Below are 57,671 nucleotides of genomic sequence, written 5' to 3' on the forward strand. Positions count from 1 at the left end.
ATACTTCGTGCGCCTTTTTGTTCATAGGCGTATAGCGACAGATAAATAAATGATTAACCATACAATAAATGATAAGAGGACAGCTTTATGAGCATTGACAATACTAACCAAATCGGCCTAGAAAAAGCAGACATGAGCGAAGTTATCGCACAATTGAACAGCTTGTTATCTACCTATCATGTGTTCTATTTAAATGTACGCGGCTATCACTGGAATGTAAAAGGTGAGCACTTCTTTACCTTGCATCCAAAGTTTGAAGAATTATATACAGCGCTACAGTTACAGATTGACGAAATTGCTGAGCGTATTTTAACGCTCGGTGGAACACCACTTCACGCTTATAGCGATTTTGCACAACACACGAGCATCAGCGAAGACAAAAACGTCAAAAATGGTACATCTTGCGTTAAAGGCGTAGTAACTGGTTTACAAGCCTTAATTGCCGAGCAGCGTCAAGTATCGTCATTAGCAGCAGAAAGCGACGATCAAGGTACCGCTGATCTGGTTGATGAATACGTACAAGAGCAAGAAAAGCTGGTATGGATGTACAACGCCTTTTTGGGTTAATACTTTATCAAGCTGATTATATATTGCTTAAATCAAGCCAAATAATAGTAAGATTCAGAACCATAAAAAAGCACCCAATTGGGTGCTTTTTTATGCTCAGCAATCTATCACAGTTTGATTTATTGCTGAATCCATTGACGCATTTTTTCGCGTTCAGCTGGTGTGGCCTGTAACCAAATCTGCATAAAGGCATCTAGTGTATTAGTAGGCGCCTTGACACTCGTGGTTTGCTTAATATTGGTTGTACCAGTACTAGTGTTCACCGGGGTTGCTGGCTGATCTAATGATGCGATTGCACGCTGGTTTTGCATTTCAGCATCGCCTGAACCACTAAACACCCCGCCTAGCGCCTTACCGATTCCTGAGAGCAGTCCACCTTGATTGCCAGCCATACCTTGTTGGCTTGCGATAACCGTATTGTTCTGCTGAATAGCAAGTGTTGGTTGCTCAGCATAATCTTTGGCGGCTTGATAGTCTTCTGGCTGGTTCGGCATCGTCAAACGATAGGTTTGATTGTCAGCCAAATTTGCGACCACACTCACATTACCTGAACGCAGGTAATCGTGCTCATCGTGGCTCAGTTTATATAAGCGGTCATATTTGGCAGTGATGGCGTGTTGACCTGGCTCAAGGGTAAACTCTTTAGTTAGTGGTTGAAATAGGCTTTGCTGCAATTCTTGTCCATTAATCGCAGTTACTTTGATATGGTCATCAACCAATAGGGTCACGGCTGCCTGTGACATCATAGAAACTGAGGTAGCACCAACAAATAGCATCCCAACAGTCAATTTTTTTAACAAAGAAGCATTCGATTTCATAAATTATTCCATTAGTAGTAAGAACATGTGGGACAAAAATTTGTATCTTGACGGCTATTGATATTTTAACGGTTAAAAATCAAGTGGCATGGTATGTTGGTCTTGATCCGTCGTCTCATTGTCTACTTGCGTCTCTTGAGCTATATCAGCCAGCTCTGCTGCAAGCGTTTGCTCATCAATGGTACGCAGCGCGTCACTGATCACCGCTTTTGATATATTGCTGCGACCCAAATTAGAAAACATTGGCTGAATATAGTTGAGCACGTCCATCATGGCGCCGATACGATGCGGCCCATCAGTTAATAAATGATCAATGATTCGATCATCAAACTGCCAACCACGGCGACGTAAGATAGATTGTAGCAATGCTTGGCGATCTGCTAAGTCATGACCAGTAGGCACTTTAAAGGCTGGTGCTTGTGCCAAACGCGTCAATAAATCTCTCAATTGAAACGGTAAGTCACCAGCCGGCTTATTGGCCGCAAATAAAAGCTGGCGCTGCCCTTCGCGGCTACGGTTGATCAGATGAAACAGCGCTTCTTGCCACTGACTACTTTGCTCAATCACTTCTAAATCATCGATGGCAATCAGATCAAAGTTTTCTAAAGAAGATAATACGTGTACGTCCGTATGAATCAGCTCATTGAGTGACAAGCAAATGGCTGATTTGTCCATTTCAATAAACGATTCACAAATAGCAGAAAGCAAGTGAGACTTACCTGTTGCAGGACTGCCAAACAGGTATAACTGACCAATCAGGCCGACATGTAATTGCCGCACTGCATCAATAATAGACATCCAACCAGGACCGGCAAAGTCACTAAGACTTGCATCATGCTTAATGTCCAGATTGAGACTTAGCTGTGCTTCTGCCATGGATCATCAACTCGTGTTGCGTAGTGCAATATAAAAGTACAAAAGAAAAAGGATAAAGTGCTATTTGGTACGATACCAACGCCTCGATATAAATATGTACGGTCGTTGGCATCGCCCTTTTGGTCATGAATAGTTTGCCCTATCAAGACGAATCAGAATAAAACAATATAGCAACGGCTGATACGATCAACACTGCGACTATATATAACATATTTGCAAAATGACTGACAACTCTTTTACCCAATAAGCCTGATCAATCCGATGTCAACGGTGGTATTCTTTTGATTTTCGCTTCAAGTATTACACCTATCAAATCGTAAATTCTTTACTTTTTTTCAAAAAGCAGTAGCTGTTTACGACCTTTATAGAAGTCAGTTGTACGATAATACGCATACAGATGGCGAAACAATACGTTAAGGACAGCCGACACAGGCAATGCAATGAGCATACCCACAAAACCCAACAGGCTGGCCCCTGCCAATACCGCAAAGATAACCCATAATGGTGATAAACCAATCTTGTCACCTAATAACAAAGGCTGAAGAATATACCCTTCTGCGGCTTGCCCAACCAAAAATGCGCCAACGACCAATGACAGATACGTCCAGTCCAGACCAAACTGAAACAAGCAAGCGATGATAGCGGCCACAAATCCAATGCCAAAACCCAAGTAAGGTACAAAGCTTGCAATACCCGCTACCATACCGATGATAAGTCCAAGCTCTAGCCCAATAAGCTGTAGCTGTATTGCATAAATAGCACCCAATAAGACCATCACCAGCAATTGACCTTTAATAAATGCCATCAAAGCCTGATCACATTCTTTGGCAATACCAGTAACTTGCTGACAGTAGGGTCCTGGTATTGCCAATTTCCAAGTATGCAAGCGCTGATCCCAGTTGAACAGAAAATAAAACGTCAAAATAGGCACCAAGACAATGAGACCTGCATTGTTGATAAAATTCATGCTAGAAGTCAGTATTTGGCTCATCATGGTACTGGCATCAGCGAACTTATAGTTCGTTTGCATATACTCAACAAGGGTCTCAGAAAAATCCTTGGACTCTAGCACAGGCAACTGAAGCCGCGTATTGCTATTGAACCACTCCCGCACTACTTGGTTGTACCAATTAAACATCTTTGGCAAATAATCCCAAGCCGCTTGCAACTGATTCCACAATGTCGGTATCAACCACCAGAGCAGCACCGCCATACCCAATGTGATGGTAGCGTAAACAATGATAATCGCAACCCAGCGCTTAAGATACTTTGACAAACGCTTGACCAAAGGATTGAACAAGTAAGCCAGCATAAAAGCAAATACAAATGGCACAATGACTGGCATCATCAAATAAAGCAAAAACAAAGCCACAACCAATACCACGACGATAAATAAGCGTCTAAAAAAAGGGTCGATTGGTTGGTTCATCATGATAAGTAATCCTATACGTGGGCTGATTTGAGATAGTGACAAAAATTGCGGTACTTGAGCCGTCAGGAGTCGTAAATCTAGTGTTTTATTATCGCAGAGTACAACAAAAAATCAGTCATTTTTTGTTTCTTAATCGCTTATTTGCCACTTAATGCAAAACTTAGCCAAATATTGGCAAGTTGCTTTGCGAGTGTGGTCAGTTTTTGGGTATAATGCGCGCACTATCTTTAACTTTACCTTTAAACTTTATCTCGCTGATTGTAGCGTGATTGACTCCCTTACTTTTTAATTCCAATTATCTATCCCCAACTGTGAGATGACTATGAGTGACAAGCCTTCTTTAAGCTACAAAGACGCCGGCGTTGATATCGATGCAGGCGATGCTTTGGTTCAGCGAATCAAGTCCGTTGCAAAAGCCACTACTCGTCCTGAAGTCGTGGGTGGACTTGGCGGCTTTGGAGCGCTTTGTCGTATTCCGACTGGTTACACCTCGCCTCTACTGGTATCAGGGACGGACGGTGTCGGCACCAAACTAAAATTGGCATTACAGCTCAATCGTCACGATACCATCGGTATCGATTTGGTCGCTATGTGCGTCAACGACTTGCTTGTATGCGGTGCTGAGCCATTGTTTTTCTTAGATTACTATGCGACAGGCAAGCTGGACGTCGATGTCGCGGCGACTGTGGTCACTGGTATCGGCGATGGTTGTAAACTTGCCAACTGCGCGCTTATCGGCGGTGAAACGGCTGAAATGCCAGGTATGTATCAAGACGACGATTATGACCTCGCTGGATTCTGCGTGGGCGTGGTTGAAGAAAGCGAGGTCGTGACTGGCGACAATGTTGCAGAAGGCGATGTTCTGATTGCACTGGCTTCGAGTGGCGCGCACTCAAACGGCTACTCACTAGTGCGTAAAGTCATCGAAGTTAGCGGTATTGACGTGGCTACTAGCGATGAGCAACTAGATGGTCAACCTATTCAAGATGCCTTGATGGCCCCTACTCGTATCTATGTCAAAGCCATCAAGGCATTGCAGGATACCCTTGGTAGCTCAGCGCTTCATGCCATGTCACACATCACAGGTGGCGGTCTCACTGATAACTTGCCACGAGTGCTCCCTGATGACCTAGCGGCTAGCATCGATACCAGCAGCTGGCAGTTTTCAGAGTTATTCACTTGGTTACAGACCCAAGGCAATATTGAGCAAAGTGAGATGTACCGCACCTTTAACTGCGGCGTTGGGTTTGTCATCGTGGTGCCTAAAGACAAAGCTGAAGCAACGATCAAAACATTGACTGACGCTGGTGAAAACGCTTGGCAACTTGGCGAAATGGTCAAACGTGAAGCCGATGCCGTGGTGTACCGTTAATGTCATTTGATAAGACAAACCAACCTGTCAAACCATTACGCATTGCGGTTTTGGTATCCGGAAATGGCAGTAACCTGCAGGTCTTGATAGATGCCATGCAAGCAGGTGCGCTACCGATTGAAATCGTTGGCGTCATTAGTAATCGCGAAGATGCCTACGCTGTCACCCGCGCAAAAGACGCAGATATTCCTGTCACCGTGTTGTCTCATGTGGCCAGCGGCAAGCGCATGGGCATCAAAACCTTTGAAGCTCATGCAAACAAGCAGCTCATTGCATGGCAACCCGATCTAATCGTTTTGGCTGGTTTCATGCGCGTATTGAGTGGCTCATTTATCGATAATGCGCCTGCACCAATGATTAACTTGCACCCTTCGCTATTACCTGTTTACAAAGGCCTAGATACGCATCAGAGAGTACTGCAAGCGGGTGATCGTCATCATGGCTGTAGTATTCACAAGGTGACAGCAGAGCTAGATGCAGGTCAGGTATTGACTCAGGCGGTACTGAGTGTCGATATCAACGATACAGCAGAGCGCCTACAGTCACGAGTACAGAAGCTTGAGCACAAGCTTCTACCGTGGACAATATTGCTGCTGGCAAAAAACGTCTTGTCACTTGAGGTAGATAGCACCTCCTCACAGGCTACAAACTACTTACCAACGCTGCCATTGCAGTTATTGATCACTTCATAGAATATAAGTGATGGCTAACATATAGACAGATAAAACCTTTAGTTGTATAAGACATTTTTTATAGTATAAAACAACAAAAAGCCCAGTGTAGCCATTCGCCGAAAATGAGAATCACGTTCAGTTAAAATGAGAATAGATTTTAAAGGTTTTAAGCCATTATTTCGTTCTCATTTTAACTGGTTTTAAGCGCTTATGCATGGGTTGTGTCTTGTGAGATGGTGGCGAGATCACTAGGGCTAAATCGCCAACCATCCGCACTATGAAAGATTACGTTATAGCACCACTCACTACAGAACGATTTGGCTTGTGCTTGTGGTGATAGAAATACAATCCCCAATGCCCCAAGTGTGTCGTAACGATGACGCCTGGTACGCCTGTAATAACTCAAGACACTGTGCGATTGGATGTTGTCAATGACTTGCAAGTCCCATCTATCGCTTGGCAAGCGCATTACCTTATGCCTGACACCACCATCTCTAATAGATGCGCTGTAGCAGTCATAGCGCCCATCTGCTCTAAGTATCGCAATCTCACAATGACTATATACGCCCTTGGTTAAAAGGCGTATTAAAGCATCTTGAAAGCTATTATAAAAGGCTTTTAAAGAGCGGTTGCCAGCGATACGCCTACCTTTATAACTTGCCAAATGAATCATAACTGCTCAGCGACTGTCGTGATCTGCTGCAAAACACTATCTCGATGAATATTGATGTCGTTAATATTACTCATATTATCGACAGCCAGCTTTTGCATACGTAACTTGCCTAACTCCTCCAGTGCTGTCTCTAGTTTCTGCGCACCAGCTATGATGCTGTCAGCAGCCTGTTTTGGAGTCATCCCGGTAGGTTCAACAACGGCTTGTATTTGGGGTGGTACGTCACCCTCATAATTAGCAGCTATAAACTCTTTGGCTTGTTTCTCGCGTAGTGCATACTCACGCACAAAGGGGTTAAACTTACCATAGATAGCAGCAACGGCGTCATCGATGTCGTCTTTTGCAGCTTGTTTAGACGTTTGTATCGCCTCCAGCTGTAGTGACTCGTCCACTACCCAGCCGTCTTGTGTAAGCACCACAAAGTCGCTAGGCGGCGCTTGATTTGTGATGATCTTGCCGTCCGTCCAAGCGGGTGCGTGACTATACTGATCGTGAATGTCGTCATCAATGCTAAAGTACGCCGTACCGTCATCGGTAGGGTGGAATCCCAAGCTGGGGTCTAAATAGCCGAGGACTTGGTAGCTGTTAGGGTTGTAGTTTACTAAATACATTTTCTCTCCTAATTTTAGATAATAAAAAAACCGCCATAGTTAGCTTTCTAAACCACCTATGCGGTGAGGAAGGTGTTTTATGAAACGCTAGTCGCGTCCAGAACTATAAATTTATAATTAAAGTCATTGCTTACTCTGCTATCTCTGTTATTAAAATCAAAATCTAATTCGAACCTGCCACTAGCGTCTGCTATGATTTTTAATTTGCCTGAAACACGATATTGCCTGTCTATTAAAACCATGACGGGTTTACCATACTGTTTCTTGAACACTGGATAAATGCCTGAATTAATCCCGTCATGGTAGTAATTGCCTTCTACGATGTCTATTGCTTTTATGGGATCATAGCTGGAATTATATTCTATATCACCGTTGCTGTTATAAATCTCTATCCCAGAATTAACGGACGTAAGTCCACCAGTATTTGCTCTATGTAAAATCTTAAACCATCTAGAGTCACTTGAGTAATTGGAAAGTTTAGTAAAGTTCCACGTATCAGCGTAAGCCCTTTCTAAAGTAGCGCCACTTGTCTGTAATATCTTAAATACACCTTGCCAGTTCCCTACGTTCCCTGAATTTACCTCACTTGCTGATCTGGGTTCTGATAAAAAAGCAGCAGCTAAGTCTTTGCCTAATTGTAGTACTTCAGTGTCTGTATATATTTCTACGCCTGCGCCCATTTAATAAACTCCATAAACGATATGATAAGAATCAGTGTTATTGTTATGACTATCCGCTAATCTCATAGTAACTCTTGGTATGGGGTTGCCTTGATTATTGATGTAATAATCTCTTACCACACTAACCCTGCCATGACCTGTTTTAGCACTAGCATCCCAATTAAAGAACCAAAAAAATTCGCCTTCCTCTAGACCTCCGTGATAATCTACGTCCTCTAGTTTGCTATTACTTCTACACCACAAACTACCTAGAATTTTCATAACCCTGTCATTTGTGTCTAGTGTAAGTTTGCCATTCTCATCCCAAACCTGTAAACCTTGCGGCACATCGACCTCCTTTTGTTCTTCCTTTCCGCCAAAAAAGCGGCGAATGGCATTAATAATATTTTTAAAAAATGTAAGCATTACCACACCCCCAGTCTAACCCGTATCTGCCCTGAGTCGTCATACACCTCAATCTTTTCATCAGTGATCTTCAATCCAACATTGCCTGCGCTGGTCTGGATAGTCGTGTTGCCAAACCTATCAACCTTAAAGCGGTTGTTAATGTTTAATGAGCCACCATTGATGACTGGGGCTGTGAGCGTCTGGTTGGCTTTGATGTGCTTACCCAATATCGTGCCGTCAGCGATCAAATCACCATTTACCGCAACTTGATTATTGACTACTGTGAGCATGGGTTTGACATTGCTATCACCAGCGTCTTTAACGACACCGAATTTGTCTGCCATGACGATGACTTGGCTTTCGGCTGTCGTCTCGTTCGCCATTGCACCCACAGCGATACCTGCGAGCGCTCGCTTACCGCCTGCGATGGCTTGGGTTTTGATGGTGTGGGTTGATTGGGCTTGGTTTTTGGTGACTACAGTATTTTGCAATGTTGTAATTGACGCTCTTGTTGATTTTACAGAGTCGCTATCTCTTTCAAGTCTATGAGAATAATCACTATAACCACGCATCACTGTTCTGATATAGCCATCATTCTCAGCTATATAATTATTAATTACAATGCCGTCATCACCCCCGTTTGCGTAAGCACTGCCTAGCCAGTTTTTATTGCTGTTAAAATAGTGGATATAGATGTTGGGATAAATAGAGTTAGGTTTACCTTTTATTGGGTACAACGACGCTGTGAAACTCTCACCTTTTTTCACCGCAATCCAATCACTGATAAAGTCTTGGTGGCCGCCCAAACTGCTTTGTACTACAATTTGACCCGTACTTGCATTTATATAACCGTAACTAGTGTTCTGACCCTTATCTATTAAGTTATAACCTGCTACGTCTTTCAAACCCGCTTCTAAAGTTTCTTTTGTTTGAGCTATAGTGTTTTCGTTTGTAGCTATCGCTTGCTGTACTGTATTAATATTAGCGTAAGCATTTGCGAGACTATCGCTAACTTTTGCTAGTTTGTGATTATGAGCATAGTAACCTCTTGCGACTATTTTAATAAAACCGTCATTCGCTGCAACATAATCAAAACTAACAACTTCCTTATCTATGCCACTAACACTTTGTGCTGATATCCAGTTTTTAGAGTTATCATAAAAATGTACATAAATATTAGGTGCGATATCCGTAACTTTATCCACTAGAGGGTTTATGGTTGCTTCGTACCTTTCGCCTTTTTTAACTTGTATAAAATCTATCATTACAAAATCTTGGACGCGGTTAGCTGTACCAGTTAAAAAAAGCTCGCCTGTACTTGCATTTATATAACCAAATTCAGTATTAACCCCCTTAATAATTAGGTTGTCGCCTATAGCATTTTTTATCTCTGCTCTTAGCTCATCTTCAGTTTGTGATACAGATTTTTTATTATCTGCTACCGTTTGTGATAAATTATCAATACTAGCTTGAGATGCTGTCACGGCTTGATTTTTAGCAGTATTTGCGGCACTTTGCCACTCACTCTGCAGCGCAGTGCGAGCGAGACTTGATACTTCTGTCTTGCTGGCTTTAGTAGATTGTAAATCGGTGATACTTGTCTTATTGCCGCCGACTTGGCTCGCTAGAGTTTGACGGGCAGTAGCTTCAGCGGCATCGCCTGCAATACGAGCGGTACGTTCTACTTCTAAGCCTGACACAAGCTCGCCTTGCTTGGCGGTTATTGTAGTGAGTTGCTGCGCTTGCTGGTCATTCGCGTCAGAAACCTCACTGATTTGTGTGCCTAGCTCGTTGGCTTTATTAATCAGCGCGTCAGTCTGTTTTTTGTCTTGAGCAGCCAGAGCTTTCTGACGTGCTTGCGCCTCAGCGGCGACTTTATTAGCAGCATCGGTGGCGGCACTACCAATCGCTTGATTTTTAGCCGTATCGATATCACTCTGCAGACTATCGATGAGTGATTGAGCCAGCTCGGTTTCAGTGATTTGACCGTTGATACTGGCGACAATTTGAGATGTGTCACTACTGCATTGACCACTTACCGTCACCCAATTGCCGGTATTGCCTTGATCATCAATTAATCGTAACCAAAAATGGTGCGTCTCAGTAAGCTTAACGCCGTTTTGAGTAAAAGTATCAGTAGGATAGGATAAGGTGGCCACCTTGCTCGCAGTGGCTCTATCAGCGGTTTGACTGCGGTAAATCTCAATCTTGGCTTTATTAATGACCGTCGTTGGGTTTGTCCAATCAAGCTTAATGGCAAACAGCTCAGGCGTGGCTTTTAGCCCTTTTATATCATAGTCAATCGACCACTCTTTAATAACGGCTTCAGTCAGCTCACCATTAGCAGATTTGCCACGGATTTCCGCTCTGTAGTTACCGTTTGACAGACCTTTGAGTTTAATCTCGGCGGTGTCTTGGGTGTAGCTGTTGTATAGCTTGCCATCTTTATAGATTTTGATTAGATATTGAGTGGTGTTAGTGCCTTCCCACGATATGACCAACTCATCACCGTCTTTTGAGACACGGCCATAGCTCACTTGTGGCTTGTGCTTAGTGGCAGTGCTGTCTTGCTCAAAAGTAATGCCTTGGTCAACGACAGCCTCTTTGTTTTCATCGTGCTGTACGGCGCTGATAGTATAAGTGCCGTCATCCTCGGCAATGCTTAAAGCTCTAAATAAGCGCGGTTTAACATCTGTTTTAGTAGCACTAAAAACGCCCAACTGCTCGATGCCGACAGGCGTATCTGACAATGTGATTTTGTCGTCCTGCACCGCTGTAACGTTGATAGTCTTACTTTGACCATTAGCATAGTAGCGAATGCTGTTGATGGCGCTCATTGGACGATCAACCGTGATAATGTTGCCCGTGACGGACAGCACACGGCCGCCAATCATATCGCCTGCATAGTCGTTATCTGCAATCTCAATGATGTCAAACGGTAGATGGCGGATGCCCTCACGTCCGACACTAAAGCTAACCATCTGCCGTTCGCGTATCGATGTTTCAATCAGCCCTTTGCCCACGCGCGCGGCCTGACCACGACTGGTACACGCAAAGGCGGTGATTTGCTTAACGTTGAGGCCATAGCGCTTGATAGCCTCATCATTTGCTACATATTCAGTCTTTGTGGCAAAGTTATCCGTTTTGTCATTATATTTGACGTGAACGGCGGTAAAGATGGTCTTTTGTGCGGCGCCAGAGTAGGCAAACATACCGTCCACGACATTGGCGTTACTATAAGTGGCAGTAGGGTCTTTTTTGGCATCTTGCAATGCCGTGACCATCTCACCGTCCCATACAGCAATACCACGAAACACGCTTGCTAAATCGTCAAGCAAAGCCTTGGCGTCTCTTGGCTCGCTTAGATATGCATTACACGTAAAGCGCGGCTCTTGACCGCCAAAGCCATCAGGTACGATTTGATCACAGTATTTGGCGATCTGATATAGTGACCATTTGTCACAGCCAAACTCGCCCAGACGGTCACCCAAGCCATAGCGCTTGTCAGTCACCAAGTCATAAAACACCCACGCTGGGTTATCACTCCAAGCGGTTTTAAACTCTCCTAACCAAATGCCCTCATACGTGCGAGTGATAGGGTCGTAGTTGTTCGGTACTTTAACCTGTGTCCATTTATTGCGATACGTGCGCGTAGGGATTTTGCCACCAAATTGTGCTGAATCAATCTCAAGCCCAACGACCACAGAGTTTGGGTAGTTAAACTTGGCGTCGATGGACTCAACATAGCTGACCCAATGCGTCTCATTACTGACTTTATCAGTAGTGCTATCAGGTGTGTTGCGATGCACGCTGATATTAAATGGCGCATCTGGTAAGTCAGTGAGTACCACGTCTTGATGATAAGCCGATGTCGTTTTACCAGAGATAGTAACGGGGTAGCTTTTATTGCCACACACGACCGTCAGCGACACAGAGCCGCCCACGCGGTCGCCCTTATCTGTCATCGTAACCAGTGAGCCAAGCGCAAGCGTCACTCGCACGCTATCGACTAATGGATCAGTAATAGTACGAGTGATAGGCGTAGCCGCTTTAACCTCAGCGCCCACAGCTACGATTTTATCTGTGCTATCAAATCCTGCCAGATAGTCTTGATTGTGCGTGCCAGGTAGTGCAGACACACGTATGCCGGTAAAGTTATAGCTGCCGTCAGCATTTTGAATGGGTGTATTGTCAAGATAGATGTTTTTAAACGTCACGTCTTGACCCGCCACGCCCTCGCATAGCAAATCAATGATTTTGAGCCGCTGTGCTGACTCTAAAGTATTTGGTTTTTCTATGGGCGTATGTCCGCCGCCACCGCCTTTGCCGCCTCCACCCATTAATCTACCCTCACTGTATAGTTTACTGAGATGACGCTGTCATCGTTACTGTCTAAGTTGTAATTTTCAAACGCTACTGGCAGATGATAATCACGAGTTTGTACCAACTCAGCCGCTGGTTTTGACTGTACGTCACCGCTGACTTTGTAGCTCTCAATTGATTGTGATATGACCTTGCTACCGATCATGATGTCGCCATACGCAACCGGCACGCATGAGCCTTGGGCTGTGTTATTGCCGAGACTGCTAAAAGATGATGAGCGTGATTTATCGGTATTGCTGGTGTCGCCAAAGCTGGGTTGCTTGGTTAGCATTTGCGCCACGCCGCCCAGCACTAAGCCAATACCAGCGCTAAGGGCGGCTGTTGATAACGCGCCCATCGCCGCCAGTGATGCGCCGCCTGTAAAGAATGCCGCACCAATCAATACCGCGCCCAAGATAATCTGACCGTATTTACCAGCACCGGCAATCTCTGGCACGATATGGATAACGTCGTTATCAGTCAAATCACGGCTAAAGTCAGTATCGATACTGTCATCGGTGACGTCTTTTTTGGCGACCCGCACAAAATAACCGCCATCAGCGATGCGCTTTTGTAGGCCGTCAATTTGGCTAAACAAGGCGCGCATAGCCTCGCTGGTCGTGCTGACATGCAAGTCAAAGCGCGTGCCAAAATCCGTCAAGTCGCCGTATAGTCTTACGATTGCCATTATTTCGTTGCCTCTAAATCATTAGTGATAGCGGTCATCATGTCTGGCTGCCAGTCTTGATGCCGCCAAACAGAGTGCATGGACTTATGCCAAACGTCACAAAATCCTTCGCGCCGTGATAATCCGCCGTAAGGATGGTGCAGCACTTGCTCATCGCCCAGATAAATACTGGCGTGATTGGCATTGCCGCGAATGGAGGTTAAGATCACATCGCCTGGCTGCATATCCGCCATATCAACTTGATAAAACCCAGACTTAGGAAAGTTGACGATAAAAGCGTCATCTGCTATTTCTTGAGCTTCGCCTTTGCGCTCATACGCCATCAGCTTAATGCCGCATAGCATATAGGCATCTTCGACAAGCGAATAACAATCACGCTTGCCATAATCAAAGGTACGACCACGTAATAACGGGGCATAGCGATATTTAATCAGCTCCCATTGATCAGCGCTGGCAACCACTAACCACCAATCACAGCGCATCTTGTGCTGTGCTGCGCGGTCTGAGTCGCTTAAATAGCGCAGACCTTGCGGATGCGAATGCACCACAATATCAGCGGGCTGCCACTCATCGTGACTGATTCTAAACGTCTCAGTTGGCTTGTCTGCTACATTGTTACAAGGGATATAAGCCCCATCGACAATCAAGCCGCAACACTCGTTAGGATAGACGTGCTTGGCGTGATTAATGATTTGCTCTGTTAAACTCATAGCTTATCGACTCCTACAAAGCCGCCAAAAGGCAGTACTGCCTTTTTGCCAAATCTAGCGCGGCAACCTTGCAGGCACTTACTACATTTATCTTTTGTCATATCACTGGTAGGCTGATCGTACTCGTCGGCTACCGCATGGCCTGTATAGCCACAGCCATCACCTCTATACACCCAGTTACACGTATTAGCCACAATGATGCGCCGAGGTAATACAGCGCCGTCGGTTTCGCTTGGGACTGCCAGCTCAAAGGTAGCGGTTTGATTATTGAGCGCTGAGTAACGCTCGATGACGTATCGTGATACCAGTTGTTGATTGGGATCAGCATTGGCATTACCGTCTGCAAAGTTCGCCGCGTCTAAGTGCTGAGCGTAGACTTGGCGACGAGTCACAATCGCACCCACGCCGCCTTGGTAGTCTTCGATGACAGCAGTGACCAATCCGTAAAGGTTGGACAGCGTGATATTAGGACGGTTACTAGCGCCAGTGCCTTTTAACTCAAAGCCATCTGCTTGTATCGGATAGGGTTGATAAGGCACGCCTTGCCAGACGATTGCTTGCCCAAGCTCATTGGTTTGATTACAAAAGTGAAAGACCTCACCGCCAAATTTGGTTAAATCGATATCAAACAAATCGAGCAATACATCTTGTTCAAGTTTCGTGATTTCTTGCTGCTGCTGTGGGGTTAATTCTCTCATGCTAGCACCTGATGCATCGTCCAATTGAGTGACCACTTAGCGCCGCCCTGCGGGCTACGTGATATGGCTTTGGCAATATACTTGCGCAGTGGTTCATCGCTGGTGACACGCCATAAGAACGGTGTCACCGTGTGCGCATCCAAAAACGCTTTGACAGTATCGATGCTGGCTTTAGAGCCGACCTTACTGACTTGCCAGTGCTCAAGACGCGGGGCAAGCCCATTAGGCGCACGCTGACTAAAGCCGTCACCAAATTGCACCGTGCGCACATCGTCATCGGTGCTGCCTGTACCTTGTACAGCGATATCATAAGTAAATGTATTCATGGTACTTAGACTAACAGTATGTTTATCAAGCGGTTATTAAAGTGATTTACTGATTTTTGGGCATGAAAAACCCCCTTTAACGGTTGCTTAAAGGGGGTTTAAATGACGGTTATAAATTCTTATTAAATACAGTTGGCTTTTCCGATTTTCACCCACTTATCAGTGTGAACCAGCTTATCAATATCAATAATGCTTACAGTAACCAATTCTGTCGCACCAAATTCTGATTGCAGTATCTGACACGCATATTTTGCAAAGCCATCGCGGTTGCTGCCATCATTATGCATACCCAGCTTTAAAGTACTATAAGGGAATAACGCATCTGCAACGCTGGGTTCTTCATCGCTCTTAAAATACGCAACGATTTCTGCTTTTTTGGCGTCGGTTAGTTTGTTCTTATCTGTTTCTTCATCTTTGGCTTCAACGTCTTTTACTGCGGCTGCTGCCTTTGGCTCTGTCTGCTTTAATTCTTGTGGTGCTGCTTCAGCTGCTTCTGGAGTAGTGTCTTCACTAACCAAGCCACCAATAATCATTAAAACCACAAAAAATATACCACAGCCAATCAATATTTTCTTAATCACAATGCAATCCTCACGTTTAAAAGCCAATAAATGTCAATCATACATGAATTATCTAGCAGCTAACATATTACCAGGCCTCATTTGTTCTTGCAGTGTTTGTAGTACCACCGCTTTTAGCGAGTTGGCCAACTGCTTACCATCTTGGCTGCTGGTCTGCACATCAGTACTTGTACCCTCATTGCTGATATGTACATCAATCTGCACTTGATTGACCACACCTGCCGATTGGCTTGATTGCTGATTACCAAAGACTTGTACGCCAAGCTTGCCATTGGGGCCACGGGTCAGCGGCATAACTGCTTCAGGGCCTGCCTCACCCATGACGCCAAGGCCGCCTGCATGACGAAACGCCGTGGGTTTATTAAAAACGTCTCCATTGGCATAGTACTGAATGCTATGTGTATTAAATGCACCGCCTTTTGCCAGTGCCAACAGGCCACTACTACCAAACGCGCCACCATCTGCGAACATACCTACGGCTGCTTTTGCCAAACGTAACATAGCGAACTGAATCAGCATCTTACTAATGTCTTGTAAGATCGAGCCAGCTAAATCTTTAAAGTTGAGTTTACCCGTGGTGACAAAAGCAGCTAAGCTATCGCCCATCTTATTAAATGCGCCAGTCGTCGCCTGTGTCATGGTCTCATTGAGACTTTGCGCACCATCGACCAGACTTTGAAACCCTGACTGCATGCCGCCGACCCAATCATTGTCCTTGAGCGCTTGTTGCTGCTCACGCAAAGACACTTGCGCATCACGTAGCGCCATGGTTTGCGCAACCTCTTGATCTAATAACTGCTTGCCTTTTTCAGAGAGACTTTGCTTAATCCATTCTGCTTGATTAAGCAGGTCATATTCAAAGCGCAAGCGCTCAACCTCTGATGCTTTTTTGCCGATCAGTGAGGTCTCAAATTCGTAGTCGGCAAGGCGTGATTGTTGATTACTGGCAAACCGTGCCAGGCTATTAGTCTCGTTTGTTTGCGCTTGCGCAGCTTTATCTAATAGCTGACCTCTAGCCATGAGCCATTTTTGACTTTCCTTATCCTGAGCAATCAGATCTTCTTTGATTCTATAATACTCACGCAGCTCATCAAGTACGCTGTCTTTGATACCGGGGAACGCACCGTTTTCACGGTCATAATCAAAGGCGGCTAATTGACTGTTATTACCAAATAGTGCGATGTCTTTTTTGAGACCCGCCATGGTATTGCTGACATTTTGGGCTAAGTTTAGAGCTGCTCGTACTGCCTCACTTTCTTTTGCCTTAATACCTAAACCTAAACCAATAGACAGCCACTCACCAAACTTCTTGAACAAGCGAGACGGTGAGCGAATGACAAAGAAGTTTTTGACTGTGTCGCTGACAGAGCTTGCCAAGTTTTTAGCGACACTGATAGCGCCAGTGATTTTGGCTTTGACACCGTTGATCAAGCCCTGCACCGCATCGATGCCGATGTTATACAGTTTGGACGCAAGCCCGCCAAACGCTTTAGCAATGTTAGCCACACCGCCAGTCACGATGCTAACCGCATTTTTTAGGCCGCCGCCAATGATAGAGACAAAGCCTGCAATATCACCACGTGCCAACGCTTTAATGGCATTAAAAGCGGTTTTAATGGTATTTTTAACGAGGTCAAAACCCGTATTAAACACCGTGGCGATGACATTGATGGAGGTGCCAAATATAGCTTTGATAACGTTAAAGCTAGTACTGACTATATTTTTTATGACATCAAATGAGGTGGTAAAAATTCCCTTAATCGTTGCCCAGCCAGCGGTAAATACCGCCGATACCAAATCCATAGTGACTTTGACGTTAGGTGCTAAAAAGTCAAACGCTGCGACTGCCCAGTCTTTGACCGTCGTAAATATCTCTTTAATATTGGCAAAGGCGTCTTGTACGGGCGCTGGTAAGGAGTTAAAGACCTCGGTGGCTTTGGCCTTGATGGTGTCCCAATTTCGATAGAGCAGCACACCAACGGCCACGAGGCCTGTGATTGCTGCTAATGTAAGCGTAACGGGACTGGTGACGAGAGCGACAGCAGCACCAAAGCCAGCGGTCACAGCCGTAGCTAATGTGCCAATAGCTGTCCATGCCGCAATAGCACCGTTAAAGAGCAAGAACGCCCCAGCCGCCGCGCCAATGCCACTGGCTAGCGGGATGATGATTTCTTGATTGGCGACAAAGTAGTCGGTCACCTGTCCGATAACCTCACCAGTTTGCCCGGCAAGGTCTTTTAGGCGACTAAAGCCATCGCCCACTGCTTGTAGCGCAGTTTGCAGCCGCTCAGCATTCTCAGGTGTGTTAAGCGCATCCATAACACGCCCAATGCCACCAGTTGCCTGCGATACAAAACCCTGTAAGTTGCCAAACGCTTCAGCGATAGTCGCTATCGTACTTTTAAGCTTGGCGGCGTTCTCAGGTGTCTTTAGCGCATCTGTCATACGTGAGAGACCATCAGCAGATCTTACGACGATATCTTTTATCGCATCACCAATGCCGGACTGGACGACGGCAAGCTTAAAGCTGTTAAAGTTGTCGCCTAAGTTACTAATCGCACCGTCTAACGTTTTAGCGCGGTTTGCCATAGCATCGCCAAACTTGTTTTCACCGATCGCTAACAGATACTCTTGGATTTCTTTAGAGTTTTTGGCGACCGTGGTAGTGACACCTTGGAAGGTAAACGATACTTGGTCACCTTGTTGACTGGCTTTGATACCAAACTCTTTGAGACGTTCAAACTCAAACGTAGAGGCGTCTGCTACTGCCTCAATCATCTGATTTAAGTCTTTACCCATACCAGCCGCAAAGTTGCCGTAGCTCTGCATACTGCGCATGCTAGGGTCTAAGCCGAGGTTTTTAAGCTGCACAAACCCTTGTACTGATTGCTCAAGCGCATACGGCGTGGTGGAGGCAAACTTGGTTAGCTCATCAAATGCAGCGGCGGCTTGCTTGGTACCGCCAGTGGCTGTGATCAGCTGAGAGTTTAAGATGTCGAATTGACGCTGAGTGTCGATCAAAGAGTTTAGACTTAGCGCACCTGCCAATGTACCGACCACACCGCCAAACATAACGGCTTTTTTGGCAACGCCAGCTAAAGTACCGCCAAAGCCCCTGACGCGCTGCTGTAAGCTGCTGGTGCTGCGGTCAGCACGTCTTGATGATCTGTTTAAATCATCTAACCCATTATCCAGATCATCTAGCGTACGGATGGCGGCTGTGCCATCTGCCGATATGACCAGTCCAAACCGTAATTCTTGACTCATAGCTATTTACTCACCTACTTACCTAAATCAATACAAAAAGCCCAGTGTTTAAGATAAACACTGGGCGATATAAGTATTATTAAAGTGGCTTACTGATTTGAGTTGGCTTTGTTTAGATGCTCATTGATCGCGTTGGCATAGCCTGCTATCGCTACACGCCAGTTGGTAAAGTCATCTGGTGTGACGGTGATGTCTTCACGGCGTAGCAGCACATCTATTGCTACCCAGTCCACGCCCATCACCGTACCGCTGTATGGGTTACGAGTCAGTACCACATAATCAAATAGTGGCAGTATAGGCGTAAACTCACGCCAGACGGTCATCACTTCAAACTCAAACTCGCTTTGCTCGGTTGCCACACCAAACTCTGCAAACGCGTCATCGGTGGCTTGTTGTTCCGCTAGGTAGGCTTGATAGGCGTGCTCTTGAACCGCCACATGCCGACCTAGCGCGATTAGTTTTTTTGGTGTAGCTTATTACCGCCGACGCTATCAAAGTAGCCATCGATGACGGCTTGACGAAATTCAGAGATAGCAAGCAGCTGTCGTTTGCTGTCTTCATTGAATTCTAAATCTTCATCGTCCTCACCTTTAATCTGTCCTGGTAGCCAGCCCGCTAAGACTTTATCAAAGAAGTCGTTTTCGACATCTTCGGTGTGTTCAATGTCATGAGTGGATTGAATCCGTTCCATTAAACGCACGCGCTCATCATGCGGCAGACGGTTAAAGTTAACCTTGATGGGCATTTTTTTGTAGCTGCCATTGTGCGGCATCTTGATAGTGATCGTCCAAGGGTAAGTATCAGCGACATCGCTCAGTTTAAACATGGTGTTATTCCTAATTTAAGTGGTTTTAAAAAGCAATTAAAAAGCGTTTAATTGCTAGGGTTTTAACTAAATACAATGGTGTATGGCGGATTGCTCGCTGATTGCATGACACTACACTCAATCTCATAGCCGAGCGCGCCGTCCATATCAGTGGCCTTAGGGATATCGATAGCCACCGCAGGATAGTCCAGTTTGATTTTGTGACCGGCTGCCGTACCATGCTCTATGATTAATGGCATCTCATCCCCGTCCCAAGCTTTCTGATACAAGTTAATCTCACTAAGCTGCGGCGCACCAACGGCGATGGACACCATAGGCTTACGATCGCTAATCATTGAGGATTGATGATTGACCATATCCAAGCTGGTCACTTCATTACCGGTAGTATGGCTAAAGGTTTTCATGGCGTAGTCTTTACCGCCCAATTTAAACACCGGCGTATTAGCAAAATTCACCGCTTTTGGAGTGACATAGCCTTCTATCAAAGTTACTAAATCACTGGGTTTGGCAATCGGTATCGTACCGCCGACCATGCTGATTTCAAACTCCCAATAGCCCAGCTCGCCACTGTTTGCTGATAGCTTGATTTCGGCTTGGGCGCTTTTGCCCATGTGGAATTGTCCATCTAATAAGAAAGCGACGGTGCCAAAGCCCTCGTTTGTGGTCTCAGGCGTGTAGGTCACACTATCGACAGCAACGGTCTCAGAGTGACCAGCCATCAAGAATAAATCACGATACGCAGGCGCAGTGCCAGCGGTACCAGAGCTAGCAAAAGCCACCTTGCCGGTGATTTTTACTTTGTCGGTGGTGCGGTGTTTTTTATTTGCGCCCCAGCTTTCACCGTCTTTTTCTTGCTCGACAGTATCACCTTCAAAGCTAATATCGACGTCTTTAGTTTCGACAGGCTCGAGCTGACTGGGGAGTAAGTCACCCACGCCCCATAGCAGCAGTTTTTTCTTAAATTTACGACTTAATGCAACGTTTGGCATGATTTGCTCCTATTTGCCTTGTTGATTGATGCGTTGTGTATAACCCAGCTCATAGATGTCGGCCCACACGTGCAAGCTGTCTTTGAGATCGACTAGGCCGCCAGTAACGAATTTGAGCGGCTCAGTGTCCGCGCCTTTTTTGTCCGTGCAGACGTAGCCGCTGATGGCACTAAAAACAGCGGATTGCATGTCTTCAGCCGTATCACCCGCTGCCGCACCGTAAGCATCACTGTAGTTACTACAAATAGTAATTACCTGATAGCGCTCAGCGACATCCTGATAATAGTCGCTATTAGATTGCGCTTGGGTTTCAAGCTTGATGACATAACAGCCTTCAGTGGTATTGCGGTTTTTTAGGACCTCGTCAAGCTGGCCGCTATCAGCGACTTCAACAAACAGTCGGTCATGCGCTTGGTCATAGTCTTCAATGCGCTGAGCGATTTGCTTTCTAATTCTCATCTCATTCCGCCAATGCTTGTCTGATAAACTGATTGATGGCGTTGGCATCGTCTGCACTGACGCCTAGATAGGGTCTGGCTGGTATACCGCCGCCACCGTCTTGATGGCGACGGGCATATTCTTCATTAGAGCCGACATTGACGCTGTCACTGCTCACGTTATAAGTAATGGACTGTAGCAAGTTGCCCGATTGTTCAAGCAACCCGCCACCTGAGGGTTCCAATATCCAGCGTCCTAATCCAGCGACTGGATTTTTACGTCTGATACCTGAGCGCTTGAGGCTGGCATAGTTTGGATTGACGTAACTTTGCCAAGGCGTGCCTTCAGGCGATTTTTTTTCATCGGCGATACGAGATTTGGCACTTTCGGTAAGCTCGTTACCGATACTGTCAAGCACAGGTCTTAAGTCATCGGTATGCGCACGCAACCGAGCAAACAGATCACGACAGTCATTCATACCATCCCAAGTTACTGTGCTCATCCTAACCTCGACTGTGATTAACCGACCAAACCCTTTTTAAATGGCTTTAAACCCCGTTTAAATTCGTTCAAAGATGGCTTATCGTGCTACCGCCACACTTTTATCTTTTCAAGTACCTTAGAGAGCGTTTAAGAGCGAGTCTCTTTGTGAGCGTGTTAAGTCAAACGACCCATTGTTGTACGGGTAAACTGTCTGTCCTCGCTGCTGATATCCGCATGATGACTTGGCGCATCATCTGTAGGATCATCATCAGGGATAGACAAGCCCAGACTGGTATCACCTTTAGCAAAGCGCTCTAAGTGCTTGATAGCATCGTCGTATAGCTTAGTAGTGGCATTATCGGACTTGCCTGTATTGCCAAGCTTCACCTTTAGGTAATACACCGCCAAGTCGATGGCAAGGGTCTTAACCAAGGCAGGAACGATAGCAAGCGGTAGGCTGACCCGCTGACCGATGTAGCTGTCAATGATGCCTGTACCGTCCGCTATCGCTGCCTCTGCCACTGGCACATTGATACTATCTGAGCGCTGCTTTGGATTGGTCAGCTCTATGACCGTTTGCTTGCCCAGCCGTAACTCCAAGTCTGTGACAGCAGCGTAGCTCATTAGTCGTTACTCGCAGCATGCTCAGCAGCAAGCACGTCCCAAGCAGCATCACGCTCTTTGGCGCTGACATCCAAGCCTAACTCTTGTAGTACATAAACCGTAGGCTTGTCGGCAGTGACATCCAAATTTAGACCACGGATCGCCTCAACGATCGTCTCTAGATGATCAGCAGGCGCTTTTGGTACTTTAGCGCTTTGAGCCTCACTCGTAACTGGCTCAGATGTCGCTGCTGTGCCCGTATCTGTGTCTGCTGTAGGCGTTGGCTCATTTTCCAGCTCATCGACAATAATAAAGGCTGGGTCAGACGCATTAGTGGCATCAGATAGAGTGTCTTCAGATGCCGAATGATCGACATTGACAGTGTTATCGCCTGTTTCAACATCGTCAGCTCCTTCTGAAAGCACCTTCACTTGTAAATGGCGATCGGACTCAAGTACTGCCAGCTCATTGTCATCCACTTCGATTTGTTTGGGCTTGTCTGTAAATTGCATACCGTTCCGAAATCGGCTTTGGCAGCCAGTAGCAATAACAGAGATTAAAAACAGCTTACTCATGATTACATCCTTTTATAATAAGATTTGGATTAGGCTGCCCGTATCAAGCAGCCTAACCTGAGATGAATTAAACGCGCTGAGTGACCAGCACATCCACCACGTCTTTGTTGATGTTAGTTTGACCGTTCGCTAGCTTGTCGGCTTTAACTAGCTCTAGTGCTTTGGCACGTAGTGCAGGTGGCACGACAAGTAAGCTTGGATTAATATCTAGCTCACGACCGCCATCGGCTACTTGTGACTGCATGTGAGCGATAGCAGCGTTTAGCGTGTCAGCGGTCAATGGCTTGTTGGACTTATACGCCATCTGCCAAAATCCATAACCGACGTTATGACGCGCTCGAGCGCCCCAGCGAAATAGATCTAGCATAAAGACCGACTCATCATCCAGCTTGGTCATAGCGGTCAGCTCAATTTCTTTACGCTTTTGAAAGATGATGGGCTTGATCACATTGCTGGTATCAAGCAGATACCAGGACGGATCACCGCTCACAGCATCATAGTCTAGATTAGATACCGTAGTGGCCACACCCGTGCCATCATGATTTGGGTACACAGGATGATCGGTATCAAAAAAGTTTTGACCGTCATAGCACATTTTCTCATGGCCTGTTTTTAATGCATCAAATACTAATTTGTCTGGATGCTGACTGGCACGGCGGCCGTGCGCTTGGGCAAGTGGTGTTAACGTGCCTAGATTATCGTCTTCGATGTCAGTACGCTTTACCGCAATCGTTGATTCGTACAGCTTATTGACGATGCTATAAGCGTGAGTCGTGATATCTTTGAGCACGCGCTCACCGATCCACTCACGCATCTCTGGCAGCTCACCAAGCCAGTCATAAGTATTGCTAGCTGTGCTGGACGGTACGACCGTTGCGATCTGAGTGTATTCAGGCTCGACGCTATCGAGACCGTTTTGGAAGGTCTTTTTAATCGCCGTATTTAGCGCGGTTAAGGTGGCTGCATTAACTAAAGCCATGGCGGTTTTCCTTGTAATTTATAAATAAGATTAGATTAAAGGTCTGCTATTAAATGCTTGTTATTAAGTGCTTAGGACAGTAAGGCTTAGTCTAAGACCACGCCCATTTGCGCCAAGATACCTTGTTGCTCACTGTTAAGCTCAGTGGCGCTGCCGTCATTTTTCGGCGATTTATCAGGCAGGTTACTCTCACCAATGACGGGTGCTTTTTTGGCAACGAACTCTTTAAAGTCATTTAGGCCACTCTCAGTAGAGCAATACACTGCATAAAACTCGCGATCAGCTGGGGCAATCTTTTTATCTTTGATGGCCGCATTGAGCGCCGTTTCTACTGCCTCGTTGTGCTTTTCAGTTTCAAGCGCTGCAAGCTTGGCATTGGCAGTATTAAGTTCCGTGACCACCTGATTATGGGTAGCTTGCGGTACAAAGCTATTTAGATCAGGCGTCTTCGTCGCCACCGAAGCGGCTTTCAAATCTTTGATAGCGTCAATTGCCGTCGATTGATCGGCATCTGCTGCGAGGCCAAGGGCTGCGAGTAATGCTGCTAACATGGTGTCGTCCTTTTGTGTGGTTGTGGTATTTAGGGTTCGAGAGTCCTCCGCCTTATTTAAAGCAGGGACATATAAGTTAGGCTTATTGGTCAGGCCCACACTACATAGCGCATGCACAGCGCCATCTTTAGTGGTATGAAAAGCAGGGCTGTAGAACTTATAGCGCTTATCGTCGATGGATTCTTTACCCAGCGTATTTAGCTCAAGCAGTCCTAAGATATGGTCTTGCTCGACTTTGAGCTGAGTGACCCAGCCACTCGCTTGAGTGTTAGCAGTGATTTCACTGGCATGGTCGTTATCGAGGATAAAAGGTAAGGTGGTGTTTTTGACGACTTGCTCAGGGTCGCTATTGGTCCAGCTACGGCCATCACGCCCAGTAAATGCGCCGATAGGGATAAGTGGTAACCATATCCCGTCATCTGCATCGATCTTGGAGGGCAAGCGACGGCAAAGTGTGGTGACTATTGCATCACTGGCATCACTCTGACTGGTACTATTAAGCGTGGTATATAAGTGTTTTTTCATATTACTTAGAGTAGCAATATGTGTAAGTGTCGGTTATTAAAGTGGTTTACTGATTTTCTTGAGTGGAGGCTTGCTTGGTGCGGGTTGCGCGGGATATACTAATAATATAGCGATGGGGGTTACCAACTGGAAAGGGTCGCCTGATATTCTTAGCAATATCCGCATTATCCTGTTCGAATCAGGCAAACCATCGCTATTCTCTTTAGTTTAATGAGCCGTATAGCAGCTCATAACGTCCAAGACCGGTTAAGTCTTTTGTTAGCCCTCCTGTGGTCACTGTATTTAACTTTACCTTCTCTTTCTTATCACCAGTTTTTAGTTTTACCTCATAATCAAGCTTAATAAAGACTTTGCCTGTTTCGGTTTTATAAACAAAAATCAAAGTATCAAGACTGGTTTTTTTAGAGCCATCCTTTTTTGGGTCTAACAGTACCGCACTTGGGTTTTGCAGCTTGTCAGGCAGCTGCTGCCAAAACTCTACGGGCAGATTGATATCCTTGCCTTGCTTACTGTCTCTTAAACTATGCAGTATGTCTGTATCACGCACCGCGATGATTTTATGGTGCGGTGCTTTGCCCAACTTTGTCAGCTTATCGACCACCTCATCATTGATGACGCCGACGGCCAGCGTATTATTATAAGCGCGTTTATGCTCAGCGACATCCGCCACCATCTCATGCACTACCTTATCTATCATCGCCTTTTGCGCGGCATCGCCCAACAAAGCCGCCATGACAGCAGTGGCTTGTTTTGGATTTTGGCTGACCACTTGCGATAGCTTATCAGTGACCATCTCAAGCGCTTTGTGTTCACGATGACGCCCGACATTATATTCAAACCCTGGACTGATGCCCTTGGGCACTTTATGCTTGCGGCCAGTGGCTTTATTCTCCCAGTCGTGATACTCAATTTTTGGGCTGTCACTGATGCCGGCCTTTTCAGCTTTATCACGGGTCAAGCTCTGCACCCAGCACTTACAGCCCCAGCCATTCATCGGCATGTGCGTTTGCCAAAACGGATCGTCAACAGGCAGTACTAGGTTCTCAAAGCTTTTATGATCTGGTCGATGCTTGAGACTTGGCCCAAGGCGATAGCGTAGATAAGGATGGGTGGCTTTATTGGCCTCAAATCGATGCCAGCTGCCCGTGTGATACGATTGGGTTTTATTGACTTGATAGACTTTCTTTAGGCGTCTGTCTGAAAGCCGCGTCAGCTCTTCACCCGTTACCTCATCTTTTTGCGCGTACGTGCCCCAGCCGTCTTCACCCAGCTTTTCTAGCATATTTTTTCTAAAGGTATGAAAGGTTTGCCCGTCAGCCACCGCATCAATCACGGATTGATGAATGCTATCTAATACATCCAGCTCCATGATTTTGGCGACAGTGAACTTGGAGGCATGCTCTTGGGCGTATATCTCTGCCCAGTTATAGCTGGTGGCAAGCCCCTTGCTGGTTATGTATTCTATCGCCTCATGGGGTATGACTTTAGGTACCTTAAGCGCCATTATTTAACCCCATCGGCAAAGGCTTTGATGCCTGACAGTGCCAGCGCGTCAGTAATATCACTGCTGTTTAACTCAGCATCATTGAGCATGCTTAGCATCTCATCAAAGCTGGTGGCGGCTTGTAGCTGACTGACCAGCGCTTTGATAGATTGCTCAGTGACATTGATAAAGCCGTCCAAGTCATCGTCATCATCGATATCGTGCAGGCGGTCTTGCTCATTGTTGAGCGCTTTAGACAACGCTGTTTGAGCGCTTGGCGGTGCCGCTTGGTTAAATTGGGTCGCACCCATACCTTGCGGACTTGCCGCTACTAGCAGCTCTTCATCATCTTGTGGGTCAGGGATGCCCAATTTATCGCGCACAAAGTTTTGTGGCACTTTTAGCCCAAGCGGGATAAGCTTAGCAAGACCATCTACCAAGCCTGCAATATCTTCCGCTTCAGGGACGTACAAGACAAACCGTGGATAGACTTCTTGCACGCCGTAGTTAAAATCAATGTAAGGCTTAATCAGTTGCTGATTGATCGTAGCCGCCATCTGCTTGGCATCCGCTTTGAGCAGATCTATCCGCACCTCATTATGGACTTGTGATTGCGCGTTACTACTGCCATCATCAGCGGTCATGGTTTGACCCAGCACGGCTTTGCTGATTTGCTTATCTAGCCAGTTTGCTAGGTTTTCAAACAAGCTTTCGCCGCCCGTTGAGTTTGCCGCTGTGATAAATTCGACTTGCATACTCTCAGGGATGATCGCCGCCGCGTCGGTACCGATATTAGCGACCGCGCGTTTGAGTACCGCTTTGTCAGCCTCTGATGCCCCATTGCCGTATTTGCCGACCCGTATCGGCATACCAAACACTTCACAAAACGCCATCCAGTCGGTCAGTGCGTAGGTCTTACACATGTAGCTCAGCGCCGCCATACGGGCAAGACCGCCGCGTATCGGTACGCCTGCTTTGAGTTTGGGCTGATGCACGACAAACTTATAGGCTGGCAGATGGGGGCCAGCTGTACCGTCCTCATTACATAGTCGCAAGGTATAAGCATCATCATCCGCAAATCTAAAGTAGCGCGGGTCACGCCACACATAGCGGGTAGGTTTAAAGCCTTCCCACATGACTTCACTGGCCGCGAAGCCTTTACCCAAGCCATCGACCAAAGCGCTGATTAAGTCATCAAATTCGGCCGCTTGCACCAAGTTGTTGATATCATCCGCGATCGTTTGACCAATTTCACTATCATCAGCAGGTTCTACATGACGATCTAAGCCCTCAATTGCTAGCTTACGCGTGCGTAGTACGCTGCCATAGTGAGGTTCGCGCTCTTCCATCTCCTCAGCGAGCGTCAGATAATCGTAGATGTCGCCTTGGTTGGCCGCTGCTAGTATATTAGCAAGCTTGGTTGGGTTTAACCCCTTGGCAATGCTGTCATCATTCCACGCACGGCGGACGCCTGTGACGGAGGCAGCAGCAACTTCTTGCTGTAATACTTTTTTGCCAGCTTGGCTTTTTGGGTCTATTTCTTTCACAGCACGCCTCTTTTAAATCCGTGGAATTGGGTGTCATCACTATGGTAGGTAGGGTTATCTTTGACGCTCTCGTAGCCGTACTCACGCACTTTAGCTTCAATCGTAAACTGGGCATGACGCAGTAGTAGTAACGATATGGCCGTATCAGCGTGGCGCTTGATGCCTTGTCTGTCCTCGGCCGCAGTTGCCGACGGTATCTTAGGGATGCCTTTCACTACTCTAAAGGCGCGCAAATCTGCCAGCACGCGGTCAGTCTTGGGTATCTTTTTAAACGTGCCGTCCTCGAGCGCCGCTTTAAAGGGCGGGGTATGGCTTCTATACCACGGATCACTAAAGCTAACCTCATCGATCAGCCCCGTTTGTTCTTTTGGGTCCCAGCGACCAAACTTATCCGCCGCCGCTTCAGCAAGGAACCCGCCATTACCGCGGGCATCAAACGCGCCTCCAGCAAAGTTTGGCAGCCTATCCAAGATATAATCAACGATGATTTGCTCTTGCTGCTTGTACGGCATTTTGCCCAGCTCAAGAATAAACTGTATCTCTAAATCTAAGTTGGGCTGCTCAGCGCCGATGCTAAGGGAGGTTAAGTTACTACTACGGGCAAAATCTTCTCCAGCGTAGTGTTTTAAACGAGGGTTTAAGCCCTTTAAAAGAGGCTTTATATGCGCTTCACACCAATCATGGATTTCACTGCGGCGGATATGCTCATCGACTAGGCTAAAATCATCTTTTTTGATGAGGCTAATAACAGGCGTGCCTTTGTCCATGTTCTTTTCGATCATGGCGCGGGTCAGCCAGTTGCCTGAGCCGTGCTTGGGCACACACATATATTCTTCTTGCGCGTCCTCTTCACTTTCTGTGTCGTTCAGTAGGTTTTGTATCCATTGACGCTCGCCCTCGGGTGTCCACACGCCACCGGTGACTTGGCACTTACCGAGTACCTGACAGATACGCTGATACAGCCCGTCACGGCAGGCATCTTCAATAGTTGTGGTATGCACAGAGCCACGCTTTTTACCAGCGCGGCAGTCTTTGATATACTCGTTAAAAGGGCTGTCATCGCCATTATGCGTCGATATGATGCGCACTTTGCTGCCCCACATCGTGAGAGCCATAGCCGCTTTTAGCACTTCAGCAAAGCGGTCATGGAACGCCGCTTCGTCTATCACTACGTTGCCCTGCATACCACGCAAGTTTTTGGGGCTGGAGGATAGGGCTTTGACTTTAAAGCCTGAGGCAAAGTAGATGACAAAGACCTGAATGTCCTTGTCTTCATCTTCAAACACATCCTCACAAGTTTCACTAGCGGCATAGCCATAGGCTTTTGCCCACATGGCGACAGCGTCAATATACTCTCGTGCCATCTCTTTATTGGAGCCAATATAAAACGTATCACAGCCGCCAGCGAGGCGGCTCATACTGGCATCAAGCGCATTGTCAGCTGCTTCCGCCCACGTCAGACCGATTCGGCGCGATTTTTCGCCCACTTTGATTTGGCTATCATCAGCGATCCAGCGCTTTTGATAAACGAGGAGCACATCACTTTTATTAAATCCAGCAAAACCATCTAAGAAGCGCTGACACTCATTAGACAGCTTGTTTAAGGGACGCTCTACAATACTACTCATCGGCAATGCCTAGAATTTGATGCTTGATCATCTTGACGGTATCGGCGGACAGTCCAGCTTCAGACACGACTTTTTCAGCGGTATCAGCGGCGATGGTTGCCACTTCCTTACGGATGGCTTGTTCACGCTTAAAGCTGCTGGTCTCTGCCTGCTCAACGCGCTGTACGACAAGCGCTAACTGATTGAGCGCTTTGATATCCACGCCGTCTTCACTATCGCCCACACTCATGGTGGTCTCAAACGCCAACTGCTTGATAAACTCCATCAGCATTTTGCCCACGTCAGATTGCGGCGCTTCCCCAAACTGCTTGGTCCAAATCTCTGCCATCTCACGACTTTCACGGATACGGGCTGACATCTGCTCCATCTTGCTACTAAAGCGATTGAGACCGCTACGGCTTAAGCAATGCGCCTCGCTCAGCCCAGCGTCCAATACCAGCTGATTAATCTCAGCGAGTATCTTGGCTTGTGATAGCTTTTTATCACGGAGCATGAGGGTGAGTTGGCTTTTGATATCACTAGGTAGTAGATCCACTTTGCTTGCACGCCCTCTGGTTTTGTCAGTCATAGTTATTCCTAATACTTTGGATTAGGCTTGTTGACACCATCGACGACAGATAGCCCGTTTGCTACATCCAAGCCACGCTGGGTGATCGTAGCCACAAACAATTCAATACTGCCGGCGTCAATGCGATTGATCTTGACCAGCCCTTGCTCCTCAAGCCACAGCATATGGTTACGCACCAGATCCATGCTGATACGATGGCCAAACTGCGCCAGACAAGTCTGTAAGATGTTTTGATTGGCGTCGTTGTTACAAGCGACCAAGGCTTGTAGTAGTGCTAGGCGCTGATCAGCTGTGATTACATTGACCACGTTACTTATCCCCTGTGTTTATTTCTTTTTTTACCAACAAATCAACCAAACGTGACAGCCCTTTAATGCTGGTGTGTAAGGCCGAGGTTTCACCTTTCATGTCACGGATAGCGCCTTGTAGCGCAGCCACATCGCGCGCGCTTGGCAAGTGCTGCAATTCTTGCTCGACTTTATCGACCCGATCTTCTACTGCATTAAACTTATTATGCAAGTCGTCAAGACCTTCTGTGATCGTGGCCTTGCGTGCGTATCTGGTATCTAGTACCAAGTAGATGACAGAGCCGATCGTACCGCACGCGGTCAAAAATATGGCCCAGTTGCCTGTGATGTAATCTATGATTGGTTGCACCCGCTCTCCTTTTTCATTGTTTCTCGTGCAGTTGTTGGCACGCAATACAGCGTAGCGTCAAACCAAGCCGCACCCGTTGCGGCTCTACGATCTCACCGCAGTCGATACACTCATAGTCGCCATCATCATTTTTGTTGTGATCAGACGCTGCTGGCGGACGCACGATTGCTGTTGCTAAGTGCTGCGCTAGCATGATCTCTTGGTAATTTTGAGCAATATCGGCGTTATCCATGCTGGTCTACCACTTATGCTTGTATTTTTTATTAAAGATGAGCCATGCCATCGCCCCAAGCGTCATCAAAGCACCAACGGCTGTATCAAGTTGATCCGCGTTAATAAGACCGCTTTGAACAAACTGGGTCCCTAAACCGACAAGTGAGTAGCGGATGATGGGGAATAAGACGCTGTCTTGTTTTTCCATACTAATTACCTTTGTTATTTAGTGTGCTTGTGCTTAGCGTAAGCAGCCTCAAGCTTTTCATCGTAGCGGTTTTTACGATAGCCGCTGCCGTTATAGCGTCTGGCAAATCCCGACCAATCATGACGCTGTAACTCATCAACCAAGTTATTTACTTTGATGAATCGACACATCGCATCTAACTGTTTGGCTTCAGACTCGTGCATTGCATCAATAAACGCTTTGAGTGAGGCATAGCCCAAATCTTCCCAGTTATTACCCATTACCTGTCCTAGACCCCATGAACATGAGGAATGGGCAGCCTCCCAGTGCAAGACAGATGCAACATATAGTTTTTGGTGAGACGGGCGTACGTTATAAGCAGATTTTTGCCATGTTGGATAGCAAATATCAGGGAACAAATCACGCATCTGTTCACGTTTGGTGTAATAGTAGACATTACCCAGCTCACGCCAAAACACATGTGGTTCAAAAAGAATGACAGGCGAGCCGTCGTCATTAAAACCACTATCAGGACATTCAACGTCATGTATAGCCAATAGCACAGCCGTCTCAACGCCTAGTTCGATTGCAGCGGATCGGATTTCATCAAGGGTTATTGTTTTTGACATAAAAAAACTCTAACTAATGTGTATTAGTTAGAGTCTATATAGCGTGGGCTTACGAGGTTATTAAAGTGGTTTACTGATTAAATTAGCATATACCTATCTGAAGACTTTTATTTGCCTCGTTATGCATAGCATGATGCAGTTGTGCATTCTGACCAGCCATTTTACCGTTGAAATAATCATTCGTAGAGCTACGTGCTTTGCTGTTTTTTACTCGGTTAGCGGGCGATAGCGAAACCAATTGAAGCTCATTATTCATATAACGTTCTATTAAGTCAAAGTCTGTGTCCAATGGTGCTATATTCTCAATTAATCTTTTAACGGTGCTAACCCAGCCGAGACAAAAAGCATCAGCTCTTGCTGCCTTGTTCTTTGCAAGTCGGACCCTATTGAGTTCTATTTTCATGTAGTTGAGTCTTGCTTGTTTGAGTTGACGAAATAAAGAGTCGTAAGCATAGCTTGCTATCTCTACATGCATATCCAAACCCACAAAACAGTACATACTTTTTCTGTTTTCAATATCTGTATCGATATAGACGCTACAACCAAATATACGAGCAATCATATTGCCTAATACTGCTAAGTGGATTGGTGGACGTCTAGCAAGTCGAGATTCGGAGTGTTTTTGCTTAATGTCTGATAGCTCAATATCACCCATTGTAATGTCGTATTTTGCCATCATAGCATGGGCTTGGCGTAAGGCTGTAGCGGCTTCGTTTTCGTTACTCGATTTACTTAAAGCTAATCAACGTGTGATCTTATCTATGATACGTTGTTTATTATCCATTTTTAGCTCCAAAAAAAGGCCAACGTATTACTACATCAGCCTTTTATAGTTCTATTAGTTGATTTATATTGCTTAATTCACTGCCTCAGCCAAGCCTTTACCTGCCTTAAACTTAACCGCTGTCTTAGCAGGGACTTGTATGGCTTCACCTGTCTTTGGATTGCGGGCAGTGCGTGCTGAGCGCTCGGTAGTGCTAAAGGTGCCAAAGCCAACCATTTGCACGCTATCACCATTGGTGAGGGCTTCTGTCACACCATGCTCAAACGCTTGTAGCGCAGTATGAGCTTGACCTTTAGTGATACCAGCCTCAGATGCCATTTTGTTGATTAAATCTTGCTTATTCATAATATCTATCCTTAAGTTAGTTTGATTTGCCAGTATCCGACTGGCAGCGGTATTGATGTTTACTTGAAAAGCCACATACTGCCCATACCACAATTAATATCCATAACCCATTAGCCTTAAATCCGTTGACCTCTAGGTAAACTGCAGCTATTAAGAGAGAGATGAAACATAATGCTTGAGCAATATCATTCATATTAAAACCCTTTTAAAAACGCTTTAAGTTTGCTATCGGTCATCGCCATTAAGTGGCCTAAGATATAGTCGTCTAAATAAAGACTGGTGCCAATGCTGCGATCAGCACCGTGGGTATTAATCAAATAAGTATCGCCGTCCCACCAAACCGTCATATTTATGTTCTCTAGACGCTCATTGAGTGGTGTCACTTTAATAGTAAGTTGATAAGCGAGCCGCGTGGCCTGTGCTCTTAGTTCATTAATACTACTCATTTTCAGGAGGGAGTGGCTCATGTTTGCCGCCTTTTACTTGGCTAAAATCAATTCCTTTTATTGCATTAGAGAATGCTTTTCCTATTCTCGAAAACTTACGGTGGAGCAAGACCTGAAGAAGTTTGTTCTCTTCATCAACTCTTAACTTACGCTGCACGCCGCCAATATACACCAAGCTCTCACGTTGCTCATAAAATGGAAAAACCTTACGCATCTTGCTGATTTTCATGGCTATATCTCCTATACCTTACTAAAATCAAGTGGGATCTGAATGTATTTGCCTTTCTCATCGCGCTGATAGACACGCAGGTACTCTTTGGTACTAGTAACTTGCGTAGCGTCTTGTATGGCTTGCATCGCCTTTAGCCACTTTGGGTGATCAAAGTTATGGCGCTTTAGGCCCATCACGCGGTAGGTTGAAACTTTGCCCTCTTTGTCAACCTGAAACGCATCGTTGACCAGTGCTTTAATCTCTACAGCACTGCCAGTGCTCCACTCGCTAATGCACTCATCAATGAGGTTTTTAGCAATTTGCAGCCGCTCATCAAACACCGTCTTATCTTGCATAGCAATCTGAAACTTATACCGACCATCGTAGCTCTGCAAACTGACATTGCCTTTTTTACCGCCATATACCGTCTCGTATTCATTAGCTGACAGTGCCAAGAAGTCGTAAGCGAGGCTAAACAAGGCTTCTTTTTCAGCCTTCATAATGCCGTTTAACCGTAGCACTTTTGCAGCAATGTCAGTCACTGTCTCATCGCGTAGCAGATCAATAGGCTTAATTGCTGCGACAGGATTTAAGCGACCCTTTTCATCAGTCATGTATTCGATGTCATTTAAGATAGTGACTGGCGTGGCGGTTTGTTTGGTCATAGTAGTCATGAGTGTTGTTCCTTTAAATGATTTGATTAATAATTTACGTCGATTATCTAAGCGGCCACTGTTTTTGCAAACCACATAAGCAGCTGCATAACGAGCACCAAGGCCAAAAGGGTAATCCCAATACACAGCCAAATCTGGATGTGACTGACACTGCGCTTTATCGACTCAACGTCATACCTCAACGCATTTCGCTGATGATCTCTAAGCAGCCAGTCTTCCACGCTCATGTGCTTTTTCGGTTTTGCCTCTTCTATCGATGCCACCGTGGACTCGCCCAATAGTGCTTTGGCTAATTGTGTCCGATAGCTCTTACCTGGAGGTGTTGGATTTCTATCTGTCATGGTCTTATCCTCTTTAAAAGCGGCTTTAAACCTTATTTAAAACAGCTTGGGTTGATTTTTATCTTTCATTTGCTTGCCGATTTTTTTGATGACGCTATATACCCATGGCCTGCTACAGCCATACTCTTTAGCCAGTTGATTATGATTGCTACCGTTAAACTGCTCATACATCTGCAAATCACGGGTAGAGATTTTGACGCTTTGCGTAATAGGGATATACACTTGCGTACCGCCTGCTTGCTCCGCAAATGCTAATGCAACATCGACACCGATTTTGCTTGCCATCGCAGGCGTCAGGTTATAGTGCTCAATGGCTACATGAGCGACTGTGCCAGCTAGGTCTTTGATTAACTCAGGGGCGGATATATCAAACACATCAAGCGACATACCCTTTGCACTGACCCCATCGTTTTTTATATCCGCCATGATCTTGTCCTTTTATTGATCGTTTTTGACTTTATTTAATCTCAGCTTGTCCTGTTCTCGCTGCTGCCAGCTCTTGAGCGTCTCAATCATCTGCCACAGCTCTCTATCATTTGCCCCGCGTAGATTGATTACCAGTGGCTTATCGCGTTTGATGCGCTCACGGTTGATCAGCTTACGGGCAAAGGCGTTCAGGGCATTATCGCTACCGTCTTTGACAAACCCTTGCTGGTGCATGATGATCCAAAGCGCTTGGATTTTACCCAGCATAGGCTTGTCATCAAGCTCCCCATCGCGCAAGCGCGGTGAGTTGTCCTTTTTACTAGCGGCGCTGCCTTTATACTTACCGCGCCGCACCTCAAAGCCTTTGGTTCGCATCTCATCGATGACCGTGTTTAGTTCAGCCAAAGTCATGTTTTTGATGCTGCGCTTGGGCTTACCGCTTACGCGGGCGCTAACGTTCTCCAGCATATCTCGGTACGTGGCGTCGTCGAGCTTTAGCGCGTGCATGCCTGTTTTGATGGTGCGTTTGAGCGTATTTTTATACGTTGCAGTCGTCATACATCACCCCATTTGTTGTTGTGCAGAAAGGATAAGCGCCAGCGTGATTGGCTCATTACGCGCGCGGGCGGTCAGCCCTGCCAGTTGTAGATAGTTGGTCAAGGCACGCAGAGAGCCTGCGCCTTGCCCAATGCTATACAGCGCCGTCATCAGCTTGCTATCAGACAGCTCAAGCCCCCATGCAGTCGCTACCGCATCGATATCTTTTTTGCTGTTTTTTTGCACCGACTGCCGCTTGGCGTTACGACTCCAGAGCCGTGCAAACTGATGACGCTGATTAAACCCACCTTGCATTTGCGTGTAGACCTTATCGTTACCGATCAGCATAAAGCCCACCTCACTGTCTTCTTGCAAGATGCGTAATTCTTCAAGCACCTTTAATGGCAAGTGGTCGGCTTCATCTATAATCACCAGACCTTTAGTACCTGATAGCTTAATTTTGAGCATGCGAGACAGTTTGCCGGCGCGTTTTGGCGCATCACTGATGCCAAGCTCGAGCGCCATTTCATACAGCACCTCATTGATGGTGCAGATGCTGGGGCGAGCCGTGATCATCCACACATTGTTATTGGCCTTAGTGTATTGACGCGCCGCTTGGGTTTTACCCACACCGCTTGCGCCGTACACCACGCCCATCTTTCCGAACATTTTTACAAAGTCAAAGTCAGCAAATATCTTGCTAGCCGTGGGCGTGTCTACAAAGTCAGGAGCCGAGACAAACGTCGCCGTCTTTTGGGTTTGCCCGTCCAGCCACTTTTGCAAAGCCACTTCCAGCTTTTCGTTATCACCTTTATAAGTGCCTTTAAAGAAGCTACTTAACGCGCCACCGCTAAACCCGCATTCCTTGGCGACCTGCGTTTGCGTAAAGCCTTTGTCTTCGATCAGTTGTTTTACTTGTATTGTTAGTGTCATAATATTTTCTCTCTTAAATTTGCGAGGTAATCATGCTGCATTTACCTGAAAACCGTATTTACCCATCGAAAGAATTTTCTCTGAGAACTGCTGGGCTTGTTGCCTGTGAATGCTTTAGCGGATGGGGAGAAGACCAATATCAACAGCTTCATCAACTTCTTGCTCGCATAGGTATTCATAGATACGTTGCATGGGAATCTTCGAATAAGCTTGATATTGACGCTTATTGCCATGCAGATACATCACGGCGCAAAAAGACAAAAAAGTGGCAAGCTTCTGGTACTCATCTTCTGTTGCCTTACGCTTGCTGGCGGCGATTAGTTCAGGCACAACTGCTTCAAGATGAGCTTGAGCAACTGAAGTCAAAGGACAGTCCGTCAAGAATGAAAGAGTATCGGCTTGCGTTGGTAGTCCTGCAAGATATTGAGACTCTGCCTGTATACGTGCCATTTTGGTGTGACTTTTTCCGTATGCCTTCGCCATTTTCTTGTGCTCAAGACGGCTCGCCTCTTTTGTGGTACTTAGACATTGATTTTGAGTCTTTGTCTTGACTGCTTGAGTTACCTTTTTCATCATTCATCTCCATTTTTTAACATTGACATTGCACGCATAAAGTCATCATCAAATTCATTTTCGGCATCGACATCAGTCTCAGTCTCTACCACCTGCCGACGCATCGTATTGCCCTGTGCCACCACCATCACCTCAGTGATACTAGGCTGGGGCGCAGCGTCTTCCTCTACTTCCGCCTCCGGCATCAGATCAGCAAGCTCCTTGATACCCATCGCTTGCTGGGCTTTTGCCATGGCTTTTTCAGACTTGACGTACTGCTTACGGGCTTTATCATGCTCACGACCAGTCGCCTTATCGCCAAACGCCACTTTCTCAGTACAGACCGCTTCAGCGAGGAACCGACCATCCAAGCTATAGACCCACACCGTGTCATGCAGGCGCTCAGGGTCAAACTTAACGACCACCTTTTTATGAGTAGAGCCGATCAAGTCCACCGCCTCATAACGGTTCTTCTGACCAAACACCTTACCGCCACACGATAGGCTAAACGTGCCATTGTGTTTTAACGTCACCGCCTCACTCATCAGCATCAGCAGACGCATCTGCTCAGTCGTAGCACGGCGGACGGTGGCAAGCGCATAGTCACGCTCAAACACTTGGCTAAAGCTATACACGCCTTGGCAAATCTCCGTATCACGCTTGACGCGGTTGTTCCACAGCTCAATGCCTTGCTCGAGTGCGGTGATAAAGTCTTCATAGCTTGCGCCATCTTTACCGCCGTGATAGTTATCCGGCTTATCCAGTACATTAGCCCCAGCGTGGTGACCGGCAAGCAGTGGGTGCTTATCTATCGTCTCACCCAAACCGCCGTGGCTAAATGCCCGCTCGATCGGCTTTGCCTGCCCGTGACCTGTGCCAAACTGTACGCTGGTCCAAAACAGCTCAATGCCGAGCAATGGGATAATCCCCATCGGGTCATCTTCTTTTACCTTAAAGCGATAGCGGTTTTTGACCCCGCCTGTCATCCACTTGTTAGCAGCGGCGCGGGTGTTATCGATAGTCAGCTTACGCGGTATGCCGTAGCGGCTTACCACATCCATTAATGCCAAGCGGATGGTGTCGCTGTTTTCAGATAGGTCGGTACGATAAGCGAGGATCTTGCGGGTGCGGATGTCTTGCCACAGCCACGTTTTTGGGCGCACGATCTCACCGTTATGCCAGCGCACAAACGCATTGTGCTGATAGCCATCGCCATTGATCCATTCCATCGCCTCAAGCATCTCAACACTACGCACCAGCGCAGGATACATATCCGCCAAGGCACGTTCACCTTGTCGTAATAGCACGCGCTGCGTCATTGGTACTTCGCGCTCAAGCTTGCGCTTAATGCTCGACAGGCTCGGTATCGACCAGCCATGCTCAGCAGCCATGACCTTTAATCGCTCATAGCATGTGCCCATTTGCGGACGCTCAAGACGCAGATAGTCCGCCTTAAATGCCTCCCAAGCGGTTTCATCAAAGTCAGCTTGCCGCGATTTGCTGGTCTGATAGTTGCCAAGTAGGATGGGCAGCCAGTCGCTACGCTCAAAGTTGCGCACTTTGTAATACCAGCGCTTCAGTGATCCTTTACTGACCTCAGTATCATCAGCGACTTTCTCAATCGCTTGTACCGTGCCCATACCCGCATTGACCAAATCATCAACCGCAAAGCAGCTGCCGACCTGTTCCGTCGCTTTCGCTTTTTGTTTATTGGTGGCATTCTTCCAGCCGCTCCAAATCACTTCGGGCAAGTAGTTGGCCTCCTTCGGTTTAGTAGCGGGTTTAGGCTGACGCTGTTTTGCCGCCTTTGCCTGTGCCTTGGCAGCTTGCCGCGCTACTTTGATGTGGATTTCTTCTTGCACCTCAGTGGGCAGACTCTCAAATAGATACTCGGTACCACCGCCACGACCTGACCGTTTTCGGTTAATCCAGTCATCTTTTTTCGCGCGATAGATGACACCGGCTTTTGTTGATGGTAAACTCTTTAACCGATAGTCGGCTAATTCTTGCGCATTTAACCACTTTTTAACTTCCATAACCTTTATCCTGTTAAAAATTGATTAAGAGTAACGACTTGGCCATATATCGCTTGCCTCTACGCCAATAGCGGTAGCGATGATACGTTCAGCCTTTGGATACGGACGATAAAGGGCATTACGCAAACTGTTACGCGAATAACCGCTTGCCTCTGATAGCCGTGACATATTCGTCCCCGCTTTTTTGATAGCAGCAATAATGTCTGCTTGGTGCCAATCACATGGCACTTTTTTTTGGATTTGATTAGAATACATTCAATTACTCCTTTCGCTCATTGAATGTATTCATTCTAACCGTAAAGAGTTTATCTGTAAACAGTAAAATCACGCTTTACAGTTAAAAAACAATTAAAAAGCAACCGAATAAAGCTAACGTATTGATATAAAGAGAGTTTATTTAACTGTATAAAAGAAAAATGAACAACACTCCTCTTTACTCTTTACGGTCAATAAACTGTAAAGTGACAATAAAGGATTTTAGCTAATGAATAGACAAGAAATCGGAAATCGCTTGAAGAATGCTAGGGAAGACTGTGCATATTCTAGAAACCGTGTTGCAGCTGAGGTAGGTATAGGAACGACCACATTGCAGCAATGGGAAACAGGAACTAGAGAGGCCTCCATCGAAACCATTGGAAAGCTGGCAGATCTATACAGCGTAACGCCTCAGTACCTAATCTTTGGTGACACAGATACGCAGACACACCATGCCCAAGCATCGGACATCGCTGCCATAAGCGCTGCACAAGGGATCAGCGTAGAAGAGGCTATAGACACGCTCAAGGCCATGATTCAAGACACACATCCCAAGCTGACTGAAGAAGAAGCCTTCCTGCTCAAAGAATTTCAAGCCTTAGACGATGACCAGCGCCGCATGATGCTACGCTTCATCATCGGCGGATTTGACAGCCTCAACAGTGGTGGTGGCAATAAAGGCATCTTTAGCAGTCCACACGCAAAAATAGAAGACAGCTTTAAAGGGTAGTGCGATGAAAGCACCTGATAATAAAGGGGTTTTTTATAGCCCTCATGCGCACATAGTTGATAGCTTCAACGTCTATAAGCAGAAGCCGCCACCCGCAGATCACCCAAACGCCATTGTTTGTGGGCAATGCGAAGATCTCACATGGCGCATGACCGACCGCTGTATTCATTGCAACTTTGACATCGCAGCCGATGCCCTAGAGCAGCAGAGATTACAGCAATTAGAGCAGCTCAGGTTTGAATTACAGCAGCTTAAGGACGAGCTGAGACCTTTTTTAGTCTTGATGGCAGCTTGCGCTATAGCTCTAGTCCTTACATTCTTTATAGCTCCGCAGATGCCTTACGTATACTGGGTAGTGCTAGGTGCCATGATAGTGCTAGCCGCATTCATAAAGCCCCTAGATGACCAAATCAAAAGCACCCAGCACCAAATACAAGAGTTACGGTAACAAACGCAAAAAGGGCGGCCCATTACAGGCTGCCCTCATATCATTTAAAACGCATTTAAACATCTTTTAAAGCCTACCAGCGTATTCTCACTTTAACTGGCTGTATGTCCTCATATCCACCGATATGCTAAAATGGGAATCTCTCAGTTCACTGAGCATTCAACATCCTTCAAGGCTTGGTTTTATCTAGGTTTAAGAGGATTCCTCCCACTTGTTTCCGCCTAGTTTTATTTATTCCCATACTTAGTGATTGGTTACACCCAGTTACTCACAGTGAGTAGCTGGGCTTTTTTTATTCAGTGACACCTATAAAAGAGTATAGATAGTCATTCATGACGGGTTTTGGTTTCTTAAAATACGTGTACTGCTTTAATGTTTACAAACTCTTTGATACCAAATCCACCGTGCTCGCGACCATAGCCTGAGTTCTTCACACCACCAAATGGCAGTGCAGGATTGGCAAGACCGTAACCATTGATATAGACCATACCAGTATCGAATTGCTCACTGGCTAAGCGAATGGCTTTTTCTTCATCTTTTGAGAAGATAGCGCCGCCTAGGCCGTAACGACTGTCATTTGCAATGCGCATTGCATCGTCTTGGTCTTTCGCACGAATTAGTGATGCTACAGGACCAAATAATTCGTCATCGTAGGCAGGCTGGCCTTTCTCAACGTTTTCTAAAATGGTCGCTGGATAATAGCTGCTTTTACCTTCTGGCAGCTCACCACCGACGGCAATGGTCGCGCCTTTTTTCACACTGTCTTCAACCTGCTCATGCAGTTTTTCTTGCAAGTCTTTACGCGCTAATGGACCGATGTCTGAGCTGTCATCCATTGGGTCGCCAGATTTTGTACCTTCAAACTTCTCTACGATACGCTTGCGGAATTCGTCATACACGCTATCGACCACAATAAAGCGTTTTGCTGCTACGCAAGTTTCACCGTTATTGACTAAACGGGCTTGGGTACAGGTCTCTACAGCGGTTTCTATATCGGCGTCTTCTAGTACGATAAAAGCGTCATTTGAACCGAGCTCTAGTACTGATTTTTTGATTGCTTTGGCCGCTTGTTGACCAACAATACGACCAGCAGCATCACTACCTGTGAGCGTTACGCCACGTACTTTGTCATTTTCAATCAATTTTTCTGATTGGTCATGATCAATCAAAATCGTACGGAACAAATCATTTGGCAGTTCAGACTCATGGAATATTTTTTCGATCAATAAGCCAGAACCTGTGACGTTTGCTGCATGTTTAAGCAGAACACTGTTACCTGCCATCAAGTTAGCAATGGCATAACGGAATACTTGATACGCTGGGAAGTTCCAAGGTTGCATACCATAGATGACGCCGATTGGTTGATAAGTCACGATACCTTTTTTCATGCTTTCGATATCTCGCTCATCATCTGCAAGCGCAGCAACACCATTTTCAGCAGTGTAATCACAAATTGCTTTACAGAGATCTACTTCTTGCTGACTTTGACCATAGAGCTTACCGCGCTCTTCGGTCATAAGCTTAGATAGCTCTTCTTTATATTCCATCAGCTTGTCACCGATAGATTGAATGACACGTCCACGCTCTTCATGGCTCACTGTACGCCATTCTAAGAATGCATTATGTGACGCGTCGACAATCTTGTTAACTTCGTCGTTGCTCATGTAATCATAATTTTTAATGTCTTCGCCCGTTGCTGGGTTAACAGTAGTAATATCTGACATGTGGATGTCCTTATTATTTGATTTTATGTGTTTAGTATTATTGTCACTTTTAACTGTTTGGTACTTTTGATTATTTAGTGCTTCATCGATAGTACGATTTGTTTTATCGGTGGGTCGTTTTCTGTCTGTGGTTATCATAACAAGTTATTTGGCGAAGAGTTTTACAATATATTGTGAAGTGTGTTGAACGTGTTAATAGTGTGACTGTCTTATTAAGAATAGCTAAATATTGAATAAGACTACATAGCAATACTAAACAAAAAAACCAGCCTAGAGGCTGGTTTGGTTCGTTGAATATACCAAATATAGGTTAGACAATAACATTCAAAGTGAGTTAATTACTTACTATAAGATACTTACTACTTTATAAAAACTCTTATTAAAATAAGTGATTAATGACAGGTATTTCTTGTGGTGGATTTTCTTCCTCAGCCACTACTTGCCGTGCCACATGCATGATTAATTGACGCAACCAACGGTGAGCAGGATGGTGCTGTAGCAATGGTGACCATGCCATGGTCAGCTCAAACTCAGGAATAAAAAACGGCGGTTCTTCCATCATAATACTGTCGTTATTAGCCTGCATACGAGCCACACGGGTTGGCAATGTCGCTATCAAGTCTTTATTTGCGGCAAGCATGGCTGGCATCTGATAATGACGAGTGAAGACACTAATTTGGCGTTTCTGGCCCAAACGTTGCAATGCCTGATCAATAGATCCTAGACCACCTGATTTTTCTGGATTAACTCCAAATCCCACGCCCATTCCTGTTTTAGATACCCAAACATGCTGCGCTTTTAGATAATTTTTCAGATTGAAGCGGTTGGCATAAGGACTTTCAGACGACAGCAAGCAACTAAACGTATCACGCCATACCAATACCTGATGAAAGCTCTGTGGTATCTCATTAAAACGATTGATCGCCAAATCAACACGCCCCTGTTCCATATCGCGATAAGAGACATCTGAGGGTGTCAAAAAATCCAAAATGACGTTGGGTGCTTCTGAACGTAGTGCCTTCACTAGCCTCGGTACCAAAGTCGCTTCGGCATAATCTGATGTCATGATTCGAAAAACACGAGAGGTACTATAAGGACGGAATTCGGTACGCGGCTCTAGTACTTGAGTCAAATCTGCAAGTATCTCACGGATGCGTGGCTGCAACTCAAGGGCGCGCTCAGTGGGAGTCATGCCTTCAGATGAGCGCACCAATAGCGGATCATTAAATAGCTTACGTAAACGACGCAAAATATTGCTCATGGCAGGCTGGGTAATACCAAGCTGCTCAGCGGCACGAGTGACATTTTTCTCTCGTAACAACACGTCTAAATGGACTAATAAATTTAAATCAACCCGCTGCAAATTCATATGTGCTTCTCTTGGATTTTTAATAAGTACCACTGCAAGCTTGGTATGTGTGATGCTCTATATTTTTGATGATGTCATGGTGATATGCGATCTACAACCACTCAATTTCACGCCTTTTTATTGATTTTTTCGTAAAAAACACTCATTACAACCCAATTATAATACCTTAAAATGCTGTTATCTCTACATTATAACTGATAAAAATACTAAAGATAAGTATCATAAATTAGATAAATCTTGGTAAGGCAGTTATAGTGAGTTCCATAAAGGATTTGCGGTACAGACCACAAATCTGAGTTTTATGAACGGGTTATCGTCCAAAAAATACGACAATTACATAGCATATTAGCGGTTTATATCGGCAGCAAAATACTACCAAGTGTCAGTACAATTGTAACATCTCTTGTTGCTAATTATGACAACGCTGGTTATTAAATACTCAAACACCTTTGATAGACATGGACAAGCTGAATCAACACTATACATCAGTAATTATTTGTCAACTGCTGAGTTCAGCAATCTTCTTGTATTCATGCACAGGTTTGTTTAGGGTAAAGAAGACCTTTACGAGGTATTGATAGCACCACTACCAAATTTATTGATAACGCAAATTATTACTTTAACGCTCAATTTATTATTTTTTACACCCTACCAAGGAGACTATAGATGTCAACTGCATATAAATCAGCGATCGACCTAGTACGTGAATTAAAGCAAAAGCACGGCAACTGGCAGAACATTAGCGAGACTGATGCCGCACGTATGATGTCACAAAACCGCTTTAAAACGGGCTTGGATATCGCAAAGTATACTGCAAAAATCATGCGTCAAGACATGGAAGATTATGACAATGATACGTCTCAGTACACACAGTCTCTAGGTGCATGGCATGGTTTTGTGGCACAGCAAACCATGTATGCTAAGAAAAAATACTTCGGTACGACCTCTAAAACTTATATCTATCTTTCAGGTTGGATGGTAGCGGCGTTACGCTCCGAGTTTGGTCCATTACCTGACCAATCTATGCACGAAAAAACATCAGTACCTAAACTAATCGAAGAAATCTACACGTTCTTGCGTCAAGCTGACGCTAAAGTATTGAACGATTACTTCCGTGAGCTAAATGCTGCTGAAGAAGCGGGTCAAGACACCTCAGCTATCCTAGAAAAAATCGAAAACTTTGATTCACATGTTGTGCCAATCATCGCTGATATCGATGCAGGTTTCGGTAACGAAGAAGCGACTTACCTATTGACTAAGCAAATGATCGAAGCTGGTGCTTGTGCCATTCAGATCGAAAACCAAGTATCTGATGTGAAGCAGTGTGGTCACCAAGCGGGTAAAGTGACTGTACCGCACGAAGACTTTATCGCTAAACTAAACGCCATCCGCTATGCATTCTTAGAGCTTGGTGTCGAAGACGGTGTTATCGTTGCTCGTACTGACTCTGAAGGCGCATCGTTGACGCAAAAAATCCCAGTATCAAACGAACCAGGTGATCTTGCTTCTAAGTACATCGATTTCCTTGAAGTTGAAGAGATTGAAATCAACGACGCAAAAGAAAATGACATGCTGCTCAAACGTGATGGCAAATTGGTACGCCCAGTACGCCTAGCAAACGGTCTGTACCAATTCCGTGAAGACACCAACATCGACCGCGTGGTTCTAGATTGTGTAACGGCTCTTGAAAACGGTGCTGACTTACTATGGATTGAGACGCCAACGCCAGATGTTGCGCACATCAAATCAATGGTTGACCGTATCAAAGAGCAACAGCCTAAAGCGAAGCTTGTATACAACAACAGCCCATCATTCAACTGGACGCTTAACTTCCGTAAGCAAGTGATCGCACAGTGGGAAGCTGAAGGCAAAGACATCTCTGCATATAATAAAGATGACTTGATGAGTGCTGATTACGACGGTACTGAGCTTGATGCAGCAGCTGACGTTGCCGCTAAGAACTTCCAACGTGATGCGTCACGTGAAGCTGGTGTATTCCATCATCTAATCACGCTACCGACTTACCACACGACTGCTCTTAGCGTTCATGAACTTGCTAAAGGTTACTTCGGTGAAGAAGGCATGCTTGCTTATGCAGCTGGCGTACAACGTAAAGAAATCCGCGAAGGCATCTCTTGTGTTAAGCACCAAGCAATGGCTGGTTCTGACCTTGGCGATGACCACAAAGAAATCTTCTCAGGCGATAACGCTCTGAAAGCTGGCGGTGGCAAAAATACGATGAACCAGTTTTAATCACTGATCATCTATAATCGTAAGTCATAAAAAAGTCGCCCTACTGACTGTGGGGCGGCTTTTTTATTGCGGTTTAAATAATCAGAGGATGGTAGACTAATAATTATCAAGACAAACCGTTAATCAAAGCCATCATTCAGAATTATTAGGAGCCAATATGCAGGAGATAGAGCTAAAATTTTTGGTGCCAGAATCACGGCTAAAAGGGTTGATGCGGCAAGTAAAAGTCAAATCCTCGCAAGTGACACCACTGGCTGCCCACTACTACGACACCCCCGATCAGCTACTTGCACAGGCAGGTATTGGATTGCGTATTCGTAAAGAAGGCGAGAATTGGGTTCAAACCATCAAAGCTGGCGGCGATGGTATTGCAGCCCGTTTAGAGCACAATGCGGTATTGGATAATGACCAAGTACAGCAAATGCTCGATAATAACGCGCTAGTGCCCGACTTGACCCTATACAAAGACACACCAGTCACCTCTGCATTGGCTGACTTTAAACTCAAAAAACTACAAAAGACACTGACCCGACTGTACGTCACTGACGTAGAGCGCACCACACGACTGCTCATAGAAGAAAATAGTGATGAAGACGATAACTGCATCGAAGTGGCTTATGATCACGGAGAAATCATTCACGGTACTGACGATACTCAGCGAAAAACCATTCAGGAAATAGAGTTTGAGTTGATCTCAGGCGATATAGGTTTTCTATTTACGACAGCCAAAACATGGTGCAAACGCTATAAGCTCTGCTTGTCTACCGTAACCAAAGCTGAAAATGGCGGCTTACTTGTCAACGGACAAAGCCACAGCCCAGCGGTTGGCGTTGATCTAAGCCAACTAGAGGTAAACAAAGACAGTAGCCTGCCCGCCTTTATACGAGCAGCCGTACATAACTGTCTGTTACAGATACTGCCAAATAGCAGCGCTATCGTCGCTGGAAGCATTGATGATGAGCATGTTTTGCAGGTAAGCATTGGTCTTGAGCGCTTGCAGGCTGCGTTAAAAGCATTTGATAGTTTTTCTGACGAGATCAATCCTGACTGGCTACCGATACTAAAACAAACGGCCAACCTACTTGGCAATTATTACCAACTCACTCATATCAATACCTATATCGAGTCTGAGCTACAAGTATTTGGCGCGCCCGCTGTTGACTGGGCCACAGATATCGAGAACATAAAAATTACACCGATCAATACGCTGCAAGCCAACGACTTTCAGCTCACCTTATTAGAGCTAGTTGCTTTTGTCATGAGCGACCCTAGTATTGAACCTCAAACAGACAAGCTTGCCTACGATAAGCTAGAAACGATCTTATCGACGCACTACAAACTATGTCTTAAAACTGATAAAAAACGTGATGAGATAAGTGATGGTGATTTTACAGACGATGAGGTAGAGTCAAATCTCAGCGATGATGATGAGCCTGATCATGAGCTTCTCTCTCATTTAAAAGATTTACGTTACATCAGCGAGTTTTCTGCGCCATTACTCAGTAAGAAAAAAGCCAAAAAGCAAACCAAGCGCTGGCTAAAACGCTTGATAAAAGTGCAATCAGCCCTAGAGCAACATCATGAAGACAGCCAATATCAACAGTATTATGCGTCAAAATCAGCGACAGATACCAATGCGCTATACGGTGCAGGCTGGTTTGCAGCCATGCTCACAGACGATCCAAGTTATATCGAAACACGCTTAGCCAAATTCAAAGACAGTGCTACGTTTTGGTAAAGGGTATTACTGACTAATATAACGCTACAAAAAGACAGCTTCTGTCTACAGAGCTGTCTTTTTTATTATTGATGAAGTCATTTCGTTTAATCAGCCACGATCGTAACTGGCATCTCCTCCTCAACTTGATCAAATAACTCAACGATATCTTCATTGCGCATACGTACGCAGCCATGTGACAGCGGCACCCCCATTGGTTCAGTCGCAGGCGTACCATGGATATAGATATAGCGCTCATACGTATCACAGCCTCCTTGGTGATTACGCCCTTTATTCAGCCCGCTCTCAAGGCCACGCAACCAAAGAATCCGGCTCAATATCCAATCACGATTAGGATGTAGTGCTCCAAGATCTGAATCATATATTTCACCAGTTGGTACACGCCCGACAAACACCGTATTCATCGGCTCACTACCCCCTATTTTTTTTGCAATACAATGCTGACCAAGCGGCGTACAACCGCTATCTTGCTGGCTTCCAATACCGTTCTTGGCAGTAGATATAAGGTATTCAGCGATTTGAGATTGCTGCTCATAGAGGGTTAAGGTTTGCTTAGCGATGTTAATCACAAGATGCTTGTTCAAGGGGGTATTGTTGGTCATAAATGCTTCCAGCTATCAGTCATTTATCGTATTACTATCACTATTTTTAGTAAAATCGATTAGAAATTTCTATTATCAAGGGATTGTGTCAATGCTTTTGGCACCGTAATATAGAGGCACACTTTTTGATGCTAGCAGATTATGACGACTATTTCACCGACACGTGTGTCGATGTATGACTTCTTATATCATGATACCCAGCCTATCCTATCGCTTTTGGCAGATGCCGCACAGCTTTCATTACCACAAGCGCGGCTTGCGATGGATGCCAGCTTGCAGGCGATTATCAGCGCCCTTCTCGCCTACCAGCAGCAGCATCAAGGAGCAGCCCTGAGTAAGAGACTTTTTGGGCGGGCAGCGGTCAAAGAGTTACGACAATATAACTCCATGAATTTTGCCACCCTGAATACAACACTATATCATCGACATGATGCAGCGGATGCTGTTTTTAATAGCAGCGCTCGTGTCATAAAAGTCAGTGATCATATCGCTGAAAAAATTGACGCAACAACACAACAAGCTCAAATATTACTCACCTCTTTGTGTGTAATTGCCCTTCGTGAGTTGGCTATTTTGGCAGATTACAGTCAGCTCGATGGGGACGAGTTGAATAAATGGTTTGCTTTGCAGCCACAGTTTTTATCTGCTGCACGCTTTGAAGATCAGGCACAAACCTTACCTACCTCTATACCAGCAAGCATTGAGAACGAAACAGTAAATACTGAGAACAAATCTGGCACACTGACAGAGCCGAGCGAAAACGAGACAGAATGCTCTATTCAGTCTTTATTATCGAATGCAAAGCAATTACGCACTCCACCGCCTTTTGATGATTACTGGTACGAGGTGACTGGCTTCGAACCTGAAGACCATGTTCCTGTACAAGACATGCAGCTGGCAACGGGCAACTATCTAAAAGCGATTGGACGCTCACCTGATAACTTGCCGCAGGGTCGTCATAACGATATGTTGGTATTTGAAGAGATGCATGCTATTGCCTTACCGCATCAGCGCTGGTTACTGCAGTTGGCAAAAATCTCTGACATCTATCTCAGCAGAAACCGTCTGCGTATCAATTCTGAACCGACCACTCCGCCAAAGCCGCCTTTAGTAAGCTTAGGGCTGATTGGTGGCAACAATGATAATACACCAACGACAACGAGCGAAAAGCCGATAGAATATGACGCTTCCACGCCTCTTTGGAAAAACCCTGTCATTCTTATTATTATACTTGTCATCGGTGTACTAGGGGCGCTCGCTACGCTCAAATATCAATCGCAAAAGTCTGATGGCGTTGTGCTCGCCACCGAAGAAATATTAGCACAAGATATCGCTGATGAGCGGCAGCAACAAGATGTCGCTATTGTGAGAGTGGACGATGAAGAGTCTGATACGGCACAAGCTCAATAAAGACATGTGCAGTTAATAAAGAGTTGTTCAAAACAGAGGCTTGATAGAAACGCATCAGCCATAAAAAAAGAGGCGCTATTTATATAGGCCTCTTTTTTATTGCTATTGAACTAAATACTTAATTAACTAAGTACAATCGAAATGCTTATTTAGACAAATCGCGACCACGGCTAGCTTCGATAGCTAAACGCAGACCATTTAGACGGATAAAACCTTCTGCGTCTTTTTGATCGTAAGCACCTGCATCATCTTCGAAAGTTGCAATTTTTTCGTCAAATAACGAATCATCTGACTTACGACCGACGACGCTCACAGCACCTTTGTATAATTTTACACGTACGGTACCGTTGACGTACTCTTGTGATTTGTCAATCAATGCCTGTAGCATCATACGCTCAGGGCTGAACCAATAGCCATTGTAGATGATTTTTGCATAGCGTGGCATGAGCTCATCTTTTAGATGGGCGGCTTCGCGATCAAGCGTTAGAGACTCGATACCGCGATGCGCTTTCAGCATAATCGTGCCAGCTGGCGTCTCGTAGCAACCACGTGACTTCATACCGACATAACGGTTTTCAACGATATCTAAACGACCGATACCATGTTTACCGCCAATTTCATTCAGCTTAATCATGACTTCATAAGGCTTTAGCGCTTCGCCATCGATAGCAACGATGTCCCCTTTCTTGTATTCTAGTTCTAGATATTGCGCTTCATCAGGCGCGTCTTCTGGGCTGACAGACCAGCGCCACATGTCTTCTTCTGCTTCAGTGTACGGCTCTTCTAAAACGCCACCTTCATAAGAGATATGTAGCAAGTTGGCATCCATTGAATAAGGAGATTTTTTCTTATTGCCTGCATAATCGATTGCGATATCATGCTCTTCGGCATATTGCATCAAGCTTTCGCGACTTGATAAATCCCACTCACGCCAAGGAGCAATCGTTACCACGTCTGGTGACAATGCAACCGCACCCAGCTCAAAACGAACTTGGTCATTACCTTTACCAGTCGCGCCATGACTGATGGCATCGGCATTATGTTCTTTAGCAATCTCAACCAAACGCTTAGCGATTAGTGGACGGGCGATAGACGTACCGAGTAAATACTCACCTTCATAAATGGCATTGGCACGGAACATAGGGAATACGTAATCACGGGCAAACTCTTCGCGCAAATCTTCGATATGGATGTGCTTGATGCCCATTGCTTGAGCTTTGGCTCTTGCTGGCTCAACTTCTTCGCCTTGACCGATATCAGCGGTAAAGGTGATCACTTCCGCATCATAGGTTTCTTGCAGCCATTTAGCGATGATTGAGGTATCAAGACCACCTGAGTATGCCAATACGATTTTATTAATATTTTTTGGATCAAGTTGAGCCATGAAAAACTCCTGTCATGAGAATATAGTTTTGGTAAATACGCGACGATTAGATTAAAAGCAAATTGAAATACAATTATCTGCTCAGTGTACATCATATTTACTATAGGCAAAAGTCTAACTGCCATAAGGCGTGTGCTTTTGGCTTAAATCTTAAAAAGGGTTAAATAATACTCAATGAATTATGTACAGATATTTCGCCTTATATTTAGTCAACTGGGCAAATCTGTTATGATAGCCGTACACTATTACCCATTTTTTTCTTTATTTGACGATATTGAGCGCTTTGACACTATGACTGATTCGATTAGAGAGTTGACCATCCTTCAGCCAGATGATTGGCATATTCATTTGCGCGACGATCAAGCTTTGAGCACCACTGTGCCGCACGCCGCAGGTAGCTTCAACCGTGTGATCTGTATGCCAAATCTGGTGCCTCCCGTCAAAAACGTCCATGATGCTCATGCCTATCGCGCTCGTATTATGGAGACGCTTGCGGCTAGTGATTTGAGTCTTGAGCGCAAGTCCGCTTTTGATCCGCGTATGACGTTATACTTAACGGACAATACCACCGCTCAAGATATTGAGTTAGCAGCACAATCAGGTATCGTACAAGCGGTCAAACTCTATCCTGCTGGAGCGACCACCAACTCTGCAGATGGCGTGACCAATATCAACGCTTGTGTGGATGTTTTTGAAGCATTAGAAAAACATAACCTACCGCTGCTGATACATGGTGAGGTGACACAAGATCATGTAGATATCTTTGATCGCGAAAAACGCTTTTTAGATGAAGTGTTGGCACAAATCATCATCAAGTTCCCAACCCTAAAAATCGTCGTCGAACATATTACAACCAGTGATGCAGCAGATTTTGTATTGTCTCAAGGCAATCATGTTGCCGCTACCATCACGCCGCAGCATTTGATGTTTAACCGCAATCACTTACTGGTTGGCGGTATCAAACCGCATTTTTATTGCTTACCTATCTTAAAGCGTGAAAGCCATCAAAAAGTACTATTGGATGTTGCCACCAGTGGTAATCCAAAGTTCTTCTTAGGCACCGACTCTGCACCCCATGCCACGCACAAAAAAGAAGCCGCTTGTGGCTGTGCTGGCTGCTACAGCTCAGCTACCGCCTTACCGCTTTATGCGACTGCCTTTGATAGTGTGGGCAAAATAGACAAATTAGAGGGTTTTGCTAGCCGTTTTGGTGCTCAATTTTATGGTCTTCCTTTAAACGAAGACACCATTACCCTTGTCAATACACCGATGCAAGTTCCGACTGAATATCCTTATTTTGATAATACCTCATTAACGCCATTAATGGCGGGCGAGACGCTGCCTTGGTCTCTTAAGGTATAGCATGCCCAGAGCTTAGCGTTTCCAAAACGCCGCACACCCAAAGCGACTTATTATTTTTACTATGACGCCTTTGTACGAATCCTTTTTAGTACAAAGGCGTTATTGATGTCATAAAATGATAACCTTACCACTCAATATACCTGTACGACTGATAAAAGTGATTTAACGTGATATGACCACTCAAAATACAACCGCCTTACCTGACGCAGATTTATCAACGCCTACGGATGCCCATCTTAGTGTGACTCCAAATACAGCTACTGAAGACAAGTTAAGCGATGAGCAAGGCCCCATCAGCCTAAAAGATCGATTTCGCAAATTTTTACCAGTGGTAGTCGATGTCGAAACAGCGGGTTTTAACTCTCAAACTGATGCGCTATTAGAAATCGCCTGCATTCCTATACTACTTGATGATCAGGGTGTCTTTTATCCAGGTGATTCGCTCAATGCGCATATTGAACCGTTTGAAGGGGCGAATTTAGAGCCAAGCGCCTTAGCCTTTACTGGTATAGACCCTAACAATCCAATGCGCAAGGCCATTGCTGAAGACGAAAAAACCGCGCTCCGTCGTATTTTTAAAGGTTTAAAAGACGTGCGCCGTGAGACAGAATGTCGTCAATGTGTACTGATTGGGCACAACGCGCATTTCGATTTGGCCTTTCTCAATGCAGCTGTGCTACGAACCAATAGTAAGAACCACAATCCGTTTCATAACTTCTCAGTATTTGACACCGTCACTTTGTCAGCGCTAGCATTTGGTCAGACTGTATTGGCGCGCGCTTGCAAGGCAGCAGGGCTTGAGTTTGATGGCAAAAATGCACACTCAGCACTGTATGACACTCAAAAAACAGCTGAGCTGTTTTGTCACATACTCAACCATTATCCTATGCTAGCCACTACCATGAATAATGAAGAAACTACAGAAGAGCCTACCAATAGCGATAGTCAATAAGTCACATATCATATATTGCCAATCATACATAATAGTGCTATTTGTAATACTTGATGACTTTGACATCTTGATTTGAAACTCAATAGGGATATAGTTGATATTATCAGTGAACAGGTGGCTCTATTTTTATGATAATCACTGTCATATTTTTGGATGTACAGTCTGATCTATAATAAGAAATCGCTTCTGAGCGATGCAAATATATCCTATAGATGGTTTAAGTTGCTCACTCTGTCTTGATAGCGAGTATTATCAGGACCTAATAGGAGGGACTTTATTATGGATCCACACCTTAAATTATGGGGAACCATCCTCGGCTATATGCTGCTCGCGTTGACTATTAGTACATGTACTTCCCTATGGATTCGGCATCATTTGAAGCGCAAAGACTTACATCCTCGCCGCGCTATCAAAAAAAGATATTTAATTTTAAAAAGACGTAGAAAAAGGCTTGACAGGAAACGCAGACGCTATTAAAATACGCACCACTTCAGCATAAATGGTGAAAGCAGTTGAAGTGTTGTTACTAGTCCCCATCGTCTAGAGGCCTAGGACACCGCCCTTTCACGGCGGTAACGGGGGTTCGAATCCCCCTGGGGACGCCACTATTTTGGCGTCACTTATTAGCACTTTTGCCAAGGCTTAAGGTTAGACTAATAAGTACACCACCAAAAAGCCCCTTCATAATTTGTTATGAAGGGGCTTTTTTTATGCCTATTGCTTAGTCCTCAAATTATTTATTCAAAAAAGCCAGCAATAGATGCTGGCTTTTTTCAAATGTATCCTAGATTAAATTGTGCTTACTACGATATGTCTTTAGCGATTACAGCATTAACCATAATAAAGTAGCCGCTATCATCAAGCCCAATACAGTTTGAATCAAAAAGAAAGCTTGATGTTGACCCACAACCTTACTTAGCGCCACTCCTAGCGTACTATATTTGATAGGAGAGGTATCGACCTCGCCTGTTCTATTTTGTTTCTCGTAATAGTCTTGTAGGATATCCAAGAATTTTCTCCACTGATCAGACTTCCATGTATAAGGCTTGAATGGCATTAATGGTTTGAGCTCAGGGTCTTTAGTCATCCAGCGCTCAAGGGTAATGGAGCGTAATGACCAACTGACAAAACGGCGCTCTGTAATCTCTGAAAAATCTAAGATTTCCAATTCTTTATGTCGGTCATCGATCAACAAGCGATTTTTTAGATTGGTGAGTGCTTGCTCTGAACCTTCCACGCACTGAAAAAAATAACCATTGCCATAGCAAAGAATGCCGGTGATGTCATCGGCATGGTTACGTTCTACGGCAGTCTCTGAGATATCATTAAGCGTGCTAGGGCTTGAAAGACCAGTAGAGGTGATCCGGCTTATATATACAAGCTGGCAGAGATCTGTTGTTACTGGATTTGTCGAATCATTGATTGTTGACAATCAGCTTCTCCCTATGACTGGGTAAATATCGCTAAAACAATCATACTAACTTCAGAAAAATATAGAGACAACATAACTAAGCGTCATGTTTTTCTCTGATATATTGTTGATTTTATAAGTTTTTATATTAATTGTATTAAGTTAGTTACATCATAGGCTAGATTGGTCATCAAATCAACCTCTTATTGAAAATTGAGCCTGCTTGTATACAAAAATATATGGCCAAGAGAGCTATTTATATCTGCTATCTGATACAAATAGAGGTTCATTCAATAAGTGGATTTGAACATCATAATGATTGAGCAGTCAATATTGCTGCTAGGACGATGGCATCATCAGGATAAGTGAGTTTGATATTCTGTCGGCTACCAGGCACGAGGCGAATTGGCAATGCTAACTGCTCAAAAGCACTGGCCTCATCTGTAATAGCGATCTGCTGCTCAGCGACGTAACTTAAGACTCGTTTTAGCTCACCCAAGCGAAAGACTTGCGGGGTTTGTGCTTGCCACATATTACTGCGATCAACTGTACCTTTTATATAAGGGATGAGTGTATAAGGAATCTGCTGTCCTTGCTCTGTCGATGCAGGTTGCTGATAGGAAGTTTTTAGCGTATCCGCCACTGGTGCTGCTAGTATGGCGCCATAAGGCTCCTGCATCGCTGCTTCAATCACTTGGTTAATATCTAAACTCGGCACGGCAGGGCGTGCTGCGTCGTGAATCAGCACCAGATCTGACTCCTTGGCACCTGACTGACTGATTGCCTCTACTCCTGCTTGAACTGATTGCCAGCGCTCTGCCCCGCCAACTGTGTAACGTATAGGTAGCTCAAACGTTAGCTCTCGTGCGGTGCTGTCATCAGCCGCTACGACCAATAGACATTCATCGATATAATTACTAAGACCGAGCCGTGCCACACTATGCTGCAGTAACGTCTGCTCTTGTAGCATTATGTACTGTTTGGCAATCGAGGCACCAAAACGACTGCCGCGACCAGCTGCAACAATCATGGCATGGATATTGGGGGATGTATTCATAATGTGGTACTCATGGTTAGGCCATGACAGTATAGGTAAAACGAGATGATAAAAGCTAGAAATAGCGAATAATGCTATGGTAAATGAGGAGAGCTGGTATCGCGCCGTAACAGCTAATAACGACTGTGGGTGGTTGGTGCGGTAGATACTTGGACAAAGGTCTCATTTGGCTTGATTAAGCCCAAATCTAAACGAGCATGCTCTTCGACCGCCTCAAGCCCCGTTTTAAGGTCTTGAACATCGGTACGTAATAGATGATTTGCGGCAACTTGATTGTCATTCAATCGCTGCTGCTCCTCAATTTGAGCCGTCAACTTATTGTGCTCAAACCGACCATTTTCACCCAACCAATACTGATATTGCAGTCCTAACAAGACGGCAACAGCTAAAGCAAGTAGTATAAATTGGCTAAAATATTTCATAAGAGGATAACGCCAAACGATATAAGAAAATAGTATGGGGGTTTTGGACTGATGAGGCGATATATAACCAATGATATATCGCCCAGTTTTGATTATTTCAGCTTAGAAGCTTAATTTTTTTGATACAAAAAGCCCATCAAAAAATCGAGCTGACCTCTTAACCGCGTAGACCGATAAACTCTTCGCGGCCACGATAGCTTGCACGCACTTGCTGCTCGATACGTAGCAATTGGTTGTACTTAGCAACGCGGTCTGAGCGACATAGTGAGCCTGTTTTGATCTGACCGGCAGCGGTACCGACTGCTAAATCTGCAATGGTGCTGTCCTCAGTCTCACCTGAACGATGTGAGATAATCGTGGCATAGCCGTTTTTCTTCGCCATATAAATCGCATCTAGCGTCTCTGACAAGGTACCAATTTGATTGAATTTAATCAAGATAGCATTGGCAATATGCTTATCAATGCCTTCTTGCAAGATCGCAGGATTGGTCACAAATAGATCGTCACCGACCAACTGAACTTTATCGCCAATCTGCTCAGTCAGATACTTCCAACCATCCCAATCTGACTCATCAAGACCATCTTCAATAGAGATAATAGGATACTGACGCGTGAGCCCAACGAGATAGTCTGAGAACCCTTGGCTATCGAAAGCTTTGTTGCCTTCGCCTGCCAAGACGTATTGACCGTTCTTGTAAAATTCACTAGCCGCACAATCTAGTGCAAGATGAATATCTTCACCAGCTTTGTAGCCAACTTGTTCAATCGCTTGCATGATGACGGTGATGGCTTCTTCGTTGCTACGCAAATTCGGTGCAAAACCCCCTTCATCACCCACAGCAGTATTTAGGCCGTGTGACTTCAATACAGACTTCAAGCTATGGAAAATCTCAGTACCTGCACGTAGCGCTTCTGAAAAACTGGTAAAGCCAACTGGCTCAATCATAAACTCTTGAATATCAACGGTATTGTCCGCGTGCTCACCACCATTCAAGATGTTCATCATTGGTACAGGCATGGTCAATGACGTCTGATTACGCAAGTTAGCAATATACTGATGCAGTGGCAGGTTTTGTGACTTGGCAGCAGCTTTTGCAGTGGCAAGTGACACCGCAAGCATTGCATTGGCACCCAAGCTTTCTTTATTTTCTGTACCATCTAGCGCAATCATGGCATCATCGATACCTTGCTGCTCAGTCACATCTTTGTCGATCAAAGCACTGCGAATCTGACTATTGACGTTAGAGACGGCTTTTTTGACGCCTTTACCCATATAGCGAGACTTGTCGCCATCACGTAACTCAAGCGCTTCACGTGAGCCTGTGGATGCGCCACTTGGCGCCGCAGCACGGCCGACAGTGCCATCAGCTAAGATCACATCAGCTTCGATAGTTGGGTTGCCGCGCGAGTCTAAAATTTCACGAGCGCGAATGTCTTTAATTGCGGTGACGTTGTTGGTTTCTTCAGCGTACATAATGTCTGTTAATTCCTTTGGTCATGCCAAGTTTGTGAGATAAATAACGGCAGCTAGCATACAAAAAAGATAAAGCAAAATATCGTATAGCTCATATACCTAAAACCCCTTCAATCCTTACTGCCATGTGGCTATGCTTGCACACGATAGACGGTTTATTAATTGGGTTAATGCTAGGCTATAGTGCTTGGC

Annotated in this window: 62 protein-coding genes, 1 tRNA gene and 1 pseudogene; 11 read left to right on the forward strand and 53 right to left on the reverse strand. The window is 45.3% G+C overall.

Annotated features, from left to right (window positions below; genetic code table 11):
* Nucleotides 1-87 precede the first annotated feature (87 nt).
* Nucleotides 88-567 (forward strand): Dps family protein, encoded by a 480-nt coding sequence (locus tag L0G63_RS01880; protein WP_301449141.1) that lies wholly within the window; start codon nt 88-90, stop codon nt 565-567.
* A gap of 119 nt (nt 568-686) precedes the next feature.
* Here L0G63_RS01880 and L0G63_RS01885 read toward each other — a convergent pair whose 3' ends face one another.
* From L0G63_RS01885 to L0G63_RS01895, 3 genes are all read right to left on the reverse strand, one after another.
* Nucleotides 687-1,385, reverse strand: coding sequence for a DUF2057 family protein (locus L0G63_RS01885; RefSeq protein WP_301449142.1), 699 nt, complete (start codon nt 1,383-1,385; stop codon nt 687-689).
* A 72-nt stretch (nt 1,386-1,457) separates the two neighbouring features.
* The gene (gene hda / locus L0G63_RS01890) at nt 1,458-2,261 is read right to left on the reverse strand and encodes a DnaA regulatory inactivator Hda (protein ID WP_301449143.1); all 804 of its coding nucleotides are present in this window, start codon (nt 2,259-2,261) and stop codon (nt 1,458-1,460) included.
* 325 nt (nt 2,262-2,586) lie between these two features.
* Nucleotides 2,587-3,693 (reverse strand): AI-2E family transporter, encoded by a 1,107-nt coding sequence (locus tag L0G63_RS01895; protein WP_301449144.1) that lies wholly within the window; start codon nt 3,691-3,693, stop codon nt 2,587-2,589.
* Nucleotides 3,694-4,015: 322 nt separating this feature from the next.
* Between L0G63_RS01895 and purM the strand changes: the two genes are divergently transcribed.
* Together purM and purN are read left to right on the forward strand one after the other, a co-directional pair.
* Nucleotides 4,016-5,065 (forward strand): phosphoribosylformylglycinamidine cyclo-ligase, encoded by a 1,050-nt coding sequence (gene purM / locus L0G63_RS01900; protein ID WP_301449145.1) that lies wholly within the window; start codon nt 4,016-4,018, stop codon nt 5,063-5,065.
* The gene (gene purN / locus L0G63_RS01905; RefSeq protein WP_301449146.1) at nt 5,065-5,757 is read left to right on the forward strand and encodes a phosphoribosylglycinamide formyltransferase; all 693 of its coding nucleotides are present in this window, start codon (nt 5,065-5,067) and stop codon (nt 5,755-5,757) included. The genes purM and purN overlap by 1 nt, the downstream gene beginning before the upstream one ends.
* Before the next feature lie 190 nt (nt 5,758-5,947).
* On the opposite strand, the gene L0G63_RS01910 is transcribed toward purN, so the two are convergent.
* The 42 genes and pseudogenes from L0G63_RS01910 to L0G63_RS02115 form a co-directional block, all read right to left on the reverse strand.
* The gene (locus tag L0G63_RS01910) at nt 5,948-6,412 is read right to left on the reverse strand and encodes an enoyl-CoA hydratase (protein WP_301449147.1); all 465 of its coding nucleotides are present in this window, start codon (nt 6,410-6,412) and stop codon (nt 5,948-5,950) included.
* Entirely contained in the window at nt 6,409-7,023 is a 615-nt protein-coding gene (locus L0G63_RS01915; protein ID WP_301449148.1) for a hypothetical protein, read from the reverse strand. Before L0G63_RS01915 ends, L0G63_RS01910 begins: the two co-directional genes overlap by 4 nt.
* A gap of 77 nt (nt 7,024-7,100) precedes the next feature.
* Nucleotides 7,101-7,703, reverse strand: coding sequence for a hypothetical protein (locus L0G63_RS01920; RefSeq protein WP_301449149.1), 603 nt, complete (start codon nt 7,701-7,703; stop codon nt 7,101-7,103).
* Nucleotides 7,704-8,108 carry a hypothetical protein gene (locus L0G63_RS01925; protein ID WP_301449150.1) on the reverse strand — a complete coding sequence of 135 codons (405 nt, stop codon included), beginning with the start codon at nt 8,106-8,108 and terminating at the stop codon, nt 7,704-7,706. It abuts the gene before it with no gap.
* Entirely contained in the window at nt 8,108-12,430 is a 4,323-nt protein-coding gene (locus L0G63_RS01930; protein WP_301449151.1) for a phage tail protein, read from the reverse strand. Before L0G63_RS01930 ends, L0G63_RS01925 begins: the two co-directional genes overlap by 1 nt.
* Nucleotides 12,430-13,140 carry a tail assembly protein gene (locus L0G63_RS01935; protein WP_301449152.1) on the reverse strand — a complete coding sequence of 237 codons (711 nt, stop codon included), beginning with the start codon at nt 13,138-13,140 and terminating at the stop codon, nt 12,430-12,432. Before L0G63_RS01935 ends, L0G63_RS01930 begins: the two co-directional genes overlap by 1 nt.
* Nucleotides 13,140-13,850 (reverse strand): C40 family peptidase, encoded by a 711-nt coding sequence (locus tag L0G63_RS01940; RefSeq protein ID WP_301449153.1) that lies wholly within the window; start codon nt 13,848-13,850, stop codon nt 13,140-13,142. Before L0G63_RS01940 ends, L0G63_RS01935 begins: the two co-directional genes overlap by 1 nt.
* Complete coding sequence (locus L0G63_RS01945; protein ID WP_301449154.1) at nt 13,847-14,548, reverse strand: phage minor tail protein L; 702 nt, start codon at nt 14,546-14,548, stop codon at nt 13,847-13,849. The genes L0G63_RS01940 and L0G63_RS01945 overlap by 4 nt, the downstream gene beginning before the upstream one ends.
* The gene (locus L0G63_RS01950; protein WP_301449155.1) at nt 14,545-14,874 is read right to left on the reverse strand and encodes a phage tail protein; all 330 of its coding nucleotides are present in this window, start codon (nt 14,872-14,874) and stop codon (nt 14,545-14,547) included. The genes L0G63_RS01945 and L0G63_RS01950 overlap by 4 nt, the downstream gene beginning before the upstream one ends.
* Nucleotides 14,875-14,996: 122 nt before the next feature.
* The gene (locus tag L0G63_RS01955) at nt 14,997-15,455 is read right to left on the reverse strand and encodes a hypothetical protein (protein WP_301449156.1); all 459 of its coding nucleotides are present in this window, start codon (nt 15,453-15,455) and stop codon (nt 14,997-14,999) included.
* A gap of 48 nt (nt 15,456-15,503) precedes the next feature.
* A complete protein-coding gene (locus L0G63_RS01960; protein WP_301449157.1) occupies nt 15,504-18,722 on the reverse strand; it encodes a phage tail tape measure C-terminal domain-containing protein in 3,219 nt (1,072 codons plus the stop codon).
* 89 nt (nt 18,723-18,811) lie between these two features.
* On the reverse strand, nt 18,812-19,159 hold the full coding sequence (locus tag L0G63_RS01965) for a hypothetical protein (RefSeq protein WP_301449158.1): 348 nt from the start codon (nt 19,157-19,159) through the stop codon (nt 18,812-18,814).
* A gap of 17 nt (nt 19,160-19,176) precedes the next feature.
* Nucleotides 19,177-19,548 carry a hypothetical protein gene (locus L0G63_RS01970; RefSeq protein ID WP_301449159.1) on the reverse strand — a complete coding sequence of 124 codons (372 nt, stop codon included), beginning with the start codon at nt 19,546-19,548 and terminating at the stop codon, nt 19,177-19,179.
* Between the two features lie 62 nt (nt 19,549-19,610).
* Nucleotides 19,611-20,537 carry a hypothetical protein gene (locus tag L0G63_RS01975; protein WP_301449160.1) on the reverse strand — a complete coding sequence of 309 codons (927 nt, stop codon included), beginning with the start codon at nt 20,535-20,537 and terminating at the stop codon, nt 19,611-19,613.
* A 9-nt stretch (nt 20,538-20,546) separates the two neighbouring features.
* Nucleotides 20,547-20,996, reverse strand: coding sequence for a hypothetical protein (locus tag L0G63_RS01980; protein WP_301449161.1), 450 nt, complete (start codon nt 20,994-20,996; stop codon nt 20,547-20,549).
* Between the two features lies 1 nt (nt 20,997).
* Nucleotides 20,998-21,477, reverse strand: a complete 480-nt coding sequence (locus tag L0G63_RS01985) for a phage virion morphogenesis protein (protein ID WP_301449162.1) — start codon at nt 21,475-21,477, stop codon at nt 20,998-21,000.
* A 155-nt stretch (nt 21,478-21,632) separates the two neighbouring features.
* Complete coding sequence (locus L0G63_RS01990; protein WP_301449163.1) at nt 21,633-22,082, reverse strand: gp436 family protein; 450 nt, start codon at nt 22,080-22,082, stop codon at nt 21,633-21,635.
* Nucleotides 22,082-22,636, reverse strand: a complete 555-nt coding sequence (locus L0G63_RS01995; protein WP_301449164.1) for a hypothetical protein — start codon at nt 22,634-22,636, stop codon at nt 22,082-22,084. Before L0G63_RS01995 ends, L0G63_RS01990 begins: the two co-directional genes overlap by 1 nt.
* A gap of 67 nt (nt 22,637-22,703) precedes the next feature.
* Nucleotides 22,704-23,615, reverse strand: a complete 912-nt coding sequence (locus L0G63_RS02000) for a Mu-like prophage major head subunit gpT family protein (RefSeq protein WP_301449165.1) — start codon at nt 23,613-23,615, stop codon at nt 22,704-22,706.
* 86 nt (nt 23,616-23,701) lie between these two features.
* Complete coding sequence (locus L0G63_RS02005) at nt 23,702-24,691, reverse strand: phage protease (protein ID WP_301449166.1); 990 nt, start codon at nt 24,689-24,691, stop codon at nt 23,702-23,704.
* Nucleotides 24,692-24,893: 202 nt separating this feature from the next.
* Nucleotides 24,894-26,195, reverse strand: coding sequence for a phage minor head protein (locus tag L0G63_RS02010; RefSeq protein WP_301449167.1), 1,302 nt, complete (start codon nt 26,193-26,195; stop codon nt 24,894-24,896).
* Entirely contained in the window at nt 26,195-27,721 is a 1,527-nt protein-coding gene (locus tag L0G63_RS02015) for a DUF935 domain-containing protein (RefSeq protein ID WP_301449168.1), read from the reverse strand. Before L0G63_RS02015 ends, L0G63_RS02010 begins: the two co-directional genes overlap by 1 nt.
* Complete coding sequence (locus tag L0G63_RS02020) at nt 27,718-29,349, reverse strand: terminase family protein (protein ID WP_301449169.1); 1,632 nt, start codon at nt 29,347-29,349, stop codon at nt 27,718-27,720. The genes L0G63_RS02015 and L0G63_RS02020 overlap by 4 nt, the downstream gene beginning before the upstream one ends.
* A complete protein-coding gene (locus L0G63_RS02025) occupies nt 29,342-29,917 on the reverse strand; it encodes a DUF3486 family protein (RefSeq protein WP_301449170.1) in 576 nt (191 codons plus the stop codon). The genes L0G63_RS02020 and L0G63_RS02025 overlap by 8 nt, the downstream gene beginning before the upstream one ends.
* Nucleotides 29,918-29,925: 8 nt before the next feature.
* Nucleotides 29,926-30,225 (reverse strand): ArsR family transcriptional regulator, encoded by a 300-nt coding sequence (locus tag L0G63_RS02030; RefSeq protein ID WP_301449171.1) that lies wholly within the window; start codon nt 30,223-30,225, stop codon nt 29,926-29,928.
* Between the two features lies 1 nt (nt 30,226).
* Nucleotides 30,227-30,574: a DUF2730 family protein gene (locus L0G63_RS02035; protein WP_301449172.1), complete on the reverse strand. Its 348-nt coding sequence runs from the start codon at nt 30,572-30,574 to the stop codon at nt 30,227-30,229.
* 13 nt (nt 30,575-30,587) lie between these two features.
* Entirely contained in the window at nt 30,588-30,806 is a 219-nt protein-coding gene (locus L0G63_RS02040) for a TraR/DksA C4-type zinc finger protein (RefSeq protein ID WP_301449173.1), read from the reverse strand.
* A 6-nt stretch (nt 30,807-30,812) separates the two neighbouring features.
* On the reverse strand, nt 30,813-30,995 hold the full coding sequence (locus L0G63_RS02045) for a hypothetical protein (protein ID WP_301449174.1): 183 nt from the start codon (nt 30,993-30,995) through the stop codon (nt 30,813-30,815).
* 14 nt (nt 30,996-31,009) lie between these two features.
* The gene (locus L0G63_RS02050; RefSeq protein ID WP_301449175.1) at nt 31,010-31,603 is read right to left on the reverse strand and encodes an N-acetylmuramidase family protein; all 594 of its coding nucleotides are present in this window, start codon (nt 31,601-31,603) and stop codon (nt 31,010-31,012) included.
* 82 nt (nt 31,604-31,685) lie between these two features.
* A pseudogene (locus tag L0G63_RS02055) lies at nt 31,686-32,333 on the reverse strand (DUF2786 domain-containing protein); the annotation flags it as partial.
* Nucleotides 32,334-32,459: 126 nt separating this feature from the next.
* On the reverse strand, nt 32,460-32,732 hold the full coding sequence (locus L0G63_RS02060; RefSeq protein WP_301449176.1) for an HU family DNA-binding protein: 273 nt from the start codon (nt 32,730-32,732) through the stop codon (nt 32,460-32,462).
* 16 nt (nt 32,733-32,748) lie between these two features.
* A complete protein-coding gene (locus tag L0G63_RS02065) occupies nt 32,749-32,925 on the reverse strand; it encodes a hypothetical protein (protein WP_301449177.1) in 177 nt (58 codons plus the stop codon).
* Between the two features lies 1 nt (nt 32,926).
* Nucleotides 32,927-33,199: a hypothetical protein gene (locus L0G63_RS02070; RefSeq protein WP_301449178.1), complete on the reverse strand. Its 273-nt coding sequence runs from the start codon at nt 33,197-33,199 to the stop codon at nt 32,927-32,929.
* The gene (locus L0G63_RS02075; RefSeq protein ID WP_301449179.1) at nt 33,171-33,407 is read right to left on the reverse strand and encodes a hypothetical protein; all 237 of its coding nucleotides are present in this window, start codon (nt 33,405-33,407) and stop codon (nt 33,171-33,173) included. Before L0G63_RS02075 ends, L0G63_RS02070 begins: the two co-directional genes overlap by 29 nt.
* An 11-nt stretch (nt 33,408-33,418) precedes the next feature.
* A complete protein-coding gene (locus L0G63_RS02080; RefSeq protein ID WP_301449180.1) occupies nt 33,419-34,063 on the reverse strand; it encodes a DUF3164 family protein in 645 nt (214 codons plus the stop codon).
* A 47-nt stretch (nt 34,064-34,110) separates the two neighbouring features.
* The gene (locus tag L0G63_RS02085) at nt 34,111-34,404 is read right to left on the reverse strand and encodes a hypothetical protein (protein ID WP_301449181.1); all 294 of its coding nucleotides are present in this window, start codon (nt 34,402-34,404) and stop codon (nt 34,111-34,113) included.
* A 36-nt stretch (nt 34,405-34,440) separates the two neighbouring features.
* Nucleotides 34,441-34,830, reverse strand: coding sequence for a Mor transcription activator family protein (locus L0G63_RS02090; RefSeq protein ID WP_301449182.1), 390 nt, complete (start codon nt 34,828-34,830; stop codon nt 34,441-34,443).
* Nucleotides 34,831-34,842: 12 nt separating this feature from the next.
* Entirely contained in the window at nt 34,843-35,388 is a 546-nt protein-coding gene (locus L0G63_RS02095; RefSeq protein ID WP_301449183.1) for a regulatory protein GemA, read from the reverse strand.
* A gap of 3 nt (nt 35,389-35,391) precedes the next feature.
* Complete coding sequence (locus L0G63_RS02100) at nt 35,392-36,300, reverse strand: AAA family ATPase (protein ID WP_301449184.1); 909 nt, start codon at nt 36,298-36,300, stop codon at nt 35,392-35,394.
* A gap of 114 nt (nt 36,301-36,414) precedes the next feature.
* Nucleotides 36,415-36,876 carry a hypothetical protein gene (locus tag L0G63_RS02105; protein ID WP_301449185.1) on the reverse strand — a complete coding sequence of 154 codons (462 nt, stop codon included), beginning with the start codon at nt 36,874-36,876 and terminating at the stop codon, nt 36,415-36,417.
* On the reverse strand, nt 36,873-38,888 hold the full coding sequence (locus L0G63_RS02110; RefSeq protein WP_301449186.1) for a transposase domain-containing protein: 2,016 nt from the start codon (nt 38,886-38,888) through the stop codon (nt 36,873-36,875). Before L0G63_RS02110 ends, L0G63_RS02105 begins: the two co-directional genes overlap by 4 nt.
* 24 nt (nt 38,889-38,912) lie before the next feature.
* Entirely contained in the window at nt 38,913-39,143 is a 231-nt protein-coding gene (locus L0G63_RS02115) for a helix-turn-helix transcriptional regulator (protein WP_301449187.1), read from the reverse strand.
* A gap of 229 nt (nt 39,144-39,372) precedes the next feature.
* Between L0G63_RS02115 and L0G63_RS02120 the strand changes: the two genes are divergently transcribed.
* Together L0G63_RS02120 and L0G63_RS02125 are read left to right on the forward strand one after the other, a co-directional pair.
* Nucleotides 39,373-39,873 (forward strand): helix-turn-helix domain-containing protein, encoded by a 501-nt coding sequence (locus L0G63_RS02120; RefSeq protein ID WP_301449188.1) that lies wholly within the window; start codon nt 39,373-39,375, stop codon nt 39,871-39,873.
* A gap of 4 nt (nt 39,874-39,877) precedes the next feature.
* Nucleotides 39,878-40,321 carry a hypothetical protein gene (locus L0G63_RS02125; RefSeq protein ID WP_301449189.1) on the forward strand — a complete coding sequence of 148 codons (444 nt, stop codon included), beginning with the start codon at nt 39,878-39,880 and terminating at the stop codon, nt 40,319-40,321.
* A gap of 350 nt (nt 40,322-40,671) precedes the next feature.
* Here the strand turns inward: L0G63_RS02125 and L0G63_RS02130 are convergent, their stop codons facing one another.
* A complete protein-coding gene (locus L0G63_RS02130) occupies nt 40,672-42,045 on the reverse strand; it encodes an NAD-dependent succinate-semialdehyde dehydrogenase (RefSeq protein WP_301449190.1) in 1,374 nt (457 codons plus the stop codon).
* A 379-nt stretch (nt 42,046-42,424) separates the two neighbouring features.
* Nucleotides 42,425-43,414, reverse strand: a complete 990-nt coding sequence (locus L0G63_RS02135) for a LysR family transcriptional regulator (protein ID WP_301449191.1) — start codon at nt 43,412-43,414, stop codon at nt 42,425-42,427.
* Nucleotides 43,415-44,080: 666 nt separating this feature from the next.
* Between L0G63_RS02135 and L0G63_RS02140 the strand changes: the two genes are divergently transcribed.
* Nucleotides 44,081-45,667: an isocitrate lyase gene (locus L0G63_RS02140; RefSeq protein WP_301449192.1), complete on the forward strand. Its 1,587-nt coding sequence runs from the start codon at nt 44,081-44,083 to the stop codon at nt 45,665-45,667.
* 157 nt (nt 45,668-45,824) lie between these two features.
* Nucleotides 45,825-47,405: a CYTH and CHAD domain-containing protein gene (locus L0G63_RS02145; protein ID WP_301449193.1), complete on the forward strand. Its 1,581-nt coding sequence runs from the start codon at nt 45,825-45,827 to the stop codon at nt 47,403-47,405.
* An 86-nt stretch (nt 47,406-47,491) separates the two neighbouring features.
* Here the strand turns inward: L0G63_RS02145 and L0G63_RS02150 are convergent, their stop codons facing one another.
* Nucleotides 47,492-48,007, reverse strand: coding sequence for a L,D-transpeptidase (locus L0G63_RS02150; protein WP_301449194.1), 516 nt, complete (start codon nt 48,005-48,007; stop codon nt 47,492-47,494).
* Nucleotides 48,008-48,148: 141 nt separating this feature from the next.
* Between L0G63_RS02150 and L0G63_RS02155 the strand changes: the two genes are divergently transcribed.
* Entirely contained in the window at nt 48,149-49,417 is a 1,269-nt protein-coding gene (locus L0G63_RS02155) for a hypothetical protein (protein ID WP_301449195.1), read from the forward strand.
* Between the two features lie 145 nt (nt 49,418-49,562).
* On the opposite strand, the gene L0G63_RS02160 is transcribed toward L0G63_RS02155, so the two are convergent.
* Nucleotides 49,563-50,801, reverse strand: coding sequence for an argininosuccinate synthase (locus L0G63_RS02160; RefSeq protein ID WP_201508967.1), 1,239 nt, complete (start codon nt 50,799-50,801; stop codon nt 49,563-49,565).
* Nucleotides 50,802-51,092: 291 nt separating this feature from the next.
* On the opposite strand from L0G63_RS02160, the gene pyrC reads away from it, so the two are divergent.
* The 3 genes from pyrC to L0G63_RS02175 all read left to right on the forward strand — a co-directional run bounded on the left by pyrC (nt 51,093) and on the right by L0G63_RS02175 (nt 53,720).
* Complete coding sequence (gene pyrC, locus L0G63_RS02165; protein ID WP_301449196.1) at nt 51,093-52,163, forward strand: dihydroorotase; 1,071 nt, start codon at nt 51,093-51,095, stop codon at nt 52,161-52,163.
* Between the two features lie 172 nt (nt 52,164-52,335).
* Nucleotides 52,336-53,115 carry a ribonuclease T gene (gene rnt, locus L0G63_RS02170; protein WP_301449197.1) on the forward strand — a complete coding sequence of 260 codons (780 nt, stop codon included), beginning with the start codon at nt 52,336-52,338 and terminating at the stop codon, nt 53,113-53,115.
* A 529-nt stretch (nt 53,116-53,644) separates the two neighbouring features.
* Nucleotides 53,645-53,720: transfer RNA gene (locus L0G63_RS02175), tRNA-Glu, on the forward strand.
* Nucleotides 53,721-53,938: 218 nt separating this feature from the next.
* Here the strand turns inward: L0G63_RS02175 and L0G63_RS02180 are convergent.
* The 4 genes from L0G63_RS02180 to eno all read right to left on the reverse strand — a co-directional run bounded on the left by L0G63_RS02180 (nt 53,939) and on the right by eno (nt 57,479).
* Complete coding sequence (locus tag L0G63_RS02180; protein ID WP_301449198.1) at nt 53,939-54,547, reverse strand: BLUF domain-containing protein; 609 nt, start codon at nt 54,545-54,547, stop codon at nt 53,939-53,941.
* A 289-nt stretch (nt 54,548-54,836) separates the two neighbouring features.
* The gene (ispD, locus tag L0G63_RS02185) at nt 54,837-55,583 is read right to left on the reverse strand and encodes a 2-C-methyl-D-erythritol 4-phosphate cytidylyltransferase (protein WP_301449199.1); all 747 of its coding nucleotides are present in this window, start codon (nt 55,581-55,583) and stop codon (nt 54,837-54,839) included.
* 113 nt (nt 55,584-55,696) lie between these two features.
* Entirely contained in the window at nt 55,697-56,005 is a 309-nt protein-coding gene (locus L0G63_RS02190; protein ID WP_301449200.1) for a septum formation initiator family protein, read from the reverse strand.
* Between the two features lie 157 nt (nt 56,006-56,162).
* The gene (gene eno / locus L0G63_RS02195) at nt 56,163-57,479 is read right to left on the reverse strand and encodes a phosphopyruvate hydratase (protein ID WP_301449201.1); all 1,317 of its coding nucleotides are present in this window, start codon (nt 57,477-57,479) and stop codon (nt 56,163-56,165) included.
* Nucleotides 57,480-57,671: the final 192 nt, after the last annotated feature.

The sequence above is a fragment of the Psychrobacter sp. genome (genome assembly GCF_030454045.1).
Taxonomy (GTDB): Bacteria; Pseudomonadota; Gammaproteobacteria; order Pseudomonadales; family Moraxellaceae; genus Psychrobacter.

Coding starts and splice junctions, on each gene's coding strand:
- L0G63_RS01880 (WP_301449141.1), top strand. CDS start 88: ATGAGCATTGACAATACTAACCAAATCGGCCTAGAAAAAGCAGACATG.
- L0G63_RS01885 (WP_301449142.1), bottom strand. CDS start 1,385: ATGAAATCGAATGCTTCTTTGTTAAAAAAATTGACTGTTGGGATGCTA.
- hda (WP_301449143.1), bottom strand. CDS start 2,261: ATGGCAGAAGCACAGCTAAGTCTCAATCTGGACATTAAGCATGATGCA.
- L0G63_RS01895 (WP_301449144.1), bottom strand. CDS start 3,693: ATGATGAACCAACCAATCGACCCTTTTTTTAGACGCTTATTTATCGTC.
- purM (WP_301449145.1), top strand. CDS start 4,016: ATGAGTGACAAGCCTTCTTTAAGCTACAAAGACGCCGGCGTTGATATC.
- purN (WP_301449146.1), top strand. CDS start 5,065: ATGTCATTTGATAAGACAAACCAACCTGTCAAACCATTACGCATTGCG.
- L0G63_RS01910 (WP_301449147.1), bottom strand. CDS start 6,412: ATGATTCATTTGGCAAGTTATAAAGGTAGGCGTATCGCTGGCAACCGC.
- L0G63_RS01915 (WP_301449148.1), bottom strand. CDS start 7,023: ATGTATTTAGTAAACTACAACCCTAACAGCTACCAAGTCCTCGGCTAT.
- L0G63_RS01920 (WP_301449149.1), bottom strand. CDS start 7,703: ATGGGCGCAGGCGTAGAAATATATACAGACACTGAAGTACTACAATTA.
- L0G63_RS01925 (WP_301449150.1), bottom strand. CDS start 8,108: ATGCTTACATTTTTTAAAAATATTATTAATGCCATTCGCCGCTTTTTT.
- L0G63_RS01930 (WP_301449151.1), bottom strand. CDS start 12,430: ATGGGTGGAGGCGGCAAAGGCGGTGGCGGCGGACATACGCCCATAGAA.
- L0G63_RS01935 (WP_301449152.1), bottom strand. CDS start 13,140: ATGGCAATCGTAAGACTATACGGCGACTTGACGGATTTTGGCACGCGC.
- L0G63_RS01940 (WP_301449153.1), bottom strand. CDS start 13,850: ATGAGTTTAACAGAGCAAATCATTAATCACGCCAAGCACGTCTATCCT.
- L0G63_RS01945 (WP_301449154.1), bottom strand. CDS start 14,548: ATGAGAGAATTAACCCCACAGCAGCAGCAAGAAATCACGAAACTTGAA.
- L0G63_RS01950 (WP_301449155.1), bottom strand. CDS start 14,874: ATGAATACATTTACTTATGATATCGCTGTACAAGGTACAGGCAGCACC.
- L0G63_RS01960 (WP_301449157.1), bottom strand. CDS start 18,722: ATGAGTCAAGAATTACGGTTTGGACTGGTCATATCGGCAGATGGCACA.
- L0G63_RS01970 (WP_301449159.1), bottom strand. CDS start 19,548: ATGTTTAAACTGAGCGATGTCGCTGATACTTACCCTTGGACGATCACT.
- L0G63_RS01975 (WP_301449160.1), bottom strand. CDS start 20,537: ATGCCAAACGTTGCATTAAGTCGTAAATTTAAGAAAAAACTGCTGCTA.
- L0G63_RS01980 (WP_301449161.1), bottom strand. CDS start 20,996: ATGAGAATTAGAAAGCAAATCGCTCAGCGCATTGAAGACTATGACCAA.
- L0G63_RS01985 (WP_301449162.1), bottom strand. CDS start 21,477: ATGAGCACAGTAACTTGGGATGGTATGAATGACTGTCGTGATCTGTTT.
- L0G63_RS01990 (WP_301449163.1), bottom strand. CDS start 22,082: ATGAGCTACGCTGCTGTCACAGACTTGGAGTTACGGCTGGGCAAGCAA.
- L0G63_RS01995 (WP_301449164.1), bottom strand. CDS start 22,636: ATGAGTAAGCTGTTTTTAATCTCTGTTATTGCTACTGGCTGCCAAAGC.
- L0G63_RS02000 (WP_301449165.1), bottom strand. CDS start 23,615: ATGGCTTTAGTTAATGCAGCCACCTTAACCGCGCTAAATACGGCGATT.
- L0G63_RS02005 (WP_301449166.1), bottom strand. CDS start 24,691: ATGAAAAAACACTTATATACCACGCTTAATAGTACCAGTCAGAGTGAT.
- L0G63_RS02010 (WP_301449167.1), bottom strand. CDS start 26,195: ATGGCGCTTAAGGTACCTAAAGTCATACCCCATGAGGCGATAGAATAC.
- L0G63_RS02020 (WP_301449169.1), bottom strand. CDS start 29,349: ATGAGTAGTATTGTAGAGCGTCCCTTAAACAAGCTGTCTAATGAGTGT.
- L0G63_RS02025 (WP_301449170.1), bottom strand. CDS start 29,917: ATGACTGACAAAACCAGAGGGCGTGCAAGCAAAGTGGATCTACTACCT.
- L0G63_RS02040 (WP_301449173.1), bottom strand. CDS start 30,806: ATGGATAACGCCGATATTGCTCAAAATTACCAAGAGATCATGCTAGCG.
- L0G63_RS02045 (WP_301449174.1), bottom strand. CDS start 30,995: ATGGAAAAACAAGACAGCGTCTTATTCCCCATCATCCGCTACTCACTT.
- L0G63_RS02050 (WP_301449175.1), bottom strand. CDS start 31,603: ATGTCAAAAACAATAACCCTTGATGAAATCCGATCCGCTGCAATCGAA.
- L0G63_RS02060 (WP_301449176.1), bottom strand. CDS start 32,732: ATGAATAAGCAAGATTTAATCAACAAAATGGCATCTGAGGCTGGTATC.
- L0G63_RS02065 (WP_301449177.1), bottom strand. CDS start 32,925: ATGAATGATATTGCTCAAGCATTATGTTTCATCTCTCTCTTAATAGCT.
- L0G63_RS02070 (WP_301449178.1), bottom strand. CDS start 33,199: ATGAGCCACTCCCTCCTGAAAATGAGTAGTATTAATGAACTAAGAGCA.
- L0G63_RS02075 (WP_301449179.1), bottom strand. CDS start 33,407: ATGAAAATCAGCAAGATGCGTAAGGTTTTTCCATTTTATGAGCAACGT.
- L0G63_RS02080 (WP_301449180.1), bottom strand. CDS start 34,063: ATGACTACTATGACCAAACAAACCGCCACGCCAGTCACTATCTTAAAT.
- L0G63_RS02085 (WP_301449181.1), bottom strand. CDS start 34,404: ATGACAGATAGAAATCCAACACCTCCAGGTAAGAGCTATCGGACACAA.
- L0G63_RS02090 (WP_301449182.1), bottom strand. CDS start 34,830: ATGGCGGATATAAAAAACGATGGGGTCAGTGCAAAGGGTATGTCGCTT.
- L0G63_RS02095 (WP_301449183.1), bottom strand. CDS start 35,388: ATGACGACTGCAACGTATAAAAATACGCTCAAACGCACCATCAAAACA.
- L0G63_RS02100 (WP_301449184.1), bottom strand. CDS start 36,300: ATGACACTAACAATACAAGTAAAACAACTGATCGAAGACAAAGGCTTT.
- L0G63_RS02105 (WP_301449185.1), bottom strand. CDS start 36,876: ATGATGAAAAAGGTAACTCAAGCAGTCAAGACAAAGACTCAAAATCAA.
- L0G63_RS02110 (WP_301449186.1), bottom strand. CDS start 38,888: ATGGAAGTTAAAAAGTGGTTAAATGCGCAAGAATTAGCCGACTATCGG.
- L0G63_RS02115 (WP_301449187.1), bottom strand. CDS start 39,143: ATGTATTCTAATCAAATCCAAAAAAAAGTGCCATGTGATTGGCACCAA.
- L0G63_RS02120 (WP_301449188.1), top strand. CDS start 39,373: ATGAATAGACAAGAAATCGGAAATCGCTTGAAGAATGCTAGGGAAGAC.
- L0G63_RS02125 (WP_301449189.1), top strand. CDS start 39,878: ATGAAAGCACCTGATAATAAAGGGGTTTTTTATAGCCCTCATGCGCAC.
- L0G63_RS02130 (WP_301449190.1), bottom strand. CDS start 42,045: ATGTCAGATATTACTACTGTTAACCCAGCAACGGGCGAAGACATTAAA.
- L0G63_RS02135 (WP_301449191.1), bottom strand. CDS start 43,414: ATGAATTTGCAGCGGGTTGATTTAAATTTATTAGTCCATTTAGACGTG.
- L0G63_RS02140 (WP_301449192.1), top strand. CDS start 44,081: ATGTCAACTGCATATAAATCAGCGATCGACCTAGTACGTGAATTAAAG.
- L0G63_RS02145 (WP_301449193.1), top strand. CDS start 45,825: ATGCAGGAGATAGAGCTAAAATTTTTGGTGCCAGAATCACGGCTAAAA.
- L0G63_RS02150 (WP_301449194.1), bottom strand. CDS start 48,007: ATGACCAACAATACCCCCTTGAACAAGCATCTTGTGATTAACATCGCT.
- L0G63_RS02155 (WP_301449195.1), top strand. CDS start 48,149: ATGACGACTATTTCACCGACACGTGTGTCGATGTATGACTTCTTATAT.
- L0G63_RS02160 (WP_201508967.1), bottom strand. CDS start 50,801: ATGGCTCAACTTGATCCAAAAAATATTAATAAAATCGTATTGGCATAC.
- pyrC (WP_301449196.1), top strand. CDS start 51,093: ATGACTGATTCGATTAGAGAGTTGACCATCCTTCAGCCAGATGATTGG.
- rnt (WP_301449197.1), top strand. CDS start 52,336: ATGACCACTCAAAATACAACCGCCTTACCTGACGCAGATTTATCAACG.
- ispD (WP_301449199.1), bottom strand. CDS start 55,583: ATGAATACATCCCCCAATATCCATGCCATGATTGTTGCAGCTGGTCGC.
- L0G63_RS02190 (WP_301449200.1), bottom strand. CDS start 56,005: ATGAAATATTTTAGCCAATTTATACTACTTGCTTTAGCTGTTGCCGTC.
- eno (WP_301449201.1), bottom strand. CDS start 57,479: ATGTACGCTGAAGAAACCAACAACGTCACCGCAATTAAAGACATTCGC.